Annotated in this window: 53 protein-coding genes (2 of these 53 only partly in view); 29 read left to right on the forward strand and 24 right to left on the reverse strand. The window is 50.6% G+C overall.

Annotated elements, in window-relative coordinates; translation table 11 throughout:
* Positions 1-346 carry the 5' end (the start) of an LPS-assembly protein LptD gene (locus IMCC21906_RS07465; protein ID WP_197085973.1) on the reverse strand. It extends 2,045 nt beyond the left edge of the window, so the window shows 346 of its 2,391 coding nt (coding positions 1-346); the start codon lies at positions 344-346; its stop codon lies beyond the left edge, outside the window.
* A 118-nt stretch (positions 347-464) separates the two neighbouring features.
* Between IMCC21906_RS07465 and IMCC21906_RS07470 the strand changes: the two genes are divergently transcribed.
* From IMCC21906_RS07470 to IMCC21906_RS07485, 4 genes are all read left to right on the forward strand, one after another.
* Positions 465-1,517 carry an aminoglycoside phosphotransferase family protein gene (locus IMCC21906_RS07470; RefSeq protein WP_082117399.1) on the forward strand — a complete coding sequence of 351 codons (1,053 nt, stop codon included), beginning with the start codon at positions 465-467 and terminating at the stop codon, positions 1,515-1,517.
* A 5-nt stretch (positions 1,518-1,522) separates the two neighbouring features.
* A complete protein-coding gene (murU, locus tag IMCC21906_RS07475; protein WP_369795838.1) occupies positions 1,523-2,188 on the forward strand; it encodes an N-acetylmuramate alpha-1-phosphate uridylyltransferase MurU in 666 nt (221 codons plus the stop codon).
* Between the two features lie 110 nt (positions 2,189-2,298).
* Entirely contained in the window at positions 2,299-2,967 is a 669-nt protein-coding gene (gene rpe, locus IMCC21906_RS07480) for a ribulose-phosphate 3-epimerase (RefSeq protein WP_047011647.1), read from the forward strand.
* Positions 2,964-3,659 carry a phosphoglycolate phosphatase gene (locus IMCC21906_RS07485; RefSeq protein WP_047011648.1) on the forward strand — a complete coding sequence of 232 codons (696 nt, stop codon included), beginning with the start codon at positions 2,964-2,966 and terminating at the stop codon, positions 3,657-3,659. The genes rpe and IMCC21906_RS07485 overlap by 4 nt, the downstream gene beginning before the upstream one ends.
* 57 nt (positions 3,660-3,716) lie before the next feature.
* Here the strand turns inward: IMCC21906_RS07485 and IMCC21906_RS07490 are convergent, their stop codons facing one another.
* From IMCC21906_RS07490 to IMCC21906_RS07510, 5 genes are all read right to left on the reverse strand, one after another.
* On the reverse strand, positions 3,717-5,885 hold the full coding sequence (locus IMCC21906_RS07490) for a TonB-dependent receptor (protein WP_047011649.1): 2,169 nt from the start codon (positions 5,883-5,885) through the stop codon (positions 3,717-3,719).
* Positions 5,886-6,069: 184 nt separating this feature from the next.
* Positions 6,070-6,651: a DUF488 family protein gene (locus IMCC21906_RS07495; RefSeq protein ID WP_047011650.1), complete on the reverse strand. Its 582-nt coding sequence runs from the start codon at positions 6,649-6,651 to the stop codon at positions 6,070-6,072.
* 8 nt (positions 6,652-6,659) lie between these two features.
* Complete coding sequence (locus tag IMCC21906_RS07500; RefSeq protein ID WP_047011651.1) at positions 6,660-7,328, reverse strand: aminodeoxychorismate/anthranilate synthase component II; 669 nt, start codon at positions 7,326-7,328, stop codon at positions 6,660-6,662.
* Positions 7,325-8,731: an anthranilate synthase component I family protein gene (locus IMCC21906_RS07505; RefSeq protein WP_047011652.1), complete on the reverse strand. Its 1,407-nt coding sequence runs from the start codon at positions 8,729-8,731 to the stop codon at positions 7,325-7,327. The genes IMCC21906_RS07500 and IMCC21906_RS07505 overlap by 4 nt, the downstream gene beginning before the upstream one ends.
* Before the next feature lie 12 nt (positions 8,732-8,743).
* Positions 8,744-9,022: a Trp family transcriptional regulator gene (locus IMCC21906_RS07510; RefSeq protein WP_047011653.1), complete on the reverse strand. Its 279-nt coding sequence runs from the start codon at positions 9,020-9,022 to the stop codon at positions 8,744-8,746.
* A gap of 253 nt (positions 9,023-9,275) precedes the next feature.
* Here IMCC21906_RS07510 and IMCC21906_RS07515 point away from each other — a divergent pair, with 253 nt between their 5' ends.
* The 6 genes from IMCC21906_RS07515 to eda all read left to right on the forward strand — a co-directional run bounded on the left by IMCC21906_RS07515 (position 9,276) and on the right by eda (position 13,920).
* Entirely contained in the window at positions 9,276-9,854 is a 579-nt protein-coding gene (locus tag IMCC21906_RS07515) for an aminodeoxychorismate/anthranilate synthase component II (protein ID WP_047011654.1), read from the forward strand.
* Between the two features lie 13 nt (positions 9,855-9,867).
* Positions 9,868-10,905: an anthranilate phosphoribosyltransferase gene (gene trpD, locus IMCC21906_RS07520; RefSeq protein WP_047013235.1), complete on the forward strand. Its 1,038-nt coding sequence runs from the start codon at positions 9,868-9,870 to the stop codon at positions 10,903-10,905.
* On the forward strand, positions 10,905-11,702 hold the full coding sequence (gene trpC, locus IMCC21906_RS07525) for an indole-3-glycerol phosphate synthase TrpC (RefSeq protein WP_047011655.1): 798 nt from the start codon (positions 10,905-10,907) through the stop codon (positions 11,700-11,702). Before trpD ends, trpC begins: the two co-directional genes overlap by 1 nt.
* Positions 11,703-11,814: 112 nt before the next feature.
* Positions 11,815-12,225 carry a PaaI family thioesterase gene (locus tag IMCC21906_RS07530; protein ID WP_047011656.1) on the forward strand — a complete coding sequence of 137 codons (411 nt, stop codon included), beginning with the start codon at positions 11,815-11,817 and terminating at the stop codon, positions 12,223-12,225.
* Between the two features lie 171 nt (positions 12,226-12,396).
* Complete coding sequence (gene fghA, locus IMCC21906_RS07535; RefSeq protein WP_047011657.1) at positions 12,397-13,260, forward strand: S-formylglutathione hydrolase; 864 nt, start codon at positions 12,397-12,399, stop codon at positions 13,258-13,260.
* A 42-nt stretch (positions 13,261-13,302) separates the two neighbouring features.
* Positions 13,303-13,920: a bifunctional 4-hydroxy-2-oxoglutarate aldolase/2-dehydro-3-deoxy-phosphogluconate aldolase gene (gene eda / locus IMCC21906_RS07540; protein ID WP_047011658.1), complete on the forward strand. Its 618-nt coding sequence runs from the start codon at positions 13,303-13,305 to the stop codon at positions 13,918-13,920.
* 62 nt (positions 13,921-13,982) lie between these two features.
* On the opposite strand, the gene edd is transcribed toward eda, so the two are convergent.
* The 5 genes from edd to IMCC21906_RS07565 form a co-directional block, all read right to left on the reverse strand.
* The gene (gene edd / locus IMCC21906_RS07545; RefSeq protein WP_047011659.1) at positions 13,983-15,791 is read right to left on the reverse strand and encodes a phosphogluconate dehydratase; all 1,809 of its coding nucleotides are present in this window, start codon (positions 15,789-15,791) and stop codon (positions 13,983-13,985) included.
* A 46-nt stretch (positions 15,792-15,837) separates the two neighbouring features.
* Positions 15,838-16,533, reverse strand: coding sequence for a 6-phosphogluconolactonase (gene pgl / locus IMCC21906_RS07550; protein WP_197085974.1), 696 nt, complete (start codon positions 16,531-16,533; stop codon positions 15,838-15,840).
* A complete protein-coding gene (gene zwf / locus IMCC21906_RS07555) occupies positions 16,523-17,986 on the reverse strand; it encodes a glucose-6-phosphate dehydrogenase (RefSeq protein WP_047011660.1) in 1,464 nt (487 codons plus the stop codon). Before zwf ends, pgl begins: the two co-directional genes overlap by 11 nt.
* 396 nt (positions 17,987-18,382) lie before the next feature.
* Positions 18,383-19,027: a glycosyltransferase family 2 protein gene (locus tag IMCC21906_RS07560; RefSeq protein ID WP_047011661.1), complete on the reverse strand. Its 645-nt coding sequence runs from the start codon at positions 19,025-19,027 to the stop codon at positions 18,383-18,385.
* Between the two features lie 173 nt (positions 19,028-19,200).
* Entirely contained in the window at positions 19,201-21,615 is a 2,415-nt protein-coding gene (locus IMCC21906_RS07565; RefSeq protein ID WP_231580331.1) for a TonB-dependent receptor, read from the reverse strand.
* 523 nt (positions 21,616-22,138) lie between these two features.
* Here IMCC21906_RS07565 and fabV point away from each other — a divergent pair.
* The 5 genes from fabV (at position 22,139) to IMCC21906_RS16300 (ending at position 27,516) form a co-directional block, all read left to right on the forward strand.
* On the forward strand, positions 22,139-23,329 hold the full coding sequence (fabV, locus tag IMCC21906_RS07570) for an enoyl-ACP reductase FabV (protein WP_047011662.1): 1,191 nt from the start codon (positions 22,139-22,141) through the stop codon (positions 23,327-23,329).
* A 151-nt stretch (positions 23,330-23,480) separates the two neighbouring features.
* Positions 23,481-24,827 (forward strand): MATE family efflux transporter, encoded by a 1,347-nt coding sequence (locus tag IMCC21906_RS07575; RefSeq protein ID WP_047011663.1) that lies wholly within the window; start codon positions 23,481-23,483, stop codon positions 24,825-24,827.
* Positions 24,828-24,930: 103 nt separating this feature from the next.
* Positions 24,931-25,782 carry an MBL fold metallo-hydrolase gene (locus IMCC21906_RS07580; protein WP_047011664.1) on the forward strand — a complete coding sequence of 284 codons (852 nt, stop codon included), beginning with the start codon at positions 24,931-24,933 and terminating at the stop codon, positions 25,780-25,782.
* On the forward strand, positions 25,779-26,828 hold the full coding sequence (locus IMCC21906_RS07585; RefSeq protein ID WP_047011665.1) for a putative zinc-binding metallopeptidase: 1,050 nt from the start codon (positions 25,779-25,781) through the stop codon (positions 26,826-26,828). Before IMCC21906_RS07580 ends, IMCC21906_RS07585 begins: the two co-directional genes overlap by 4 nt.
* 145 nt (positions 26,829-26,973) lie before the next feature.
* Entirely contained in the window at positions 26,974-27,516 is a 543-nt protein-coding gene (locus IMCC21906_RS16300; protein ID WP_052763431.1) for a YfaZ family outer membrane protein, read from the forward strand.
* 91 nt (positions 27,517-27,607) lie between these two features.
* Here the strand turns inward: IMCC21906_RS16300 and IMCC21906_RS07595 are convergent, their stop codons facing one another.
* Positions 27,608-29,092, reverse strand: coding sequence for a YdiU family protein (locus tag IMCC21906_RS07595; RefSeq protein ID WP_047011666.1), 1,485 nt, complete (start codon positions 29,090-29,092; stop codon positions 27,608-27,610).
* A gap of 215 nt (positions 29,093-29,307) precedes the next feature.
* Between IMCC21906_RS07595 and plsB the strand changes: the two genes are divergently transcribed.
* The 5 genes from plsB (at position 29,308) to IMCC21906_RS07620 (ending at position 36,993) form a co-directional block, all read left to right on the forward strand.
* Positions 29,308-31,803 (forward strand): glycerol-3-phosphate 1-O-acyltransferase PlsB, encoded by a 2,496-nt coding sequence (plsB, locus tag IMCC21906_RS07600; RefSeq protein ID WP_082117402.1) that lies wholly within the window; start codon positions 29,308-29,310, stop codon positions 31,801-31,803.
* An 89-nt stretch (positions 31,804-31,892) separates the two neighbouring features.
* The gene (locus IMCC21906_RS16305) at positions 31,893-33,893 is read left to right on the forward strand and encodes an ATP-binding protein (protein ID WP_052763432.1); all 2,001 of its coding nucleotides are present in this window, start codon (positions 31,893-31,895) and stop codon (positions 33,891-33,893) included.
* Positions 33,880-34,299 (forward strand): response regulator, encoded by a 420-nt coding sequence (locus IMCC21906_RS07610; protein ID WP_047011668.1) that lies wholly within the window; start codon positions 33,880-33,882, stop codon positions 34,297-34,299. Before IMCC21906_RS16305 ends, IMCC21906_RS07610 begins: the two co-directional genes overlap by 14 nt.
* A 143-nt stretch (positions 34,300-34,442) precedes the next feature.
* Complete coding sequence (locus tag IMCC21906_RS07615) at positions 34,443-35,261, forward strand: UDP-2,3-diacylglucosamine diphosphatase (RefSeq protein WP_047013240.1); 819 nt, start codon at positions 34,443-34,445, stop codon at positions 35,259-35,261.
* A 25-nt stretch (positions 35,262-35,286) separates the two neighbouring features.
* The gene (locus tag IMCC21906_RS07620) at positions 35,287-36,993 is read left to right on the forward strand and encodes a lysophospholipid acyltransferase family protein (RefSeq protein WP_047011669.1); all 1,707 of its coding nucleotides are present in this window, start codon (positions 35,287-35,289) and stop codon (positions 36,991-36,993) included.
* 83 nt (positions 36,994-37,076) lie between these two features.
* Here the strand turns inward: IMCC21906_RS07620 and IMCC21906_RS07625 are convergent, their stop codons facing one another.
* From IMCC21906_RS07625 to IMCC21906_RS07645, 5 genes are all read right to left on the reverse strand, one after another.
* Complete coding sequence (locus IMCC21906_RS07625) at positions 37,077-37,841, reverse strand: alpha/beta fold hydrolase (protein ID WP_047011670.1); 765 nt, start codon at positions 37,839-37,841, stop codon at positions 37,077-37,079.
* Between the two features lie 16 nt (positions 37,842-37,857).
* Positions 37,858-38,967 carry a DUF2817 domain-containing protein gene (locus tag IMCC21906_RS07630; RefSeq protein WP_231580333.1) on the reverse strand — a complete coding sequence of 370 codons (1,110 nt, stop codon included), beginning with the start codon at positions 38,965-38,967 and terminating at the stop codon, positions 37,858-37,860.
* Between the two features lie 8 nt (positions 38,968-38,975).
* The gene (locus IMCC21906_RS07635) at positions 38,976-40,034 is read right to left on the reverse strand and encodes an MJ1255/VC2487 family glycosyltransferase (RefSeq protein WP_047011672.1); all 1,059 of its coding nucleotides are present in this window, start codon (positions 40,032-40,034) and stop codon (positions 38,976-38,978) included.
* Between the two features lie 29 nt (positions 40,035-40,063).
* Positions 40,064-40,591: a phosphatase PAP2 family protein gene (locus tag IMCC21906_RS07640; RefSeq protein WP_047011673.1), complete on the reverse strand. Its 528-nt coding sequence runs from the start codon at positions 40,589-40,591 to the stop codon at positions 40,064-40,066.
* A gap of 181 nt (positions 40,592-40,772) precedes the next feature.
* On the reverse strand, positions 40,773-41,387 hold the full coding sequence (locus tag IMCC21906_RS07645; RefSeq protein WP_231580334.1) for a methyltransferase: 615 nt from the start codon (positions 41,385-41,387) through the stop codon (positions 40,773-40,775).
* Between the two features lie 152 nt (positions 41,388-41,539).
* Here IMCC21906_RS07645 and sthA point away from each other — a divergent pair, with 152 nt between their 5' ends.
* The 3 genes from sthA (at position 41,540) to IMCC21906_RS07660 (ending at position 44,348) form a co-directional block, all read left to right on the forward strand.
* Positions 41,540-42,928: a Si-specific NAD(P)(+) transhydrogenase gene (gene sthA / locus IMCC21906_RS07650; protein WP_047011675.1), complete on the forward strand. Its 1,389-nt coding sequence runs from the start codon at positions 41,540-41,542 to the stop codon at positions 42,926-42,928.
* Positions 42,929-43,178: 250 nt separating this feature from the next.
* Positions 43,179-43,361, forward strand: a complete 183-nt coding sequence (locus tag IMCC21906_RS07655; RefSeq protein WP_047011676.1) for a PA3496 family putative envelope integrity protein — start codon at positions 43,179-43,181, stop codon at positions 43,359-43,361.
* Positions 43,362-43,565: 204 nt separating this feature from the next.
* Entirely contained in the window at positions 43,566-44,348 is a 783-nt protein-coding gene (locus IMCC21906_RS07660) for a DUF3014 domain-containing protein (protein ID WP_047011677.1), read from the forward strand.
* Between the two features lie 50 nt (positions 44,349-44,398).
* Here the strand turns inward: IMCC21906_RS07660 and IMCC21906_RS07665 are convergent, their stop codons facing one another.
* Positions 44,399-45,280: a MaoC/PaaZ C-terminal domain-containing protein gene (locus IMCC21906_RS07665; protein WP_047011678.1), complete on the reverse strand. Its 882-nt coding sequence runs from the start codon at positions 45,278-45,280 to the stop codon at positions 44,399-44,401.
* A gap of 192 nt (positions 45,281-45,472) precedes the next feature.
* On the opposite strand from IMCC21906_RS07665, the gene IMCC21906_RS07670 reads away from it, so the two are divergent.
* Positions 45,473-46,528: an AraC family transcriptional regulator gene (locus IMCC21906_RS07670; protein WP_047013241.1), complete on the forward strand. Its 1,056-nt coding sequence runs from the start codon at positions 45,473-45,475 to the stop codon at positions 46,526-46,528.
* Positions 46,529-46,563: 35 nt separating this feature from the next.
* On the opposite strand, the gene IMCC21906_RS07675 is transcribed toward IMCC21906_RS07670, so the two are convergent.
* The gene (locus tag IMCC21906_RS07675; RefSeq protein ID WP_047011679.1) at positions 46,564-47,952 is read right to left on the reverse strand and encodes a 3-oxoacyl-ACP reductase; all 1,389 of its coding nucleotides are present in this window, start codon (positions 47,950-47,952) and stop codon (positions 46,564-46,566) included.
* 316 nt (positions 47,953-48,268) lie between these two features.
* On the opposite strand from IMCC21906_RS07675, the gene IMCC21906_RS07680 reads away from it, so the two are divergent.
* The gene (locus IMCC21906_RS07680) at positions 48,269-49,579 is read left to right on the forward strand and encodes an acetyl-CoA C-acetyltransferase (RefSeq protein ID WP_047011680.1); all 1,311 of its coding nucleotides are present in this window, start codon (positions 48,269-48,271) and stop codon (positions 49,577-49,579) included.
* A gap of 68 nt (positions 49,580-49,647) precedes the next feature.
* Here the strand turns inward: IMCC21906_RS07680 and IMCC21906_RS07685 are convergent, their stop codons facing one another.
* Positions 49,648-49,986 carry a hypothetical protein gene (locus IMCC21906_RS07685; protein WP_047011681.1) on the reverse strand — a complete coding sequence of 113 codons (339 nt, stop codon included), beginning with the start codon at positions 49,984-49,986 and terminating at the stop codon, positions 49,648-49,650.
* 597 nt (positions 49,987-50,583) lie between these two features.
* Here IMCC21906_RS07685 and IMCC21906_RS07690 point away from each other — a divergent pair.
* A complete protein-coding gene (locus tag IMCC21906_RS07690) occupies positions 50,584-51,054 on the forward strand; it encodes a Dps family protein (protein WP_047011682.1) in 471 nt (156 codons plus the stop codon).
* A 112-nt stretch (positions 51,055-51,166) separates the two neighbouring features.
* Positions 51,167-51,937 (forward strand): DUF1223 domain-containing protein, encoded by a 771-nt coding sequence (locus IMCC21906_RS07695; RefSeq protein WP_047011683.1) that lies wholly within the window; start codon positions 51,167-51,169, stop codon positions 51,935-51,937.
* A 33-nt stretch (positions 51,938-51,970) separates the two neighbouring features.
* Here IMCC21906_RS07695 and IMCC21906_RS07700 read toward each other — a convergent pair whose 3' ends face one another.
* Both IMCC21906_RS07700 and IMCC21906_RS07705 read right to left on the reverse strand, forming a co-directional pair.
* Entirely contained in the window at positions 51,971-52,174 is a 204-nt protein-coding gene (locus IMCC21906_RS07700) for a hypothetical protein (protein WP_047011684.1), read from the reverse strand.
* Entirely contained in the window at positions 52,164-52,643 is a 480-nt protein-coding gene (locus IMCC21906_RS07705) for a nucleoside deaminase (protein WP_047011685.1), read from the reverse strand. Before IMCC21906_RS07705 ends, IMCC21906_RS07700 begins: the two co-directional genes overlap by 11 nt.
* Before the next feature lie 105 nt (positions 52,644-52,748).
* Between IMCC21906_RS07705 and IMCC21906_RS07710 the strand changes: the two genes are divergently transcribed.
* Together IMCC21906_RS07710 and IMCC21906_RS07715 are read left to right on the forward strand one after the other, a co-directional pair.
* Positions 52,749-53,693 carry a PaaI family thioesterase gene (locus IMCC21906_RS07710; RefSeq protein ID WP_047011686.1) on the forward strand — a complete coding sequence of 315 codons (945 nt, stop codon included), beginning with the start codon at positions 52,749-52,751 and terminating at the stop codon, positions 53,691-53,693.
* Between the two features lie 64 nt (positions 53,694-53,757).
* Positions 53,758-55,002 (forward strand): TIGR03862 family flavoprotein, encoded by a 1,245-nt coding sequence (locus IMCC21906_RS07715; RefSeq protein ID WP_047011687.1) that lies wholly within the window; start codon positions 53,758-53,760, stop codon positions 55,000-55,002.
* Here the strand turns inward: IMCC21906_RS07715 and IMCC21906_RS07720 are convergent.
* Positions 54,999-55,778, reverse strand: coding sequence for a hypothetical protein (locus IMCC21906_RS07720; RefSeq protein ID WP_047011688.1), 780 nt, complete (start codon positions 55,776-55,778; stop codon positions 54,999-55,001). The genes IMCC21906_RS07715 and IMCC21906_RS07720 overlap by 4 nt on opposite strands.
* 119 nt (positions 55,779-55,897) lie before the next feature.
* On the reverse strand, positions 55,898-57,236 hold the 3' portion of the coding sequence (gene recQ / locus IMCC21906_RS07725; protein ID WP_082117404.1) for a DNA helicase RecQ. It continues 827 nt past the right edge of the window; 1,339 of the gene's 2,166 nt are visible here — the last part of the coding sequence; its start codon lies off the right edge, out of view — the gene reads right to left on this strand; its stop codon occupies positions 55,898-55,900.

Consider the following 57,236-nt stretch of genomic DNA (forward strand, 5'->3'; position numbering starts at 1 on the left):
GCTCTACCAGACCGCTCATGGTGGCCTTGTTTCCCAGTGACTCAATGGTATTGGCAGACACATTCAGCGGTGCTTCGATGGGCGTGCTATTCGCCCCTTCCCACTGCCTGGCGGGCTCTACAAATCGGCCTTCACAGCCGGGTTCCAGTTGACAGCGTTGGGAGTCGCTAAGATATTCATTGGGTAGCCAGTTCCAATGCTTGTAATAGGCGGGTAAGGTTTCTGGGAAATCATTTACCGTGGGCTTGGGAGCCGTTGCACAGCTCTGCGTCGGCGCAGCTTGGCCGAGAGCGAGTCCACTGGCGAGCAGCAGAGCAGAGATTATAAAGTGGCGTGACGCTGGCATGCAGTGCAAATCGTTACTAATCGCGGTGGAGCCCCCATTGGCGAAGGTGGATAATAAAGCATTCTCTGCTAGGATGCCCGCCTGTATCGCGAAAAGCTGAGAATTCCCCACCGTTATCATGAGCGCCTTGACGACTGAGTTACTGCAGTGGTGTCTGCAACAACTATCTTTATCGCCCATCCCGGCATTATCGCCTGAGCTGGCCGATGACCATTTATCTGTGGTGTCAGGTGATGCCAGTTTTCGCTGCTATTACCGCCTGCAGTTCAAGGGTGGCGGCAGTGTGATTGCCGTACACGCACCGCCAGATAAAGAAGATAACCACGCCTTTGCCAAGGTGCAGTCGCTGCTGCATAAAAACGGCGCCAGAGTGCCCGCCTTGCTAGGCTGGGATGAACCCCGGGGGTTTCTGTTACAAGAAGATTTTGGCGATCAGCTGTTGCTGCCCTTGTTAACAGGCCAGGCCGAGGCCGATCAGTATTACCATCAAGCGATGTCGTTGTTACTGCCTGTTCAGCGCATTGCCTTGGTAGAAGGGGAGTTACCCGACTACGATCAGCAGCGGCTATTGAATGAAATGGCGCTTTTTCCCCAGTGGTTTATTGAGGGGATGCTGGGCTACCCGTTAAACGATGCCGAGCAAAACCTCTTGGATGAGGTCTTCTCAATATTGACCCAGTCGGCTCTCAGCCAAGTTCAAACCTTGGTTCACCGGGATTTCCACAGTCGCAACCTAATGTGTTTGCCCGGTGGAGAACTGGGGATGATTGATTTTCAGGACGCGGTCAAAGGTCCGATTAGTTATGACCTGGTGTCATTGTTGCGGGATTGCTATGTCAGCTGGCCCCAGCAATGGGTTAGACGTTGGGCACTGGATTATCGAGATATGGCCCAACAGCAGGGCATATTGGGGCCTGTCTCCGATGCCGAATTTCTACGCAGCTTTGACTTGATGGGATTACAGCGCCATATCAAAGTGCTGGGGATTTTTGCCCGGCTCAAGCTGAGGGATGGCAAATCGGGCTACCTGAAAGATTTACCCTTGGTGATGGCCTATACCTTATCCGTCGCTGATGCCTATCCAGAACTGGCGGACTTTGCTGCGTGGTTCAAAGAAACGTTGCTGCCTTTAGCCATGGAGCAATCCTGGTATCGTGAGGTGACGCTGTGAAGGCGATGATTTTAGCGGCGGGGCTTGGCACCCGCATGCGTCCTCTCACCAATAATTGCCCCAAACCCTTGCTGAGAGCTGCGGGCAAGCCGTTGATTGATTTTCATCTTGAAAAGCTGGCTGCCGCAGGCTTTAGTGAGGTGGTCATCAATTGTTCTTGGCTGGCCGAGCAGCTTGTGGAGTATCTGGGCAGCGGTCAGCGCTATGGCTTAACAATACACTTGTCTGAAGAACACGAGCCTCTTGAAACTGCTGGTGGGGTGGTAAAGGCATTGGACAAGCTAGCCGACCAGCCTTTTTTGTTGGTCAATGGTGATGTGTGGACGGATTTTGATTTTGCGAGCTTAAAAAACCACCCGACCCAAGGTGCGCACTTAGTTTTGATCGATAATCCGCCTCACCACCCCGCAGGGGATTTTAATCTTGACGACGCGGGTTTGGTGAATGAGTCGGCCACTGGGCCGCGCTATACCTTTGCCGGAGTCAGTGTGTGGCATCCCCGTTGTTTTCAGGGCTTAGCTCAAGGTTCCCGTGCCCTTAAACCATTGATGTTAGAGGCGATGGCAGCGAGTCAACTCAGCGGTGAGGTTTATCAGGGGCATTGGTGGGATATTGGCACGCCCGAACGCTTGGCCGCACTGGATCAGTTTTTAAAAAACAATAAGCTTTAAGAAGGCGCTAGCGCCGATTTCACTCGAGCTTCTTTACACTTGGGGCTGAATCACTTGCGGCGATGCCGTAAAATAGCGGCCCTCATCAATCGCATTTTGCAGGATACATCATGGCTGATTACTGGATTGCCCCCTCAATACTGTCTGCTGACTTCGCTAAGTTGGGCGAAGAAGTCGATAATGTGCTGGAGGCTGGTGCCGACATTGTGCATTTCGATGTGATGGATAATCACTACGTGCCAAACCTTACCATTGGTCCTATGGTCTGCAAGGCCTTGCGCAAGCACGGCGTGAAAGCACCGATTGATGTGCATTTGATGGTGCAACCCGTGGATCGGCTGATTGGCGACTTTGCCGAGGCGGGGGCCAGCATTATTACTTTTCATCCCGATGCCTCTATTCATGTTGACCGCTCACTGCAGATGATCCGCGATGCGGGCTGTAAGGCTGGCCTGGTGTTGAACCCTGCCGTGAGTCCTGATGTGCTCAAATACGTGATGGATAAATTGGATATGGTCTTGTTAATGTCGGTTAACCCCGGTTTTGGCGGCCAGAGTTTTATCCCCTCGACGTTGGACAAAGTGCGGGAAGTGCGAGCTTTGATCGATGCCTCCGGACGGGATATTCGCATTGAAGTCGACGGCGGCATCTCCGCTAAGAATATCGCGGATATCGCCGCCGCTGGTGCAGATACCTTTGTGGCCGGTTCAGCTATTTTTAATAGCGATGATTATGCAACGGTGATCGAAAACATGCGCAATGAGTTAGCTCGGGTATGACACGGCTTGCCAACTTGATGGCCGGGCGTGAATTAAAAGCCCTGTTATTCGATTTGGATGGTACGTTGATCGACAGCGTGCCAGATTTGGCGGCGGCTGTGGATGCGAGTTTGGAAAAGCATCTCTATGTACCTGCTGGTGAAAAACGAATTCGCGAGTGGGTCGGTAACGGTGCCCGTAAGCTGGTGCAACGGGCATTGGCGTTTGCGCTTGAAATTGAAGAAGACCGGGTTACTGCCGGTCAAGTTGATGAACTGCTCGCGAGTTTCTTTGACTTTTATGCTGCGGCAACGTGCGAGCGTACTTGTCTTTATCCCGGTGTCTTAGACAGCTTGGAATACTGGCAGCAACAGGGCATCGCAATGGCTTGTGTAACTAATAAGCCGGAACGGTTTAGCGCGACGATTTTGGCGGGTTTGAAGTTGGATCATTATCTGCCAGTGCTAGTAGGGGGCGATACGCTACCCCAGCGTAAGCCCGATCCTGCGCCACTGTTGTTGGCCTGCGAGCGCTTAGGCGTTGCGCCTGAAAATGCCTTAATGGTGGGCGACTCTGTCAATGATGTAAAAGCCGCCAGAGCGGCTTCCATACCGGTAGCCTGTGTAAGCTATGGCTATAACCACGGTGAGCCGGTGGTAAATGCCAAGCCCGATTTAGTTGTCGATCATTTCTCCCAGTTGTTGCTGCCCTGAAAGACCAAGGCCCCGATCAATCGAAAGATCGAGGCCCAGGTCAGTGTCCCCCTTTTTTTAGAACCACACTGTCAGCTCAATACCAAATCGGCGAGGGTAGGGCACTGTGGTAAATCGGGTCATGGAGCTTGGGTCGATTTGCAAGCCGGTCGGGGTGTCGTTTTCCGTTAAGTTTTTTCCGTAAAACGCGACCTCAAACGTTTCGGATTGGCTCAAAAACGATATGCGGGCACCGAGATCCCAAAAATCATCAATTTCATACTCTGGCGCATTCGTCGCAGAAAAATGCTGTTCGGCGATATTGGTTGCATCGGCATGAAAACGTAATGACCCCAACTCGCCAAGATGACGACTGTAGTCTACGGCAATATTAAAGGTGTGCTCGGGGGCCTCAATCAGCTCGTTGCCAGAAAGATCCTCGCCATTTAAATTCAAGTCTTCATATTCACTATCCAGTAAACCCAGCCCGGCACTGATTTGTAAATTCGCGGTGGGACGATAGATAGTTTCTAGTTCCAGCCCCATTACTGACGATTCCCCAGCATTGACCAGTTGCTGTTGACCAATACCGGCAACATTCAAAAATTGCTGGTCTGAGAAGTCGTAGTAGAACAGGGAGCCGTTCAAGGTGACTTTTCTGTCCAGCCATTGGGATTTTGCCCCCAACTCGTAGGCATTGAGTTTTTCTGGATCGGCGACGGTAAGTTCATTGGCCGACGTTAAGGCGCCACCATTGATGGCGCTGCTACGGTAACCGTAAGCGTATTGGGCATAAAACATGACGTCGTGATTTTGTAGCCGTTTTTGAATGCCGAGGCGTCCGGTGGGTTCGGCGTCGTCATAGCTGACTTCGTTCTGGGGAGGAATGGTCGGGTTGACTTGAAAGTCTTCTATGCGACCCTCGTCATCGGTGTAACGCAGCCCGGCATAAATAGTGTAATCCTCGTTCAGGTCGTAGCTACCATCGGCGTAGGCCGCGTAAGATGTTCTGTGTTGGGTATAGTTTTGGTCGAGTACAACGCCACCGGGAAAGGGTTCAAAAATTCGATATACCGTATTGACGTCAACATCATCTTTAAAATAATACAGCCCGGCGATCCAGTTGAAGGCCTGGCCATCGTTGGACGAGAGGCGTAAATCCTGGCTGATCTCACGATTCTCAGCGATAAAGTCAATATGTAATACATTTTGGAAAGTGCCATCGGCATCAACCTCGTTTAGAAAGCTGCCGTCCAGGTATGAGGTAATCGAGGTGAGGGTAACGGCCCCCAAATCACGGTTTATGGTCAAGTAACCACCGTCGCCACGGACACGAATTTTGCCGCCGCGATCGGTGGCAACCTGGTCATTATCTAAAGGCTGCCCCGTGTAAGGGTTGGTGCGTGGATTGGTGCCCGCGCCGTTGGTGCCGCCGGGGCCTGTGCCGGTGTTGATGGCACCAATAGCCTGAGGGTCACTTTTGTTTTTGAAAATTCTTAAGGTCACGTCCATGGCCTCATCTTTGTAGCCAAGACTTAAACGACCTGCCTGTCGGTCAATATCCGATACGTCGGGCTGTTGGGGATTCACATTTTCGATATAACCATCAGATGAGGCACTGCTAAAGGCCAGTCGCGCACTTAACTTGTCGTCAATTAAGGGTAGCTCAGCCACCCCTTTTATCTCTCTGTAGTCGTAGGTGCCTGAACCCAAGGTAAGATAGCCCTCCCGCTCAAATTGGGGGGCTTTAGAAATAAAATTGATGGCCCCTGCGGTGGTGTTTTTTCCAAAAAGTGTCCCTTGGGGACCGCGCAATACCTCGATACGCTCAATATCAAATATTTGCGCACCGCCTAAATAAGACGCGCCTATATACACCTCGTCGTAGAACACCCCGGTAGGTGAAATGGCATTGAGGTTAAACTCAGCGGTGGAAATCCCCCGCATCGAAAATTTAGGTTGGGATTCATTACCGAGTACCGAGACGCGCAGGTTTGGGGTTTGGCGAGCAATTTCAGTACCGCTATCTATTTTGGCATTGCGTAGTGCGTCTTCACTAAGCACCGTTTCTGAAATAGGTACATCTTGTAGCCGTTGGTCACGTTTTTGAGCGGTAACGATCACCTCTTCTACTGGTGGTGAAGTGCTCGAATTTTGGGCGTTGGCATGAAAACTAAAGCTGGCAGAAAGCGCGGCGACGATAATTAACGAGGGTAAAAGCAGCGCGTCGGATGTAGAACGAGTCATAGTGATATCCCTTTACTATTGTTATTAAGACCCTTTATTTCTAGTTCAATTTATAACGATGATCAAGCTGTGAATGTCTCGTTTTTAAAAGTTTTTCGTTTTTATACCTGCACTATAGACAATTTTTGGAAGTTTAGCGGTGGGTACGGGTTTTAAAGGAGAGTTTTTAGAGGATTGCTGTGGTTTAAGCTGGTCGCCGATAGGCAAAGCGTGAACTTTGCGCTTGCCATGCCATTTTCAAGCACTCACATTCTGGCGTTAGCATATCAGGGGTAATTTCATTTTCAGTCATTAAACGTTGTTGCAAGGCTGTATGGGTTTTTATATTGCCGTCATGACAAATGTGCTGAATATCCAGCTGATGTTGGTCTAAAAGGTATTCACCAATTAACAGGCTGCGGTGGCAAATGGCGGGATCTTTTTCTGCGCAGAGCATGGCAATATTCAAGCTCTTGCCGAGTCCGGTAAGAATTCTGTTTATACCTTGCTCGAAGAGTGCGGATTTTTGCAGTCGTTCAAATTGGATCTGACCACGATTGTTATAGTGGTTGTCGTCTTTTGAGCGAGGACCAAGCTCTTCTCCTAAATAGACATAATGAATGCCTTGGGTTTTTAAACTCTGAATTAGGTTTTCTCGATGGTAGTCGTGAAACACTTTGTTGTAGGGTACGGAGCGCACATCAGCGATAGCGCTGATATTGTGCGCGCTCAGTTGTTGTAGAAAGATATCCAGATCTTTGGTGGCGTAGCCGATGGAATATAACATGGCTTTGTTTAGGCCGCAGACGAGAACAAAAAGTTTCTAATCAGCTCTTTGCCGCCTTCGGTAGCAAAGGATTCTGGGTGGAACTGAATGCCATGAATCGGGTATTCCCGGTGTTGTATCCCCATCACTTCAAAGTCGCCGCCTTGCTGAATACGGGCGATATCATTAAAGCTGCCTGTGGGGAAATCACCCACCAGTGCGGTGAGTTCCAAGCAATCTGGAAAGGATTCAGCCTCGGCCATAAGTGAGTGATAGCGCATCACTTCGAGCTGGTCGGGGATGTTAGTAAACATACCTTGGCTGGTGTGCGTAATAGGGCTGATTTTACCGTGCATGGGCAGTGGTGCTTTAACCACCTTGCCACCAAAAACGTGAACAATACCCTGCATACCTAAACATACGCCTAGTAGCGGCGTGGTTTTACCTAGGGTTAAAATGACCTCGGCACATACACCAAAATAGTGTTCGTCGTCTGGCGAACCGGGGCCTGGCGAAATGATAATCCGGTCCGGTGCCATGGCTTTGATTTGTTCCAGGCTGATCTCGTCGTTGCGTTTTACCACAATGTTAAAATCATCTACTTGGCCCAGATTTTTTTCGGTATTTAAAATCTCGCCAATATATTGATAAAGGTTGTAGGTGAAGGAATCATAGTTGTCGATAATTAATACGTTCACGATGCATTTCCTTCTGGCTTGTCCTCGGTCATAAACATATCCAAGACTTTTTTGGTGCCGGCAAACTTACGGCGAATTTCTTCCCATTCATCGTCGGGGTTGGAGTCGTAGACGTTGCCGCCACAGGTTTGCACATAAGCCTGTTCGCCGTTGGCAAACACGGTGCGGATGGGAATGGCAAAGGTACAATCGCCATTAAAAGAGAAGTGACCTACCGCGCCACCGTAAGGGCCGCGACCGTCACCTTCGAGCTCATTGATCACTTTCATTGCTTCAATTTTGGGGGCGCCAGTCAGGGTGCCCGCCGGGAAATTGCTGGCTAGCGCAGAAAACATATCTTCGCCTTCGGCCATGATGCCGACAATCTCGCTGGAAATATGCTGCACATGACTGAATCGTTTAATGTCCATCAGGTTGCGTACTTTTACGGTGCCAAACTGGGCGACCCGACCAATATCATTGCGGTGTAAATCGACAATCATATTGTGCTCGGCAATTTCTTTGGGGTCGTTTAACAGGGTGCGGGCCAGTGCGGTGTCTTCTTTTTCATCGATGCCGCGCCGAGTTGTGCCCGCCAAGGGGAAGGTTTCCATCTCGCCCTGACGCAAGCGGAACAGCAGTTCTGGGCTGGCACCGATTAATCGCTGTTCAGCAAATTTAACGTAGTACATTTGTGGCGAGGGATTGAGCTCTCGCATTTGTTCATAGATATTGATGGTGTCGCCTTTCAGGCGGAAGCGTTTTTTAAAGCCCACTTCGGTCTGAAAAATTTTGCCGTCAATAATATCCTGTTTCACTTTCAAAACGGCGGCACGATGATCGTCCCGACTCATGGTTTCGCCATCCGCACTCACCTGTAACGGCCCGTTAACGGTGTCCTCTGTGGTGAGCAGAGTTTCAATCTCATCGATGCGACTGTTGTTATAGTAGAAATAAATGAGCTCGCCGGTCATTTTGTCCAGAATCAAACCGTCTTTAAACAGGCCAAAGCGAAAGGCATCGAACATCTCGCTGGCTTGAATATTTAGGCTGGGCTCAAAGTAGTTCATGGCGTCGTAGCCTAAATATCCGGTTAAGCCTCCGGCATATTTCCTGGACAGAATATTCTGGGGCACGATGTCCCGGAGCAGCTTATAGGGATTGTCGCTGGAATAGTCTGTTTTGCTGCCGTCCCGCTCTTCAATCGTCAGAGTATTGCCATTGGCGTACAGCAACTGTTCGGGATCAAAACCGATAATGGAATGACGGGCCATATGACTGTCTTCACCCAGTGACTCCAAATAAAAGCAGTTTTCATAGCGGCGCTCGATTTTTTTAAACAGGCCAAAAAAATCGCAGCCGGCGGTAATGGTGATGTAATGCGGCTTGCGGGGTAGCTGCAAGCGCGGTGGAATTTGGCTCATACAATCTCTACTTTATTCGGGTGAGTGTTGTTCTGTGTTTTGTTTCATGGCCCGAGAACCTCGAGTCACTGTGGCAATACCGACGCCTAGTTGCTCGGCAATCTGACGTTGGGGGAGCCCTTGTTCTAGCAATTTAAAAATCTGCAGGCGCTTGCTGATTTCTGCCATTTCAGCGGGCGTGAGCAGGCTGCTGAGTAATTGCTCCAGCGTCTCGGCATTGTTGGCAGTCAGCAGGTGTTGCAAAAGCTCTTGCTGATATTGCTGCGTGTTATTCTTGCTTGTTGTATTCATGTACTAGTACACTATCACAAATTGTCTTGGGGTCAACTGATATTATTGTGATGTTTGTTGAACTGTTGGTGAGTCTTCAAGGTGTCAGCGCGAGGGGTAGGGCGAATAGCCGGGATGTTTTAAACCTTTGCCCTTGCGTACAATGCGCTTCGGCTTATTGGCGTGGCCAGTAAGCCGAATGAGCAAGAATTTTATTTAAAGTACTACCACCACGGGATGTCCCTGTTGCGGAATCAAGAGTGAGACAACAGCAATGCTGTTGATGATAGATAACTACGATTCTTTTACCTACAACGTGGTGCAGTATCTCACTGAGCTTGGCGCGGAGGTGGTGGTGCGGCACAGCGACCAGATCAATGTAGAAGAGATTCGCACATTGGCACCGACACATATTGTGGTGTCCCCTGGGCCCCGTACGCCCGATCAAGCCGGTGTGTCGATAGCTGCGATTAGCGCTTTTGCGGCTAAGGTGCCGGTGCTGGGGGTTTGCTTAGGGCATCAGTGTATTGGTCAAGCCTTTGGGGGCCGAGTGGTTCGGGCTAAGCAAGTGATGCATGGCAAGACGTCAGCCATTTATCATCGCGGCCAAGGGGTGTTTACTGGTTTGAATATGCCGTTTACGGCGACTCGCTACCATTCTTTGGTGGTGGATAAAGCCAGTTTGCCAGATTGTCTTGAATTGACCGCCTGGACACAAAATGCGGCGGGGGAGGTCGATGAGATCATGGGGCTGCGGCATAAAACATTGAATGTAGAAGGGGTGCAGTTTCATCCCGAATCGATTCTGTCTGAGCAGGGGCATGAGTTGCTAAAGAATTTTTTGGAGCGCTGAGATGAGTGAGAGCATGGATATTAAAACGGCCTTGGGTCGGGTGATACAGCAACTGAGCTTAAGCACTGAAGAAATGGCCTCAGTGATGGGCGATATCATGACCGGCCAGTGCAGCGACGCTCAAATTGGCGCTTTTTTAGTGGCGCTGCGTATGAAGAGCGAAAGCATTGATGAGATTGAAGGCGCCGCAAAAGTCATGCGCGAGCTGGCAACCCCGGTAGAACTGGGTGATTTAAAGCACGTGGTGGATATCGTCGGTACGGGTGGTGATGGCGCCAATCTATTTAATGTCTCCTCGGCCAGTAGTTTTGTGGTGGCTGCAGCGGGAGGCCATGTTGCCAAGCACGGTAATCGGTCCGTGTCGTCTAAAAGCGGCAGTGCCGATTTGCTGGAATCCGCGGGTATCAATCTTAATTTAAGCCCTGAGCAAGTCGCCCGTTGTATTAAAGAGGTGGGGGTGGGTTTTATGTTTGCGGTTAATCACCACACTGCGATGAAACATGCCATTGGCCCGCGTAAGGACATTGGTCAGCGCACTATATTCAATATTCTTGGTCCTCTGACGAATCCCGCTGGTGCCCAGCGGTTGTTATTGGGGGTATTTAGCGCCGAGCTGTGTCGTCCCTTGGCGGAGGTGCTTAAACGCCTTGGTGCTGAGCATGTGATGGTGGTGCATTCTAAAGATGGCCTCGACGAAATAAGTTTGGCGGCCGAGACGCAGGTGGTAGAACTGAAAGCCGGTGACATCACGGAATATACACTGCGGCCCGAGGACCTCGGCTTAAAAAGCCAAACCTTGGTCGGGCTGGATGTGGCGGATAGCGTTGCCTCGCTGGCCTTGATTCGGGATGCCTTTGGTAAACGTAGCAGCGAAGCTGCGAGTAAAGCGGCAGATATGATCGCGTTAAACTCGGGGGCGGCACTTTATGTTGCCGGAGTGGCCAATACGCTACAACAAGGTGTGTCACTGGCAGAAGATGCTATTTACGGCGGCCGGGCATTGGAAAAAATGACCGAACTGTCGGTATTTAGTCAGGGGTTTGCAAACTGATGACAGCACCCACTATTTTACAAAAAATTGTCGACCGCAAATGGCAAGAAGTCGCCCAACGCAGTGCGGCGGTCTCTATTGCTCAGCTCAAAGAGCAGGCGGCCATTGCAGACGCGCCCAGGGGGTTTGTAACGGCGATGGATAGCAAACTCCAGGCGGGGCAGTCAGCAGTGATTGCCGAAATCAAAAAAGCCTCCCCTTCAAAAGGGGTGATTCGAGAAGACTTTCACCCCGCTGAAATAGCGAAGAGCTATCAGGCCGGTGGTGCGGCGTGTTTATCGGTGTTGACGGACGCCGATTTCTTTCAGGGCAGCGAGGCCTATTTACAGGCCGCCCGGGCAGCCTGCCAGCTACCGGTAATCCGCAAGGACTTTATCGTTGATCCCTATCAGGTTTATGAGGCGAGGGCGATTGGAGCAGATTGTATTCTGCTGATCGCGGCGTGCTTGGATGACAGCCAAATGGCGACGTTAAATGCGTTGGCGATAGAGTTGGGCATGGATGTGTTAATTGAGGTGCACAACGCTGAAGAGCTTCAACGGATCTTGCCGTTGGGAAATCGCTTGGTAGGGATAAACAACCGCAATTTGCATACTTTTGAGACGGCACTGAGCACGACCTACGACTTGCTTGATCAAATTAGCGCAGCGCATATTGTTGTGACTGAAAGCGGTATTCACAACCGGGACGACGTTGAAGCTATGCGCCAGCATCAGGTAAATAGCTTTCTGGTGGGGGAGGCATTTATGCGCGCAGCCGACCCCGGTGAACGTCTTGCAGAACTGTTTGCACAGTAATTATTTTTTTGTCACGGAGCTTGGTAACGATATCGACGGCTAAGGGCGGTGTAACCGTCGCCAGTGGCCATTTCTTTTTGCGCGATATGCGTGAGCAACAGGGATATTTTATATGAGTAGTAAAAATATACCGGACGGTTTTGAAAAATTTATTGTTGACTCACCCTTCGATAATCATTTTGGTGATATTTATACCAAGGAAATTGACGGACGCTTGGTAACAGGATTTTTGGTGTCAGAACAGCATCTTAATGTTGCGGGTAATTTACATGGTGGGGCGATTGCCTCGTTTGCTGACTGGCAGGTACTGGCCGCCAAGCATCAAGAGAATATTACGGCACATACCCCAACCATTAATTTGTCGGTGGATTATTTGAGCCCTGGCCTGCTAGGCGATTGGTTGGAGAGTTACGTCACCTTGCAAAAGCGCACCGGCCGCATGTTGTTTACCCGGACTGAAATTCGTCGTGGCGAAGATATTATTGCACGTTCCAATGCGATCTATTCAATTCGACACAGCTGATTTTCCGCTGCTGAGAAATGGTCTTTTTCCGGGTGTTTTCCTGCTCGGCATCGGTTTTGATTTTTAATCTCCCTTCCTTGCACGGTATATTGGTTACCGTTTAGCGGTCACGCAACTCACTGTGACCGTCCAATCAATAATCGCTATCACAAAAAGATCTAGGAGTGCGTCATGGAACAGCTGGCCAGTAATCGGAGTTTTGGCGGGCAGCAATTGCGTTATAGCCATCATTCGGCCACCTTGGCTTGTGCAATGACTTTTTCAATTTATTTGCCCCCACAAGTTAATGAAGGCCAGAGACGAGGCGATAGTCAGCAAAAAGTTCCAGTGCTCTATTGGTTGTCGGGCTTGACCTGCACCGATGAAAACTTTGTGACCAAGGCCGGGGCTCAGCAAGCTGCGGCAGAGTATGGCGTTGCCATTGTGGCCCCGGATACAAGTCCCCGGGGCGATGGCGTGCCCGACGATGGTGAGGGCAGCTATGACTTTGGCTTGGGAGCGGGCTTTTATGTTAACGCCACCCAAGCGCCTTGGCACCAGCATTACCAGATGTACGATTACATCGTGAAAGAATTACCCGCTCTGATTGAGTCTGAGTTTCCGGTTGATGGCAGCCGCAGTGCTATTTTTGGTCACAGCATGGGTGGTCATGGGGCGCTGACCATTGCTTTGAATAATCCGGGCCGATTCCGTTCGGTTTCTGCTTTTGCGCCAATAAGTTCGCCAACCCGCTGCCCTTGGGGTAAAAAGGCCTTGTCGGGTTATCTGGGTAATGATGAAACACACTGGGAAAAATACGATGCCAGCTTGTTGATGGCCAAGGCGGAAGAAAAACTGCCAATGCTGGTTGACCAAGGTGGAGCTGATCAATTTCTGGAAGAGCAATTGCGACCAGAATTGCTAGTTGCGGCGGCACAAGCCAATGCCTACCCGCTAGAAAGTCGAATTCAGCCTGGCTACGACCATAGCTACTTTTTTATCGCCAGTTTTATTGGCGAGCATATTGCATTTCATAGCCAGTATCTGAAAGCCTGAATACTGGGTTCCAGCCATAACGAAATCATTCCGGAGTAGCTAATGAACGATGCGCTTACCGTATTAAAAAAAGCAGCGCCGGTGATGCCGGTCGCCGCGTTTCAATCGATGGATCACGCGAGAGCTTGTGCGGAGCTTTTTGCTGAGGCCAAGGTGCCTGCAGTAGAAGTGACGTTGCGACACCCTGATGCATGGCAGATGATTAAGCTGTTCAAGGAGCTGATGCCGTCGGCCTTAATTGGCGTCGGTACGGTCGTTAATCGTCGACAAATGCTGAGGGCGATGGATGAAACCGATTTTGTGATTAGCCCGGGGTTTTCAGCCGAGCTGTCGGCAATGGCTCGCAAAACCCTCACCACTTATATTCCGGGGGTGGCAACGGCCACTGAGGTGATGACGGCGATGGCAGAGGAGCATAGTGTGTTTAAGCTTTTTCCTGCCTCGGCGGTGGGGGGAATTAAATTATTAAAAGGCTTGGCCGGCCCCTTTGCTGACGCCGTATTTTGCCCAACTGGGGGGATATCCAGCAGCGATTATCAAGATTACCTGGCGCTGGATAATGTTGTTTGTGTGGGCGGCACGTGGATTGTTCCCAGTGAAGAAAAACTGAAGGCCGATCCAGATGCCTGCTTACAAGCGCTTAAGGATTTATACCAGTAGCGTGCCAGCAGAGTAGCGTTATGACTCCCCCTTTTAATTAACCAACAAGCATGCTTATTGGATTAATAAAAGCTGGCAGCACCTTGTTCTGGGGTTCCCGCATTGGCTCGCATACTGCTAAACAAATCTCTACCGTAGCCGTCGTGATAACCACTCAAGTCCATAACGGTGGCAGGTCTGGCGGCGAGCTCATCGGCGCTCAGTAATACATCCAGGGTACCGGCCTCTGCATCGAGCCTCAGTATATCGCCGTCTTGTAATCTGGCGATGGGGCCGCCATCGATGGCTTCGGGATAGAGGTGGATGGCTGCAGGCACTTTGCCGGAGGCTCCGGACATCCGGCCGTCGGTGACCAGCGCCACTTTAAATCCTCGCTCTTGAAGTACGCCCAGGTAGGGCGTGAGTTTGTGCAGTTCGGGCATGCCATTGGCTCGAGGGCCCTGAAAGCGCACAACGGCGATAAAGTCTTTTTCCAGCTCACCTCGGTCAAAGGCGGCTTTGATATCTTCCTGGCGATTAAAGACCACTGCTGGCGCTTCGACGATGCGTTGCTCCGGTTTTACCGCCGACGTTTTGATAATGCTGCGGCCGAGTTTGCCGGTCAGCAGCTTCATACCCCCCTCTGGAGCAAAGGGCTTATCTGCAGAGCGTAATACCGCTTCATCTGCGCTATTGGTTTGCACAGGCTGCCATTGCAGGGTGTCGCCTGCCAGTGTGGGCATGCGGCTATAGTGATCCAGACCTTCGCCCCACACGGTTTTGACATCACCGTGGAGCAATCCGGCATTTAATAACTGAGAAATCACAAAGCCTGTGCCACCCGCGGCGTGGAAGTGATTGATGTCGGCGGTGCCATTGGGGTAAATACGGCACAGCAGCGGCGTGATGTGAGAAAGGTCTTCGTAGTCGTGCCAGTCGATGATGATACCCGCCGCCCGGGCAATCGCGATCCAGTGAATGCTGTGATTGGTGGAGCCGCCGGTGGCCATTAAAGTCACTAGCGCATTGACGATACAGCGCTCGTCTACCACCTCGGAAATAGGCGTGTAATTGGGGCCCAAGTCGGTGATTTTACAAATCCGCTCAACGGCGGCCTGGGTTAATTTTTCCCGTAGGGTATTGTTGGGCGGCACAAAGGCGTTGCCGGGTACATGCAAGCCCATGGCTTCCATCAGCATTTGATTGCTGTTGGCGGTGCCGTAAAACGTGCAGGTGCCTTCGCTGTGATAGCTGCTGGCTTCTGCTTCCAATAACTCTTCCTGACCGACTTTTCCCTCGGCAAAAAGCTGGCGGACTCGGGCTTTTTCATCGTTGGCTAAACCTGAGTGCATCGGGCCGCCAGGCACCATAATGACGGGAAGATGGCCAAAGCTGAGTGAGCCGATCATTAAACCGGGAATAATCTTATCGCAGACCCCTAAACACAGGGCGGCGTCAAACATGCTGTGGCTCAAGGCGATGGCGGTGCCCATAGCGATGTTGTCCCGGCTGAACAGGCTCAGTTCCATGCCCTCCATGCCCTGGGTCACGCCGTCGCACATGGCAGGAACGCCGCCCGCCACTTGCGCGCTGCAGCCCATGGCTGCGGCGGTTTGGCGAATTAACTCGGGGTAGTTTTCCAGCGGTTTATGGGCAGAGAGCATGTCGTTGTAGGCGGTGACAATGCCGATATTGGCAGCTTCTTCCAGACGAATACGATTTTTGTCACCGTCGCCACAGGCGGCAAAGCCGTGGGCGAGGTTGCTGCAGGACAGGTGGCCACGCTGAGGGCCTCGGCGGCGCATGGCATCGCATTTGTCCAGATACACTTTGCGGCTGGCTTCACTGCGTTGGCGAATACGGTCTGTCACTTTTACAACAGCGGGGTGCATAGGGTGCTCCCAGAAGTAGGGTGAATGGGTGTTGCTGGTTTGCGGATTAGGGTGCCCAGTAAATCTCTACTGGCACCTTGTCCTGATGCAATACGATGGAAATGGGATAATCGGCGCCTTTAAACAATGCCTGTTCCAGCAGTTCGCGTTTGGTTTTTCCGGTCAGCTGGATAAATACATGTCGACTATCGAATACGGCCGCAGGGCTCAGTGACAATCTTGGATAGGGCGCGCTGTTGGGATGAACGGCAAGGCAACGTTGTTTGCTGATATTTTGCAGCGTTTGGTATTCCGGGGCATCGTGAAACCACGACGCAGTGTGGCCGTCACTACCCATTCCCAAGTGCACAACATCCAGTGGCCAAGGCAGCTCTTCGAGTATTTCCTCAACGGTGAACTGACCATCTTTTGCTAATTCGTCATCGGTTTTTAAACTGAGGTACTGGCAATGTGCCGCCTCACCTTTAAGCAGCGTTTGTCTAAGCATATTTTCGTTGCTGTCGTCGTGGTCGGTGGCTAACCAGCGCTCGTCTACCAGCAGTACGTGAATACGGGACCAGTCTAATGGTTCACTGGCCAGCCGGGTGAGCATGCCTTTGGGCGTACTGCCACCCGACACGGCCAAACTCGCTTCTCCGCGTTCGTTGAGGGCGGCGGCCAGGGTTTTGCTGATTTTTTTTACCAGAGCCTCGTCCAGTGCAGTACTGTCTGGCAGGCTGTTCATCAGGGGCTTATTGCTCATGCCAACTCCTGTTGGATTTTTCCGGCAAGGCCAATGCTGAGTTAGGACCCATTGTACCGGCCACGTAGGCTTTGGGTTTGACGCCCGCATCTTGCCAGGCGTCGATAATGCCGTCGACCCACTCCCAGCAGGCCTCCACTTCATCGCGGCGCATAAATAGTGTTTGGTCGCCCTCTAGCACGTCTAGCAGCAGCCGTTCATACGCTTCGTGATGTTGGCTTTCGTCATGCAATTCAGAGTCCATATTGAGTTCGACTTGCTCGAGTTTGAGTTGTCGGCTCAGGCCTGGTTTTTTGTTGAGTTTATACAGGGTGATGTTTTCTTCGGGTTGTAGGCGAATGACCAGTTTATTGGACAGGTCATTGGGGTCACCTTCAAACAGGGAAAAGGGGTGTTTTTTAAACTCCACCACAATTTCAGAAAAGCGCCGGGTCAGGCGTTTTCCGGTGCGAAGATAAAAAGGGGTGCCTTCCCAGCGCCAGTTATGCACCTCGGCTTCTATCGCCACAAAGGTTTCGGTGGCGGCGCTGTCTTCAAAGCCGGTTTCATCTAAAAATCCCGATACAGGCTGGCCTTGCACGGCACCGGCACTGTACTGGCCGCGCACGGTTTTCGCTTTGGCATTGTCGGCAGTAATGCCGCGCATTGCCTGCAGCACTTTGACCTTTTCGTCGCGGATGGTATTGGGCTTGAGGTTGGCCGGGGGCTCCATTGCCACCAGACACATCAGTTGCAATAAGTGATTTTGTACCATATCCCGCAGGGCGCCGGTTTTAGCGTAGAAGTCCCCGCGACCGCCAACACCGATATCTTCCGCCACGGTAATTTGAATATTGTCGATATGCTGACTGTTCCACAGCGGGCCAAATAAGGCGTTGCCAAAGCGCAGTACCAACAGATTTTGAACGGTTTCTTTTCCTAAGTAATGGTCGATGCGAAAGATATTGCGCTCTGAAAATACCTGCTGTACTTCGCTGTTAATGGCAGAACAACTTGCCAAATCGTGGCCCAAGGGCTTTTCCAGTACTACGGCGGCATTGCTATCCACCATGCCAGAACTGTTGAGGTTGCGACAGATAGGGGTGTACAGGGTGGAAGAAGTCGCCAGATAGAACACTTTTTTATGGGGTGAGTCGCTTTGAGTCAACTCTGCAAGCCGGGCATAGTCACCGGGATTGTCCACGTCTAAATGCAAAAAGTGCAGTTTGGCTGCAAAACTTTGCCAGTGGTGTTGGTCCCAAAAGTGGCGGGGCAAGTATTCCTGCATTTTGTCGAATACCAGCTGCCGGTACTCGGCATCGCTGCTCGCCGAGCGGCCCAGCGCATAAATGGCGCTGACCTTATCCAAAAGCCCCTCTCTCTGTAGCTTGTACAAAGCCGGTTGCAGTTTTCGTAATGCCAAATCGCCAGTGCCGCCGAAAATGACAAGTTGGGTATGTTGGGGGTCACTCATTGCTGCGTCACTATCCACTGTTTGGGGCCACTTAGTTAAGACCACTAGAGCCAAAAATTGCGCCTTTTAGTAAGCCGTCAATACTTGCTGCCAGGCGAGTGTCGATGTCGCTGAGTACTGGCAAATCAGAGGTTTACTGTTTTTGCCGCTCTTTTGTTATATCACAGCTGTGGCTAAACAACAGGGGGGTGAGGGAGATTTCGTTCACTGTTTGGGGTTGGGGTTTGCTCTAGAGCCCATGAGAAGGGCATCGAAAAATAGGCTTTTATACTCGGAGAATTTGCTGATTTTGCTCATCTTGATCGGGCTGTGGCGTATTTTTGGCGTTGGAACTTGTCTTCTGACTTAATCATAGAATGACTTTACTGAGAAGGGTGGAGGAGTCTGGGCGGATTGTTAGCGGCCTTTGTAAGAGCGTATGAGCCAAGGCAACAAGTAAAATACTTGCCGAAGATGAAACCAGGCGATTCGACGAGGCTTAGTATTGGTTCGCAAGTGGATAGGCACATCGACAATTTTGGCACCCTTGGAGGCCGCTTCTAGGCTTAGTACGCCACAAATACAGGCGCCGGGAATATGCAATGATTTTGCCAGCGAGCTACGCATTGCCCGTAACCCCGTACCGGAATCGCCAACGGTGGTTTTTTGGGTGGCCAGCCAAGTGAGAAACCGTTCGGATGGGCGTGGCGGCGTTTGGCGTTGACCTTGAACCATATCGGCCACCCCGGCATGAATGGGAGCGACTAGCGCGGTAATGTCGGTGGGGTTAAATTCGCCGTCGGCATCGATAGTGATAATAATCTCGCCCTTGGCGACGGCAATGCCCGCTTTAATGGCCTGGATATAGCCTTGATTACGAGGTTGTTGGACAACGCAGGCGCCAAGCTCTCTGGCGATTTTGGCGGTTTGATCACGGCTACCATCGTCCACCACGATGATTTCATCAACATGGGGACGCAGTTCTTGCAGGGTCTTGGCAATGCGGCTGGCTTCGTTAAACGCGGGAATCACTGCGCTGGTTTGTATTGGGGCATCGCTCATACACGCTCCGGGTTTTACGCGCAGCCATTGACGCCGCGGTTCTGGAATTTGAGGCCACGGGGAGGGCAAATAATTCCCTATGAATTTGGCTGGGCCAAAAAATGAGCTTCCTCAGGGCGTTTTGAGCTGTTCTAAGCGTTGAGGCTGCGCTAGTGGCTAAGTCTGCAAAGGGATTAAAACCGATAATACAAGTCGATTCCGTAGCTGGCAGGCTCGCCCCAAATGACTGATCGGTCGGCCTCGGGGAGATTGTCGATAGCGCTGACTTCGTATTCTTCATCCAGAATGTTTTTAGCCCATATTGCAATGCCCATATTACCCCCGGATAAGGGCACGTCGCTCAGGGTCAGTCTGGCATTGAGTAGGTCATAGGCGCGGAGCTCGGTGTTTTTTATATTGTCGCTTCGGGAGCCGCCGTTGCGCTCATCCAGATAATTCCAGCCGAGGTTAAGGCTGACGCGTCCCCAATCCCGAGCTAATACGGTGTAGTCTGCGGCAAAGGAGAAGGAGTTTTCTGGTGCCGAAAAGAACACAAATTGGTCGCTGGCATCGGCGCCATTAATATCTGTAGCCTTGGTCACTTCGGTGTTGAGGTAAGCGTAGCTAAACATCAACATAAGATCCCGGTTAAACAAATAGGTGATGTCAGATTCAAAACCCCACATCTCAGCCTCGCCGGCATTCGTGACCTTGGTGTCTGCTACGGTGCCCGCCAAAATAAAATTCAGCTGCATATCTTGGTAGTCACTAAAAAACACATCGGCATTGACCCGCAGGCGATGACGAAACAGCTCGGTTTTAAAACCGAGTTCGTAGGAGGTCACATACTCTGGGGCGAAGCCCTCGGCATAACCAAACCCATAGTCGATGCCATCACTGGCTTCGCCTTGCTTGCCATCCCGCTGGGGGTCACGGGTATTAAAACCGCCGGACTTGTAAGCTTCGACCATTTTTATATACAGAGTGCTGGACTCGGCAATATCTGCGGCGGCAATCATGCTGATGGCGTCGTTACTAAAATCTTGGGAAGCAGATAGATTGTTAAACTCACGGCAGCTGGCTGTGCCATCGCTGCATAGCGCAGCGGTGACATCAATGGGGACGGCCGCCGTTTCAATAATGGTGATGTCTTGTTGGTTTTTAATCGCTTGGCGTTGGTCTTCTGAGTGACGTAGCCCTAGGGTGAAATGCAGGCGGTCTTGCCAGAGTGGCGGCGTCCACGTGAGCTGGCCGTACAGTGCCATCGCTTCATTTTCGATATCGTAGCGTTGGCTAAGAAAGTTAACGGCACGAATGGATGTGCCAGTGTTCAGCAAATCTGATATGACCCCACCCAAAATAGGCACCTGACCAAAAGCCTCTTCAAAATTGGGTACGCCCAAATTAGCGGGGCCACTGAGTTGATGGTGCAAGGGGCCGTTGTCTTCTACTGCCTCTTCATAGAAGTAATACGCCCCGAGAATATACTTAAGCCGTTGCTCAAAGAGTTCGCCGCTTAGCTGCAGTTCATGGGACCACTGCTGTTGGTCGACGATGGGTTTTACAAGGGGGGTACATTGCCCGGGCCCGGCTACGAGTCGGGCGGCTTGCCCGCAGTATGGACTGGTATCCAAACGAAACACGGATTTGCTTTGGTTGTTGATGCCGTGGGCATCTTGGCCCGCAGATAAGCCCCGGCCACCGCCCAGGTCGGCGTAGGATTCATCGAAAAGCTGGCGATAAGAACCAATGTACTTTACTTGCAGTGTATCGAAATCGTGGCTGATGGTAAGTGCGTGACCTTCAATTTCGGTATAAGACCCTTGAAATGGCGTGACGGTTGCCAGCTCATCCTGAAAATTGGTGGCGTAAACGCTGCTGGGTTGGGCATTGATTAAGTCGGCTTGGCTTCCGGCAACCGGGGTGCGGGGCCGAATGTGTTGGTAATGGTTGTTGTAATAATCTATTTCTGATCGGTCATAGGCGTAATCGACGCTAAGGCTGTCGGTGGCATTCCAGCGTAGATCAATGCGGTAACCATTGAGATCGCTGCCACCAAAATCGCCACCGGGGCCGGTGTTGTCAACGTAGCCATCTTGTTGCGCGAAAAGGGCACCAAATTTGACAGCCAAGCTGTCGGTTATCGGTACATTGATCGAGGTTTTACTGCTGAATAAATTGCGACTGCCGGTGCTGAGTTTTTGTTTGACGCTAAACTTCTCGGTGCTGGGTCGGGAGGTGATGAGATTTATGGCACCGCCGGTGGTGTTGCGGCCATAAAGCGTACCTTGGGGACCGCGTAAGACCTCAATGCGTTCCAGGTCGGCTACATCCATTGCGGCGCCGGTGGACCGGGCAATATAGACTCCGTCCAAATACACGCCAACGGGCGGGTCTTGGGTAATTTGCGCGTCAGAAATACCAATGCCGCGAATAAAGACCCTCAAGGTGCCGTTGTTGATGGGGAAGGGCTCAATGGTAAGGCTGGGCACCAGCGAGTGAATATCTTTTAAGCCGTTAATTCCCTCAACGTCAAGCCGCTCTTCGCTAAATGCGGCGAGTGAAATAGGAATTTCTTGCAGAGGTTCGCTGCGCTTCTGGGCCGTCACGGTAACCTCTTCCAGCCTTGGGCGGGTTTCTGGGGCAGCGTGGGCGAGAGTAACAGTGGTGTGGGCGGCAAGCAGATAAAGACAGGATTGGTAAAGCCTGAAAAAACAATAGTGTGTAATAGAGAGAAGGGGCTGCAGCCTGCTTGCTCCCGTGAAAGTACCGATGGTGGTAAGCTGTATTGCTCGGTTTGCCGTGGGCAGTGCCATGCTTAAAATAATAACCTTATGGTCAAAGCTAGTAAAACAACCGGGTTAGCGGCGGTGGCGTAGTGCGTTTATGTAATTTATATCGCCAGATGTTTTTTGTATTGTCGACTGTCTCATACTGGGCGTGGGAAGCTAAGCATTCTTTTAGTGTCAGACCCTAATCGTGAAATAGTGCCAGTTAACGGCAAATTTCAAGGGATTATAATAAGGGTAATTACGGTATGTTGACGCCGAGTATTAGTGACTGCGGCAAGTGCTGGTTATAATGCCGCGTTAAATCGATTGCCTATTAATAATTTTGGAGCAGGGAAACCCTATGATCATTAAGCCCCGTGTACGCGGTTTCATGTGCGTGACCACCCATCCGGTGGGATGTGAGGCCAATGTCAAACAGCAAATTGACTACGTTAAAGCTCAGGGCCCGATTGGGAACGGCCCAAAACGCGTTCTTGTGATTGGCTCTTCTACAGGCTATGGCTTGGCGTCGCGCATTACTGCAGGGTTTGGCGCCGGGGCGTCGACCTTGGGGGTTTTCTTTGAGAAAGAAGGTACCGAGAAAAAGCCTGGCACCGCGGGTTGGTACAACTCGGCTGCGTTTCATAAGTTTGCCGATCAAGAAGGGCTCTATGCCAAAAGCATTAATGGCGACGCCTTTTCTGACGAAATTAAAGAAAAAACCATTGCTCAGATCAAAGCCGATTTAGGCCAGATTGATCTGGTGGTATACAGTCTCGCCTCGCCGCGTCGCCAGCACCCTAAAACGGGTGAAGTGCATATGTCGACCTTGAAGCCCATCGGTAAAGATGTAACCCAGCGCGGCATTAACACCGACAAAGAAACCATTGAGTCGGTGACGCTTCCCGCTGCTAGCGATGAAGATATTGCTAACACCGTTGCGGTCATGGGGGGGGAAGATTGGCAAATGTGGATTGACGCCCTGGACGATGCCGGGGTGCTGGCCGATGGTGCTAAAACCACGGCTTACACCTATCTAGGCGACCGTATTACCTGGGATATTTATTGGCACGGCACTATTGGCGCCGCCAAAAAAGACTTGGACAAACGCGTGCTAAACATCCGTGAACGTCTTGCCAAGAAAGGTGGCGATGCCCGGGTGTCGGTATTGAAAGCGGTGGTAACCCAGGCCAGCTCGGCGATACCCATCATGCCTTTGTATTTGTCTTTGCTGTTTAAAGTGATGAAGGCCGATGGCAGTCACGAAGGTTGTATTGAGCAAGTTTATGGCCTGTTTAATAACAGCTTGTATGGCAGTTCGCCCATTACCGATCAAGAAGGTCGCCTGCGTGCCGACAGCTTGGAAATGCGCCCAGAAGTCCAAAGTGCAGTGGCCAAGATGTGGGAAAAAGTCGAAACTGAGAACGTGCATGAAACCACCGATTTCGTCGGTTACAAACAAGAGTTTCTTAAACTGTTTGGTTTTGGCATCGACGGTGTCGATTACGAGGCCGATGTTGATCCGGTAGTGCCGATTAACAATCTGGTTTAATTCAATTTCACTTCCATTGCGGTAAGGAGGCTATATAGCCTCCTTTTTTATGCCTGTTTTTTGTTGTCTATTTGTCGAGTCAATGGACGATGGGTTTGCGGTCCGGGGCGGGCTGGGCTAGAGTGTTGCCGCTTTTTTCGTAGAGTCCATCATGTCCCTTACTTCCCGTCAGGAGCTCCACCAACAGCTGCGTATTGCGTTGCCAATTTTTGGCGGCCAGCTGGCCCAATCCGGCAACGGTTTTGTGGATACGGTGATGGCAGGCCGAGTGTCGGCCCTTGATTTGGCGGGGGTGGCGGTCGGCGCCAGTATTTGGGTGCCGGTGTTTTTATTTATGACCGGCTTGCTGATGAGTGCCACCTCGGTGATGTCCCGGCATCTGGGGGCCGGTCAGACTGAACGGGTGAACCCCCTCGTTCAGCAGACGGTTATGCTGGCGCTGGTGGCAGGGTTGCTGGCGTTTTTCATGCTGAGGTATACCGGACCTTTATTAGTGTGGATGGACGTAGAACCTAACCTTCGGCCGATGGTGCAAGCGTATTTGCAGGGCTTAAGTTGGGGGATGCCTGCCATCGCGCTGGTGTTGGCACTGCGCAGTTACACTGAAGCGATGGCCCATACTCGGCCGGTGCTGTGGATTAGTGTGATTGGCTTGCTGGTCAATATTCCCGTTAACTATGTACTGATTTACGGCAAGCTGGGTTTTCCGGCGATGGGCGGCGTGGGCTGCGGTTGGGCCACTTCGGTAGTGATGTGGCTGATGGCGGTATTGATGCTGTTGTATGTTGCTAAGCACAAAGCCTATAAAACGGTGCCCTTAAGCATCAAGCCTTGGCGCTGGGAGCCGCAAAATCTTTGGTATTTGTTTAAGCTCGGCTTGCCCGTTGGTCTGGCCATTTTCTTTGAAGTGAGTATTTTTGCGGTTATTGCCTTGCTGTTGAGCAGGGAAGGAGCAGAAATAGTCGCAGGCCATCAACTCACTCTCAATTTTACCTCCCTGGTATTTATGATGCCGCTGAGTTTTGCCTTGGCGGCCACCGCGCGGGTCGGTTTGGCGCGGGGGCGCAAAAACCCCACTGAGCTGCGTCAGGCCATCGTCATCGCGTTTAAAATTACCTTAGTCATTGGCGTTAGCGCCGCCTTGTTGTTGGTGCTCAATCGCCAGTGGATTCCGCATATTTACACGGATAATCCGCAGGTTACCGAGCTGGCCACTTATCTGTTGTTGTTTGCTGCGCTATATCAGATTTCTGATGCCTTACAGGTGACCGCCAATGGTTGTTTGCGGGGCTTTGAAGACACGGCAATCCCTATGTTGTTGACCCTCATTGCTTATTGGGGAATAGGTTTGCCTGTGGGTTATGTTTTGGCCCTCACCGATTATCTCGGTCCAGCGATGGGCCCCAGTGGGTTCTGGCTGGGCCTGTTCGCTGGTTTGAGCAGCTCGGCAATCCTGTTGGGTGCAAGGTTGCGTTGGCGGATGAGTCAATATGATTAATCAGTGGCTTGTTACGCAACTGACACCGTTTTTATTTTATTTAAGTTAGCGCATCATAGTATGTTGCTGATGGAGCAATCTTTGATCTGATCAGGAGTCTTGGATGAGTAGCCTTGTGCCCGGGGTATTAGACGCAATACTCCCCGATGTTTACCGAGTGCTTGCACCCAACCCCAGTGTGATGACTGGGCCGGGCACCAACACCTATCTGCTGGGCAGTAAAAATATTACTGTACTTGATCCCGGCCCTGACTTGCCTGAACACATTAATGCGATTATCGCGGGCATAGAGGCAATTGGCGGTGTGTTGGAGCGGGTTGTTGTGACCCATACCCATACCGATCACTCCCCCGGTGCCGCGACCCTCGCCAAGCGCTTTGGGGTGCCGGTGGTGGGCTCGCCAATTGCCGACGACGGCTATCAAGATGACAGTTTTAGCTCAGACGCTAGCCTGGCACATGGAGAAAACCTCGATGTTGACGACAGTAAACTGGAGGCGATTTATACTCCGGGGCATGTCGGCAACCATTATTGTTTTCTGCATCATAAAAGTGGTGCCGTGTTTACCGGCGACCATATTATGCAAGGCTCGACGGTGGTGATTATTCCCCCTTCTGGTGATATGGCAGATTACGTCGACTCCTTGCAGCGTTTACTGCGTTATCCCATTCGCTATTTGGCACCAGGGCATGGTTCGGTCATTGATGAACCAGAAGCTGAAATTAAAAAACTCATTGCCCACCGCCAAGGCCGGGAAGACAAAATTGTTAATGCCATGACATCGGTAATAACCGCGAACTTAGATGAACTGCTCCCCATTGCCTACGACGATGTGCCCGAAAGCATTTATCCCGTCGCTCGGCTGTCATTATTGGCGCATATATTAAAGCTACAACGAGAAGGCAAAGCTGAAGAACAGGCTGGTAAGTGGTCATTATGTAGCCGTGCAATATGAAAATTTTTAGCTGTCAGCAGTGCGGTCAAACCCTGCTCTTTGAAAATACCCAGTGCCAGCGTTGTGGTGTAAAGCTGGGGTATCTTCCCGCGAGCGGAGTGTTATCGGCATTGCTAGACGAGGGTGAAAGCTACAAAGCACTTGCTGATGCCGATGCGACTTCTCGTTGGGTTTACTGCAGCAACGCCGCTCACCGGGTATGTAATTGGTTGCTGCCTGCTGGCGCGGAAACCACGCTCTGTGAATGTTGTGAGTTAAACCGACATATTCCCGACCTTGCGGATCCCGGTCAGCAAGAGGCGTGGCAAGAGCTGGAGTTTGCAAAACATCGGCTTGTTTACAGTCTGCATCGCTTTGGCTTGCCAATACAGCAAGGGCTGCGGTTTGATTTTATTTCTACCAATCGGCCGATTCCGCCGGGGGCTACGGCCAGTACGGGACATGCATCGGGTCAAGTCACCATTACCACCGACGAGGCTGACTCTGCCGAGCGGGAACAACACCGGGTCGATATGGATGAGCCCTACCGTACCTTGATTGGCCATTTTCGTCATGAAGTGGGGCATTACTATTGGGAGCAACTGCTGCAAGCCGACCCGCAGCGCTTGCAGGGGTTTCGGGATTTATTTGGTGATGACACGCTGAATTACCAACAGGCATTACAGCAACATTATGAACATGGCCCAGCGGCAAACTGGCAGGCGCAGTATATTAGCGCTTACGCTAGCAGCCACCCTTGGGAAGATTGGGCCGAAACCTGGGCGCATTATTTCCATTTGGTGGATACGCTAGAAACCGCCCACGCCTTTGGTCTGTCTTTGCAACCGCAAGCAGGGGTAGACGCTGTGATGGCGATGACTGCGGATATTGATCCCTATGTGCATAAAGATTTTGATGAGCTACTTAACCGGGCACTGCCACTGACCTTTGCGGTCAATAGCTTAAATCGAAGTATGGGACAGCCTGATCTTTATCCCTTTGTGCTGTCATCAAAGGTAAAAGACAAGCTGCGGTTTATCCATAACTTGTTGCTAGAATACCGCTAAAAATGCTGTGTGGGCCGGTCTGGCTGCAGACATTGCCACGATTTCTGGTTATGGTAGCCAGCATTAAATTGGCTCTGAAAAGCACTTCACGCTGCCTTGATTTTCACAGGCGACTTAAACCGTTTTATTGAGGAGAAATACACGAATGAATCGACGTCTTATTGCCGCAGCAAGCCTTTTGACTATTGCCAGCAGCTCAGCATTGGCCGGTGGCGTGGCATTTCGTTTTGGAGAAGACAGCTTCGGTGCTTCTATTGCGGGTGATATCAGCTCAGAAAGCAGCGCCCAGTTTGACTGGCTGCATCATGAGGATGGCGCAGACATGATTGCCGCGGGTGTTTTTGCCAATGGTAAACGTGGGTCACTCACTGGACGTGTTGGCGCTAAAGCCATTGGCCTGGACGGTGACGACGCCGATATCGATGGTGGTGCAGTGGCCTTTGGCGGCGATTTGGGTTTGCCTTTGAATGATATTTTGCGTCTGCGTGCAGGGCTTTATTACGGCCCAGATGCTGTGGCCTTTGGTGATGTGGATGGATATAAGGAATGGTCAGTCAGTGCCGAATTCACTATTTTCCAAAACTCTGCATTGCAGGTGGGTTACGCCGAATATGAGTTTGATGCGGAAAATGGCGGCACATTCGAATTTGAAGACGGCTTGTTTGTGCGCTTGCAACTGCGCCTATAAACGACATTACGCAGTATGAAAAACGCCAGCGGCTTTTGATTTAGCCGCTGGCGTTTTTGGTTTTAATTATTTGAAGTGGGGGTGGCGAAGCTCAGGTGCCACAAAAGGTTTGCAACACCCGCTCTTCGGGCTTGGCCGGACGGGCATAATCCTGCCATTGACTGTGGTAGTGAAAAGGCTGTTCCAACACGGTAAGCAATTGGTGGAAACGGTCGAAATTGCCGTCTTGTGTTGCCGTCTGTATGGCTTCTTCTACCAAATGATTTCGGGGTATAAACACCGGGTTGGCCGCCAGCATTTGTTGCTGAGCTTGCGATGGTTGCAGCGGGTCTTGCTGCTGCCGGGTTTGCCAGCGTGCCAGCCATGGTGAAAACGTATCAGAAAACGTAAAAATATCGGCGATGCTTTCTATCTCGCCACTGCTGTGTGATAGCTCACTTAAACGCCGGAAGGCCAGCGTAAAATCACACTTTTCTTGTTCTAATAATGCCAGAAAATCTTGATACAGCTTTTCGTCGTCTTCGTCACAGCTTGTCAGCCCCAGTTTTGCAGCCATGCGTTGACGATAGGCAGAAAAGAAAATATCGGGAAACTCATTCAACACCTGCTGGGCCATTTCCACCGCCATCTCCATATTCTCATCCAGCAGTGGCAACAAACACTGGGCAAGCTGGGCCAGATTCCATTGGGCAATGGCGGGTTGGTTGCCAAAGGCATAACGACCTTGGGCGTCAATAGAGCTGAATACCTTGCCGGGATGATATTCTTCCATAAAGGCACAGGGGCCATAGTCGATGGTTTCGCCGCTGAGCAGCATATTGTCGGTATTCATCACGCCGTGAATAAAACCAAGGCTTTGCCATTGCGCAATGAGTTCAGCTTGGCGGTGCATAACTTCAGTAAACACGGCCAAGGCTGGAATGTCGGCAGATTCGGCGTCGGGAAAATGCCGTTGAATAAGGTGGTTTAGCAGCGTTTCAACTGCGTCGGTTTGGCCTTTGGCGGCAAAAAACTGCAGGCTGCCAATGCGTATATGACTTTTGGCAACCCGGGTGAGAATGGCGCCGGGCAACACCTGATCTCGATAAACCTGTTCGCCTGTTGTGACCGCCGCCAAGGCTCTGGTAGTGGGCACCCCCATAGCGAACATCGCTTCGCTGACAATATATTCTCTAATCACAGGCCCTAGCGGCGATTTGCCGTCGCCACCACGAGAATAGGGGGTACGACCTGCCCCTTTCAATTGAATGTCAAAACGCTGGCCCTGCTGGTCCAGTACTTCGCCAATCAAGATTGCTCTGCCATCGCCGAGTTGAGGGTTAAAACTGCCAAACTGGTGGCCGGCATAGACGGTGGCAATGGGATCGGCGCCTTCGGGCATCTGGTTGCCAGCGAGCATGGCCAGGCCATCGTCACTGGCGAGCCAGTCGGCATCGATATTCAGGGCGGTGGCTAAGTCACGGTTGACGCGAATCAGGCCAGGTTGGGGCGTGGTCGCTGGCAGTTGGCGACTATAAAAGCCCTCTGGCAATCGAGCGTAACTGTTATCAAAGCTGAGTTTTTTAGCGGGTGTCATAACAAAACCTGTCCCAGTGTGTGGGTAAAGTGTACTGGCATAGCGTCGCTGCTGACAGCCTGTCCTATACAGGTGGTAATGTGTTGTGGGCGACCTGGACGAGAATACCAGTTAGAATTGAGCTCTAAAATTTCCTGACCGACTTCCCAAAAATGGTGGCGACAATGACGCTAAATAATATCAGAAAGTCGGTATAACACGGTTTGTCATCACTTATGTCTTGGTTTAAACGTCTGTATTTTTTACTGTGCCGAATGATCGCCGCACCGGTGATGGCGTTGGTGAAACCCAGTCTGGTGCAGTTTGACGAATCCCTTGCCGAGACACTGGCGGGTAAACCGGTCTGCTATGTGCTGCGTCAATGCAGTTGGACGGATCGCTACCTTCTTGAGCGAGTATTGCGCAAGCAGGGCCTGCCAAACTTGCGCGCACGCCCTGGCATGCTACCTGATACCGAGCGAGCAGCTTGCCTTTACTGGCCGGTACTTAGCGGCCAGTTGGGTGAGAAGCGGCGGCAGCAGCTAATTGCCGGATTTCTTGCCGGAGAGGATCTGGCTGCCGGTGATTATCCGCTGCAAATTGTGCCGGTATCAATATTTTGGGGGCGCGACCCCGGTAGTGAAACGTCTTTTTTAAAGCTTCTTCTGGGTGACGGTAACCGTGGCGGGGTGTTGCGTAAGTTGTTGGTCATTATTGCCCAACGCAAAAATGTTATTTTGCATTTGGCTCAGCCGCTTAGCTTTGACAAGCTTCTTGAGCGCAACAGTGATCCCGGCAGTGCGGCTGCGGTGTTGTCCCGGACCCTATCGTTTTATTTCTCACGACGAAAGACAGCCACCCTTGGCCCCAGCCTGCTGTCTCGGCAGCAAATTATTAATGTGGTATTGCGCCGTCCGACAGTCAAAGAGGTGATGCGTGAGCAAGTGGACGCGGGCGAAAAACCCAATGTGGTCGACAAAAAGGCCCGTAAAATAGCGGATGAGATAGCGGCTAACTTTGACGCACGTTTATTGCGGGTGCTGGAGTTGGTGCTGAGCTGGATTTTCCGCAAGTTGTTTAGCGGTACTCGACTGCATCATGTTGAGCGCTTACGCCGCGCAGCAAATGATCGCCAGCTAGTGTATATGCCATCCCATCGCAGCCATTTAGATTATTTATTGATTTCCTATTCTTTGTATATCGAAGGTTTGGTGCCACCCCATATCGCCGCTGGGGTAAATTTGAATTTTTGGCCGGTGGGTGGACTGCTTCGGCGGGGCGGCGCCTTTTATATTCGCCGTAGTTTTGGTGGCCAAAAACTCTATTCGGTGATTTTTAAGTCTTATTTAGATGTACTGCTTGGCCGGGGTTATCCGGTGGAGTTTTTCCCCGAGGGGGGGCGCTCTCGTACCGGGCGACTGCTGCCGCCCAAGAAGGGACTGCTGAAAATGACGCTGGAAAGTTTTATCCAACAACCGGCGCGTAAAGTGGCGATTGTGCCCATTTATGTGGCCTACGATAAGCTGGTTGAGGGTGCCTCTTACGCCAAAGAGTTGCGGGGTGCTGCCAAAAAGAACGAATCGGCCGGTGGCTTGCTCAAAGCGCGAAAAATCTTTAAATCCTCCTATGGCAGCCCCCATGTTTCATTTGGCGAGCCCATCAGCTTGGACGAAACCCTCACGCGCATTGAACCCAACTGGCGACAGCGTGTGCAAGCCGGTGATTGTGGCTTTTTACCTCAAGTGGTTGACGAGATTGCCCAGGAAAATATGGAGCGAATTAACGCCGCCGCAGTGGTGAACCCCATTGGTTTGGTGTCGATGATTTTGCTGGCTAGTCCCCAGCGGGCCATGGCAAAAGATGAGCTGTTGTCGCAAATCGATCACTTTATTGAGTTGTTGTTGCGACTACCCTACAGCGCCGATATCAGCCTGCCCAGTGGTAGCGCAGAGGAGATTTTTGACCAAGCGGCGCGGACGGCAGGCTTGTCAGAAATTGAGCACCCGTGGGGGCCGATCATCACGGCGACCGGAAAAGAAGCAGTGATGCTCACTTACTATCGCAACAGTGTGATGCATGTACTGGCCATGCCCAGCTTGATCGCACGGTTTTTTCGGCACAGCCATAGTCTGATTGAAACGGAGTTAATTGACTCCTGTGTCTTGCTGTATCCCTTTCTTAAGCAGGAACTATTCCTCAACATTCCCGAAGCGAGTTGCCGGGAGGCGGTATGCCAGCAGATTGATAATTTGGTAGAAATTGGCCTGTTATTTAGAGATGAAAAGGGTGGTTTAAGCCGGGCATTGGTGGGTAGTGACGCCTATTCGGTATTAACGGGATTGGGGCGAATCCTCAGAGAAACCTTTGAACGCTATACCGTGAGCAGTTTGTTTTTGGTCGAAGATATTCGTAGCCAAGGTGCCAGTCGAACTGCCATCGAGCAGCATATTATTGAAATGGCTCAGCGACTGGCCATTCTAAGCGGCAGAGAAGCACCGGAGTATTTCGATAAAAATCTGTTTCGGGGTTATTTGGACACCTTGGTTCGACAGCGATTACTGAACGTTACCGAGTCGGAGGCGGGGCAATATTTAGAGCTGGACCCGCGACTGGAGGATTTATCTCGTCGCTGGGTTGCCTTGCTGGGACCCGACGTGCAGCAGAGCATGTTACAGTTAATTCGCAAACCGGAATTGATTCTCAGTGCCGCCACGCCTACACCTCCCTTGTAGTCAGCGCCCATGGGGACTAGTACCTATGGGCAGCGGCTTACCGGCTACTTACACTTAATATACTCCTAAGCGAGTAACTACATGACACTATGAGATTTCAGCAGAGTACTCCGGTAAACCGGCGAATTGGTATCGCTGCGCGAATCATCGTGCCTGTTATTTTATTGCTGGTGATCAGCAATGCACTGGTCCTCTATGTGACCTTAGCCAGCAATAAACAGCAGTTGCTGGCTAATACCCATAGCGAAATAGCCTCAAGTACGGCACTGCAACAAACGTTTTTTCAATCAGCGATGAATGAACTCTCCGGCGATGTCTTATTTCTGTCCGGGACCCCACCTATTGCAGGATTAATTCGCGCCAGCCGCAATGAAGGCTATGACCAAGATGATCAAAGCTCTCAAGTGGCTTGGAAGTCTCGGTTAGCGAAAATTTTTGTAGGAATGCTCAACAGTAAACCCCAAACCTCCCAACTGAGATTTATTGATGCCAACGGGATGGAGCAGATTCGGGTTGATCGCAGTGGTGAAAACGGCGAAATTCGCATTGTTCCCAACAGTGAGCTGCAAAATAAGGCGACTCGAGACTACTTTCATGCGGCGACAAAACTGTCCGCTGGACAGGTTTATTTTTCTGATATTGAGCTGAACCGGGAACACGGTAAAATTATTGAACCCCACGAACCCACTATTCGTGGCTCCACGCCGGTACAGGATGAATTCGGAAAGCTGTTTGGTGTCATTGTTAAAAATCAATATCTGGAGTCGGCGTTTAACGATATGTTGGCGCTGGCCGAGCAAGACCGTTTTTTACTGATTGCTAACCGTGAGGGTGAGTATCTAGTGCATCCGACACCGGGCCGCAGCTTTCGGTTTGAGTACAGTCAGCGCTCAAATATTGTTGATGATATCCCCGAGCTTTATCAATTTGTCAGCCCGGAGGATTCGTCGTTAGAAGCAACGGGGGATTTACCTTGGGAAGGGGAAACCTATACTTACCATATTCGACGGGTGGTGTTTGGCCCCAACCCCGAGCGTGATTATATCTTTGTTTTCTCCTCAGAAGAGGCCAGCACTATTCTGGCACCCAATATCGCTCTTCGAAATAAAGTGCTGTTGTTTCTGATCTTTATTCTATTGGTTGCCGCAACGTTATCCTGGGCCGCCGCGCGGCAGATAGTTCACCCCATTTCTCAAATGAACTGGGCATTGCGAACGCGTCGCCTGGCTCTCTCTGAAGCGGATGTGCCGGTTTCTGCACCGGGTGAGTTGGGTTCTCTGGCCAGAGGTTTTGCTGATTTTTCAGCTGCTTTACAAGAGCGGCGCCGGGCAGAGCTTAAAGAAATGGAAGAGCGCAAGGCCGCAGAAGTGGCGCTACAGCATCATAACGAAAAGCTGTCTCAAGCTAACCATGAATTGGCGCAGTTTGCGTATATCGCCTCCCACGACCTTCAGGAGCCATTGCGGACAGTACGCAGTTTTATCGACTTATTCCGGCAGTATTATGGGGCATCGCTGGATTCCCAGGCGATGACGTTTTTGGGTTTTATGGACGACTCCTCGTCTCGAATGTCTGATTTGATTAAAGGCTTGTTGGACTACAGTCGTTTGGGTGTGACCGCAGACCGGGAAGAGCTTGACTTACAATTAGTGGTGGACCAGGTTTGTAGTGACTTAAAACAACGCTTGGATGAGTCGGGTGCGTCAATTCACTACGAGCAATTGCCTAATGTTAAAGGCTTGGCGGTGGAGCTGCGGCTGCTGTTTCAAAATCTTATTAGTAATGCAATTAAATTTAGTCGAAAGGGCGTACCGCCTCAGGTCGAAATTACCGTTCAGAAAATGCCGGATCACTGGCTGTTTTCAGTAAGCGATAATGGTATAGGCATTGAAGAGCGGTCATTGGATAGGATATTTTTAATCTTTCAACGGCTGCATTCCCGAGATGCTTTTGAGGGAACAGGGATAGGTTTGGCGCACTGCAAAAAAATAGTAGAAGCTCACGGTGGTAAAATCTGGGTGGAGTCGGAAGTGGATGTTGGTTCCACGTTCTACTTCACCTTAAAGGAGGTTAACAGTGAAAAAGCTTGACTTGGTATTGTTGGTTGACGACTGCAAGGCCACTAATTTTGTCCACCGTTTGCTGATAGAAAATAATGGCTTTGCCAAGCGTATTGATGAGGTGGGTAACGGCGTAGAGGCTCTGGATTATCTGACCGGCTCGGTGGATGGGAGCTATCCTCAGCCAGATTTGATTTTTCTGGATATCAATATGCCCAAAATGAATGGCTGGGAGTTTCTCGATGCCTATGAAAACTTGCCAGATGAACAAAAGGCGGGTGCGGTGGTGGTGATGTTAACAACCTCCTTAAACCCTGCCGATAAAGAAATGGCGGAGCGTCAGGGGCATATTAAAGGCTTCTCCAGTAAACCGTTAGATTCTGAAAAGTTGAACGCGATGTTGCGTCAATACTATCCAGAGTGTTTAGCCGACTAAGTTAAAACGGACGATCTCTCCTGCCGTAGCTTGTTTGGCAGGAATGTCCTGCCTCTGTTGTCATAAAACTGTCCTCAAATAGTCCTGCTGCTGTCATCTTTCAGTATTAGTCTTGCCACAAATGCATAGAGAGGATGCATGATGTGAAGACAAGGCTGAAATACAAAACGCTGTGGCTTTCTGATATCCACTTGGGCTTTAAAGATTGTCGAGCAGACTACCTGCTGGATTTTCTGTCACAGGTCGAGTGCGAAACCATCTATCTGGTTGGCGATGTGGTTGACCTTTGGGCAATGAAGCGTAGTCTTTTTTGGCCGCCTAATCATTACGAAGTGCTACGCACTCTCTTCAAAAAAGCCAATAATGGCACGCGAATTGTCTATATCCCCGGTAATCACGATGAGCCCTTCCGTGATTATGTCGGTCATATTTTTGGCCCTATCGAAATCAAGAAAGAAGCTGTTCACACCACGGTTTCAGGCAAACGCTTACTGATGTTTCACGGCGATTGCCTTGATGAACATATCCGTCTCAGTAAATGGGAAAACCTTATCGGCGACTACGCCTACGATCTGCTGTTATTCCTCAATCGCTGGGCTAATTTTTTACGGCGCCGTTTTGGCAAGCATTACTGGTCGCTGGCGACTTATATCAAACAGCGTATTCCCAATGCCCGCCAAGTGATTGATGTATTTGAACGTGCCGCCGTTGAAGAAGCCGCTCGTCGTAACCTGGATGGTGTTATTTGCGGCCACATTCACCAGCCAGCGTTAAAAACCATTGACGGAATATTGTATTGCAACGACGGCGATTGGATAGAGAACTGTACCGCCATGGCCGAAAACCATGATGGTGGTTTAGAACTCTTACAGTGGACTGAAAAGCACGTGTTATTAGCAAGCCTAAATGCAGAAGGGCAACCCGCCACTGCGGACGTGTTACCCATGCGTCGCGCCGGTTAGTCGGCATTGAAAAGGTAAACGATAAGTGATTTCTGTAGACGCGGTATTAGATCAACGCTTTCCCAAGTTTGCAAAAGACAGCCCGCGCTTGCGCCGTACGGTGACGGCGCTGCTTAAGTACTTATTTCATGAGGCGGAGTTCAAGCAATTTGAACGGGACTATCCGTATTTACAAGGTTTGGATTTTGTCGATAAAGCCTTGGAATACTTTGATTTCAGCTACGCGGTTAGCGCTCTGGATAAAGAACGCATTGCTGTGAATGGCAAAGTGGTGATTATTTCCAATCATCCCATTGGCAGTTTAGATGGTTTGGCTTTGCTGAAATTGGTGTCTGAAGTACGCAGCGATGTCAAAGTGGTTGCCAACGAACTGCTGTATTCACTCAAGCCGCTGCGTAGCATGTTATTGCCTGTCGACAATATGAGTGGCAAGCGCAATCGCAAAGAAAATGTTCAGGCGATTCATCAGCACCTGCAAGGCGAGGGGGCAGTGATTATTTTTCCTGCCGGAGAAGTCTCCCGGTTTGGTCCCCACGGTATTCGCGATGGTCGCTGGCGTAATGGCTTTATAAAATTTGCCGAAAAAGCGGGCGCGCCGATATTGCCGGTGCATATCAACGCTCGCAATTCCGTATTTTTTTATGCTTTATCGTTGCTGGCCAAACCGCTATCAACGCTGTGGCTGATTCGGGAAATGTTTAAGCAAAATAATCGCACGGTCAGAGTCAGTGTTGGCCCGGCGATTGATGCGGATATGTATCGGAATCTGCCGTTAACTGCGCCAGCCAAAGTCCGTTTATTTAAAAAGCATATCTACAAATTGGGGAGTCGTAAGCGTAAAGGCGAGCCCTGTTTTATTCCCGCTGCGCAACCTGTAGCGCATCCAGAAGATCGTCAAGATTTACGGCGGGCCATTCGCGCTTGCGATCACTTGGGAAGCACCCGAGATGGCATGGAGATCTACTGTTATCAATACCATGGTGACTGCACCATTATGCGGGAAATTGGCCGCCTGCGAGAAATCAGTTTTCGGGCAGTAGGCGAGGGCACGGGTCACCGTCGAGATGTAGATGCTTTCGATGCCTATTACGACCATATCGTGTTATGGGATGAGAACCAGCTAGAGCTGGTCGGCGCATATCGCTTAAAACGGGTGGCGACCTTGGAGTCAAACGAAAGCCTGTACAGCAGTACCCTGTTTGATTACCGCGTATTGGAAGCTGAAGAGTTATTTGAGCAGGGCGCAGAGTTAGGCCGCAGTTTTGTTCAACCTCGTTATTGGGGACGTAATGCGCTGGACTATTTGTGGCAGGGCGTTGGTCGTTATTTAGAGCGTCACAGAGACGTCCGCTATTTGTTTGGCCCCGTTAGTTTAAGCGACAAAATGCCCCGAGGCGCAAAGGACTTGCTGGTGGAGTTTTATCGCAAGCACTTTCAGTCACCGAGCAACTGGGCAAGTGCAAAAATGCCTTACCGCATAGAAGGCGAGGGCAATGCCTTTAGCGGAGAGGACTACAAAGCTGAATTTGCCGAGTTAAAAGAACGCTTGGCAGAAATGGGTTGTGCTGTCCCCACGTTATACAAGCAATATTCTGAGTTATGCGAGCCTGGCGGTGTCAGTTTTGCGGATTTTAATATCGATCCTGATTTTGCCGACTGTATTGATGGCTTGGTGCTGGTGGATATTGAGAGCATGAAACCGGCTAGGCGGAATCGGTATTTGGGATTTTAGACCAGGCTGCTGTCGAGAAAAATAAAAATAGACAGCACGCAGTGTCGTTATAAGCGGCAGCGTTGGCGCAGCAGGCTTCCTGCTTAAGCGTTTTGCCAGCGCGAAATCTCGGTCAATATCCAATTGGGATCATCTAGAGGCAAGTCGTGCCCGGCATGGTTATGTAACACCAGTGGCCAATGGTAGCGCTCGGCCACTAGCTCGCTGCACTGCCAGGACACCATGCGGTCTGCGTAGCTGCTAAGCACAAGCCCGTGTTGTATGTGGGTTACGGCATTCGCACTCGGTAGTCGATAGCGGCTGGCTGCGATGAGTTGGTTTATTACGTTACCCTTTTGTATTTTATTGTGTTGGCGAAGCTTGACCCATTGTGCCAACACATCGTTGTCGTCAGCGCTGTTATTGCTGACCATCTTAAGTATGGCCCGTTCTTGCCGTTTGATGGAGCGGCTGCTGAAACTTTTTATGACGGGTAAAAGTGCTGAAGGTTTGAGTCTATGATGCAGAGGGCTGTTGCCACTGCTGCTGTTGATAGTGATGACCGCGGTAAGGTCTTGAGGGTAGCTTGCGGCCCAGTGCAGGGCCAGCATGCCACCTAATGACAGACCGAGAATGCCCCTTTTTTCTGCGGTGTTTTGGGTGGTAGATCGGCTGCGAATATCTGCAACGATAGCAGCGATATTGTTGGGGGAGGCGCGTCGATGTTGGTCGCCAAAACCGGGCAAATCAATGCACTCTACTTGCCAGCCAAGATCGGCTTCGCAACGTTGGGGAAAGTCGTCCCAGTGCGCGGTTTCACGACTGAGGCCGCGAAGAAAAATCCAATGTGTGGGAACGGTGTTACTCATACTTATCGGTATCTCTTTATGAATTTCGATACCACAAGGCTTGAGCCATTTGCTGTAGCTCCCTTTCGGTTTCACCCTTTGCCTGCCAGTGGTGATAGTTACGGGTAGCCGCCAGCAAAAAATCCAGCAATATAATATGGCCGCGCAATACTCTCGCGCGTCGATGGGGGACGGTAGGGTTAAACAATCCGGCAAAGCTGAACAGTTGTCGTGGCCGTTTTTTGACCCACAACCACGAGCCCATTTCCAGTGTCAGGGGCATGAGTCCTAACCCCGCTTTTCGACTGTTAATATACAAGTAATCCCAAATGTCTCCGTGGCTGAGGTAGTGCAAGGCTTGGGGGCCAAATGCGTAGTTATGGTTGGCGTAGTTGCGCTCCCATAATAGCTTTAGGGCGACATAGTCACCGATAGATTCGATGGGCGCTCGCCGGTAGGCATAGGGAATCCACAAATGATCTTGAAAACCGAAGCCAGAATGAAAGTCTATCGCCAAGCTGAGGGAGCCGGGTTTACAGCTGCGCATAACAACCTTTTCTAAGGCGGTAAACTCGACTTCTCGAACCTGGTTTTTTTGGCCGCGATACCAGGGGATTTTTCGCCAAATTCGCTGTCCGCCAATAAGAAAAGGCACATCGTCTTCGGCATCGATGGGCGCGTGACGATTTAGGTCTATACCATTGGCGTTGCTGCGCCAGCTTCTAAGCATGCCGCTTGGGTTTACAATGGGCAGGGCGACAATGGCAATGTGGCGGTCAAATTGCTTGCGCCAATGACTGTCCCAGCGGTAGCGCTCTAGTAGGGTTTCTAACCATGCTAGCAATACCTGGGTGCCAATGCGCTCTACGCCGTGAATGCCGCCGGTCAGAATCAAACAGTGTTCTGCTCGCTGGGGATCGCCCAAGGTTAGTGATGCTATCGGCAGGCGTAAGTCATCGACTTCGACTATGGCTTCGGTGCGAATGTTGAGTACGTCTCGGGACAGTCTATAAAGCTGCTCCATGGCAAGGAGCTCGGGAAGGCGGCGGTGAAGTCGGCCTCGACATTCGTCCAGAATATCTGAGAAATGAGGAAGCTCTGGACCCGGTGTTTCAGATTTTTGTGGCAATAAAGAATTGATGGGCAATGAAAACCTCAGCCATATGCTGCTTGTGAAGACGTTTCGCCGCCGCTATGCCACAGTTCTTCAACCAGGCTTTGGCTGTTATCCCATTGACCTTTTAACAACCAGTCGCTCAGCGCGGCTGCTACGTCAGGGTAGTGTTGCGGGTGTTGGCGGGGGAGAGCGTGTAACCAGTTGTGGATCGATTCGCGATTAAATTCTTGCATCACCGAGGCGAGTCCTAGGGCTTCTAAAGCGGCCGCATTTCCTTGCTGCTCAGACTGCCCGGTTACGGGTTTTGCAAGGGCTGGCATACCCATGTGCAGGCACTCGCTAATGAGTTCAAATCCGGCGTTGCAAATTACGCCTTGGGCGCTGCATAAATCCTTTTTAAAACCGTGGAGGCTCGTTGCGCGTTGGCTGACGTTACCCAGTTCGCGGTCAATAAGGTCAGGGGAATACTGAATAAAACGATAGCCGGGAATGCTCTGGAGAACTGCGGTCACTTTTTGCTGGTCTTCAAAGGGCAGATACACCACAAATTGAGGCGGCTGCACTGGCGGCAGCAGCGCTTCTTCCGGGTTGATAATAGGCGGTACAATGGGGGCGTTAAAGTGGCTCCAATGCAAGCCAATACGGTGTTTGGCCGGGGCAAAGTAACGCATAATTAAGCGGTTTTTATAATCCAGTCCACGCTGGGGAACATCGGGGTAACCAAAGGCATATTGGTGACCAATGCCCACCACCGGCTTGTTTTTAAGCCGTCCTGCCCACGCAGTGACGGGCTCAAAGTCTGTCACAATCACATCCACATCGTCTAAATCCAAACTGCGAATATCTTTTATAAATTGCATGGGTTTGGTTTGCAGTAGGGTATGAAGGTTGCTGATGCTGCCGTTTTTAGTGGCAAAGCTTAGCCCGTGGCGAAGCTGATAATCGCCAAAGACATCCATATCGAAATACTTGTCGAAAGCTCTGCCGCTAAACAAAAATTGTACATCTACATTCCGGCTGGCAAGGTGCTTGGCCATCATTCTTGCCCGGGAGATATGGCCGTTACCGGTACCTTGTACACCGTAAAGTATTTTCATATTGGATTCCGGGGGGAGGTTAAGCCAGCTCAGGCCATGACCAAGTTGTGGCCGATGTGAGCAATGCTGATACCCAGTGCGGCACCGGCTAAGGTATCGGTGGGAAAGTGAACCCCCAAAATGACGCGGGAAGCAGCCACCGCAGTGGCCCAAATAAAGAGTGGGGCACCGATCACGCCAAAAAAGAGCACGGTCATGGTCGCGAGCAAAAACGCCGCGGCGGTGTGTCCCGACGGAAAACTAAATTCATCGGAGGCGATGATAGAGGCGCAAAAAGTGGGGATGGCAACGGGTGGGCGCCGGCGCCGACAGGTGTTTTTAAGCACCCAGTACAATGGCAACCAGAAAGCGAAACTGGCTAGCACGGCCAACAAATATTCCTGACCGAATTGAATGCCTAAACTGCATATTAAGAGAGGGAGAGCTAGCTGAGCGTAGCCATCGCCGGTCTTTGATATGCCGTAAGCGATGCGGGATAATTGTCGCTGGTGCCGTGTGCTGACACAGGCCATAAACATCCGCACATCAAACTGATTGATCGACTGTATTAAGCGCATATTAGTGTCCTCATATGAAACACACTAACGCCTGCAGTTTGCATTACGGTGATAATAATATTGCAGAATTACGACAATTTTGCCGGTATTTGAGTTATAGGCGTGCTCTGCTTTGGCGTGGCGCTGTCTGGGGGTACCACGCTACAAGGCCGCTTACTGCAACTCATATACAATGAATTAATCAGGCGTTTTCAATTAGCAAAATACTGCCCTTGGGCCGGTTGGCTGCCTGACTTTGCCATGGGATTAACTCGGCAAAATGATCATTAATACAGGCCTCGGCGACTTCCAAAAAAGGTGGTCGATTGGGGTCGCTGATAATGATTTTTTTAACACCGCTTGCTAATGCCAGAGTCAGGCAGTGAAAAAGATCTTCTGCCATTTGATCCCAAAAGCAAATATCACTGCCAATAAGTACGTCAATATTGGCAAGTTGCTCGGCACGAATGCTCGAAAAATCCTGGTGCAACGTGTTAATCTCAACCTCATTGAGGCTTGCTTGTCGCTCCAAAAAGGCAAAGACTTCATTGTCCGCATCCAGTCCGGTAACACGGTGTTGCTGCTTTGCACAGTAAATACCAGACAAGCCCCAGCCACAACCTAGCTCTAATACTCGACTTTGTTCTGGCAGGGGGTGTTGCTGAAGGTAGTCCACCAATATCAAGCTGGCGTTCCAGGTTTTGTTGCCGTGTAGGGCGTTGCTATTTTGACGGCGCTTTAAGCGACGAATAGCGGGATGACGACTGGTCATCCATTTTAGGCCGTAGCATGTTTTGTAGTGTGTTTGAGTAGTCACTGCATTGGCCTATTGCTAAAACCGCAAGTTTAATTCTCAACGCAGTAAAAGGCGAGATTGCCAACCGCAGTTGTGGTTCTGCTTTGGCACTCGTATTTTAGTGAAAGAGTCACCCTGTGGAACCAGTATTTTAGCTTAGAGGAAGTCAATACATGGCATATGATTACGACGTTGTGGTACTGGGAAGTGGTCCTGCAGGTGAATCGGCGGCCTTAAATGCCAGTAAACATGGCCGTACTGTGGCGGTGGTTGAGGCGCAATCGCTGGTCGGCGGCGCCTGTTCTCATCAGGGTACGATTCCCTCCAAGGCACTTAGACATATGGTGCGTCAGGCTATTCGATTTAATCAAACTCAGATTTTTCGAGATTTGGGTGACCCCCGAACACTGACTTACCCCAAGCTGTTAAGTCATGCTGAAGATGTTATTTCTCAGCAGGTGGCAATGCGCAGCCGCTTTTACTACCGCAACAATATCACCCTTATTCACGGCCAGGCCGAGTTTGTCGATGCGCATAGCATTGCGGTATTACGTGAGGACGGCAAGCAGAGCAAGCTGACTGCCAAGCAAATTGTGATCGCTACTGGGTCGAGGCCTTATCGCCCAGCCGATATCGATTTTAATCACCCGCGGGTGTATGACAGCGACAGTATTTTGAAGATGACCAACACCCCACGAAAAATCATCGTATACGGGGCCGGGGTAATTGGCTGTGAATATGCGTCGATTTTTTCGGGCATTGGTATGAAAGTTGAGCTGGTGAATACCCGGGATCGCTTGTTGGAGTTTCTTGACGATGAAATTTCTGACGCCCTTAGTTATCACCTGCGCTATACCGGTGTGATGATGCGGCACCGGGAAGAATATGAGAAGGTTGAGGCAGACGATAACGGCGTTACCTTGTATCTCAAATCGGGAAAACGTCTGCATTGTGACGCCTTGCTTTGGTGTAATGGCCGCAGTGGCAACACCGACAATCTCAAGTTGTCGACGATTGGCCTTGAGGCCGATCATCGCGGCCAGCTCAGTGTGAATGAACATTATCAAACCGCCGTACAAGACATTTACGCGGCGGGTGACGTGATTGGTTGGCCCAGCCTGGCCAGTGCGGCTTATGACCAAGGTAGAGCGGCTGCGGCGACAGCACGGGGTAAAGAGCATTGCCGCTTTGTTGATGATGTGCCCACCGGGATATACACCTTGCCAGAAATCAGTTCTTTTGGTTTGAGTGAGCGGGAGCTGACTGAAGAAAAGATACCCTACGAAGTAGGCCGGGCGTTTTTTAAGGATACCGCCCGCGGGCAAATCAGCGGTGAAACGGTGGGGATGTTAAAGCTCTTGTTTCATGTCGATACCTTGGAGATTTTGGGAATCCACTGTTTTGGGGCCGAGGCGGCAGAAATCATCCATATCGGCCAGGCGATTATGAAGCAGCCCGGCGACGGTAATACCCTACGGTATTTTGTGAATACGACCTTTAACTATCCCACCATGGCGGAGGCTTATCGCACCGCGGCGCTTAATGGCTTAAATCGGTTATAAGATCGATTTCAACCACTGCATTTTTTTCGATTTCCCCCCTCGGTTTTTCCATAGTCAGACTTCGGCAAATCCCAGCTTACTTTACCGTGGTTGGGGCTTGTATTTTGACATCTGAAAAAAATGTCTTCATGACGTAATTTTTAATTGACAGAATTTCGTTCTAGGCATAAATAGTTCGTTGAAAGCAATGGGACAGAAAGCGGTAGCTTCTGGCCTGGTTTTTGGTTAACCAGTAGCAGTGGAGTGGGGCATGACAGATAACTTGGCTGACGATGATCTGGACGAGGTGTTTGATGACGCTGATGACAGTAGCTTTGAGGGGCGTGCTGCCATGGGTGGACACGACAGCAGCATTCGCCGCAAAATTGAGGAGCGCCTTGAACGCAAGCGTTTGATGGAAGAACTTGATATGCTGGACGATATCGATCTTTAGTCGCATAGAAGGCGGGCTATTGCCGCCGGAGAATGCTGACTTTTTATGCCGCGCTTGTCGCGGCATTTTTCTTTCTGGGCATTTCTTTAGCATTGCCGAGCTGTTGCCCATAGAGCGTGGCGGTTATAACATGCTTTTAACGAAACGCGTCGCCAACGGGCGGCGCTAGAACAATAAAGTCCTTGACTGGACCGGGGTTGTAAAATGAACTGGAAAGCCATATCAGCCGTTGTCGCGATCGTTGCCGTAGCCGCGTTCGTTTGGTTTATTTTAGAGCGTTCTGCCACCACAGGCAGTGGTGACGTAGTGGATGCACCGCAAACAATTGAGCCAAGTAAACCGAAAAAGACGGTAAAAGAGACACTAGCCGTTGAATCGGATCCCGAATACAAAGAAAAAGCCGAAACGATTGTGGCACCGCCAGCTAAGGTGGATGACAGTGATGATAAAGTGCGCGAAGCCGCTGCGGATTTGTCTGAGCCTTTATCTAAATGGCTGCTTCCTGCCCAACAAATTCGCAAATGGGTCGCGCTGGTAGAGCAAATGGCCTCTAACAAGCTGCCAAGCCGCAATATGCCGGTGTCTTACAACAAAGACAGCTTTCTGGTGATTGAAAAGGGCGACGCCCTTGTTGCTGATCCTGCCAATTTTGAACGTTGGGATACGCTGATCAACACGATTACCGCCTTAGACCCCAAACAAGTCGCTATTTACTATAAAAAATGGTCGCCGTTGTTGGAAACCAGTTACAACGAGTTGGGTAACCCCCAGTCTTTTGATAACCAATTCCGGACGACGGTGGAGCACATGCTGTTTGTTGAGCCGATTTCGGCCAATGCCAAGCTCAAGCAGCCTAAGGTGTTTTATGAGTATGTGGACCCCAAGCTTGAAAATGCCGATGCCTTAAGCAAGTGGATGTGGCGTTTGGGGCCAGAGAATATGGAAGCATTGCAAGCCTGGTTGAAAGAGTTGCAGAGTTACCTGTGAGGGAAATGAGCGCTTAATATTGTCATTAGGCGCTCAAATAAGCTTAAAGCCTATGCTAGCGGCCGAAAATACCCCTCTACATGGGGCTTGTCGCCACTTTCATTACGCAGACCAAAATCAATGCCCTGTTCAGATTGCTGATAACAAAACTGCAGCGTGGCGGGTAAAAACACCGGTGTTTTGAACTCTGCGTAGCATTCACTTCTTTCTCCTACCGATGCTTCTAATGCCGATATGCACGCGGCTTGGCTCCACATACCGTGGATAATCATCTTTTTAAACCCTAATAGCTTAGCGCTGAGGTTGTGCAGATGGATGGGGTTATAGTCGCCAGAGGCCTTAGCGTATTGCCGCGCTTGCTCAGGGCAAAGCTGCCACGGCTCACGATGTTCAAATTCTTGTAATGCTGGACGCTCGGTTTTATCTTTGGCAATGCCGGTTTTCATGCGAGTGAGATACAGGCTTTCGTCTTCCCACACTTTGTCTTGGCCGATATAAGCACTACAAATAAAGGTGAACTCCACGCCCTTGGAACTTAGCCATGAGTCGCTGATACGACAGCGCAAGCTGGGTTTTTCTGTGGCTTCAATGGGGCGGTATTGACGCAGGGTATTGCTGAGATGAACCATACCCATGGGCGCGACTGGAAATTCTTTGCGCAGCATCATTGCCAGTTGCAAGCGAAATGCCAGCACATGTAAAAAGCTCATGGGCAGATAGGGTGAGTGGGTGGCAAAGCCGCAAACCTGGCGATAGCGTTGCAGCTGGGTAGTGTCGATATTGATGTTATCCACGGTAATGACCGTATCTGGGAATACGGGCGGTTTTGCCGGTGACATTTTCCCCGGTGATTTTCGGGTGATTGCCGCCCGCAATAATAACGAGGGCGTGCTGGGCAAGGCATTCATCTTGATTTGATTACTTGCGGTCATGCTGGGCTGCCTCCATACTTTAGCCTGTCATTGCTGGGCCGGGGTTACCGACACGCTAAATAGCCTGAGTTAATGCCATGTTAATAGGGATGGTAGTGAGTATAAAAAATACTTGTGGCAATGGGATTTGCTGGAATGTACACAATGACTAAAACTGCGGCCAATGCATAGTGGGAAATGAATTCAATTATAATGACAGACACTAGCAAAACAGACGTCTCCGATCTCAGCGATTCTAGCTTTCTTGTGCAACTGGTGTACCCAGCAATGCAAAAGCTGGGTTTAGATATAGATAGAATTGTCGATGAGTGCCGAATCTCTCCAGAACTGTTAAAGGACCGCTCGGCGCGCTTTCCCCATGCCGCCCAAGCCCGTTTTTGGCGGGTGCTGGAAGAGGTCAGTGGCGATCCCCATATCGGCCTGACTATTGCCGATATGGTGCAGGTATACCGCGGGCAGGTCTTGGAATACCTGTTTTTGAGTAGTCCCAACTTTGGTGAGGGCCTAAAGCGGGCGCAAAACTACCAGCGCCTGGTGACCGATGCAATGCAGTTTGAGTTGCTTATTGACGAGCCCAACTCCCGAGTTCGACTGGATTTTGCCGGTCAAGATGATCCTTATCTGCGTCACCGCAACGAATGCTTTGCACGGTTTTTAATTCGCTACTTTCAGGCCGTAACCGACGGTGCGTTTAAAGCAAAAAGCGTCACCTTTGATCACAGCCCAGTGGGGGATACCAGTGCCTATGAGCGTTGTTTTGAATGCCCGGTGAGTTTTGATGCGCCCGAGCAATCGCTGATCTTCTCCAGTGATATTTTGGCAACCCCCTCCAGTCATGCCGAGCCAGACCTACTGAAGCTGCACGAAAAACTGGCCAGCAAGCAACTAGAGCGTTTGGCAAAGCAGGATGTTGTTGCCAATGTAAAAACAGTTATCGCGGAAATTCTGGAATTAGGGCAACCCAGTTTAGAAGGCATCTCTGAGCGTTTGGGGATGAACGAACGGATTCTGCGGGCCAGACTCACCGAGGCGGGAACCAGTTTTAATCAAGTATTGGCAGATTATCGCTGCATTCTGGCTAAGCGCTTATTGGCCAGAACCGACGAAAGTATTTCTGATGTGGTGTATTTGACCGGGTTTTCTGAGCCCAGCACGTTTTATCGGGCTTTTAAACGTTGGACTGGCCAGACGCCGGTAGAATATAGGCAGTTAAAGCAAAGCAGCGATAGTGAAAAAACAGCGCATTAAAACAAGGCGCATAATGCGCCTTGTTGATGGGTTTATTACGCTCCAAACCAAGCCTGCCCACACACCCTCACTACGTTGCCGTTCACGGCACGCGAGGCTGGATTGCCGAAGAAGGCGATGGTCTCGGCCACGTCAATAGGTAAACCGCCCTGTGACAGTGAGTTGAGGCGTCGACCAAACATTCTCGTCATTAGCGGAATTGCAGCGGTCATGGCTGTTTCAATAAAGCCCGGCGCCACGGCATTGACGGTAATCCCACGCTTTAGTAACTCTGGGTCTTTTGACATAAAGTCGACATAGCCAATCACCCCAGCCTTGGAGGCGGCATAGTTGGTTTGGCCCCGTTGACCGGCAATACCGTTCATTGACGACACCCCGACAATGCTCGCGCCATCATTTATTACGCCATCGCTTAACAAGGCTTCGGTAATACGCTGGGCGGCTGCCAAGTTGATATTTAAGGTGAGCTGCCATTGCTGTTCGCTCATATTGGCAATGGTTTTGTCGCGGGTTACCCCGGCGTTGTGCACGATTAAGTCGACGCCGCCCAATTCTTTTAAGCTGTCGCCGATTTTTGCAGGTGCATCTTCAGCAGTAATATCGGCTACTAGCGCTGCGCCATTAATGGCGGTCATCGCTTTGATCAGTTCAGCTTCCATTGCGCCTACATCCACCCCCAGTACGGTGGCACCATCTCTGGCCAATGTCTGGGCAATCGCCAGGCCGATACCTCGGGAGGCACCCGTTACCAAGGCGACTCTACCTGCCAACGGTTTATGCCAGTCGGGAAGGGCGGGGTTGCTTGCCGTAGAGACCTTAATAACCTGCGCGTCGACATAAGCGGATTTTGCCGACAAGGCAAAGCGCAGGCTGCTATCAATATTCGCTTCGGCGTTATTGGCAACGGTAATGAGTGTTGCCGTTGCCCCTTTTTTGCCCACTTCTTTGGCTAAAGACCGGCTCAAGCCCTCAAGTGCGCGCTGGCAAGCGGCCTGAGCTGCATTGCCACATTCCATATGGGGACGTGCCAGGATGACGATCCGACCACTGCTTTTAAGCTTGCGGATATTTTGATTAAAAAATTCGTAGGCTTGTACCAGTTGCAGGCTATCGCTTAGGCCGCTGGCATCAAACACCAGTGCTTGATAGCGCTCGGGGCTGCTACTGCCATTGTTAGCCGGTTCGCCGCTTTGGGCTTGGGCACGAGCGCCCAGAGTGATGACGGCTGCACTGTCTTTGATATTTCGCAGAGTATCTTTCAGTAGGGCGGCGTTATCGCCACAGTCCAGTAAAACATCGCCTTCTAAATAGCTGCTTAAACCGCTGTGGTAGCGTTTAAGCTCAACCGGCGTCGCTACGCCAATGGCCCCCAGTATTTTTTTGCCGGCCTTTGAATTAATAAAGCCTTCGATGCGGTCAGTCATTAGCTTGTCTCTCCTTTGCGGGCTATTCGCGTTTATTTCGGTCGAAAGCCTTGCTAGTGTCTAGTAGAGGGCTACAGTAGTTAAGGCTACCGTAATTAAAGCCCTGTATTAAAAGCCCCTGCAGTTTTAGCCTAAGCTGTCTGTGGTCAGCAGGGTCGATCTTAGATGCCAGTATTGGATGCTGATTGTAGCCGCTGGCGTGCCGAGACGAATTGACAGCTTTGCGGTGAGTGTTCGTCGAATCAGCCAATGTGCCTTTGACAACCCTTGCTACACTGCGCTCCCTGAATCGAAAATTCTATCAAGAGGTTAGCTTATGTCCCCCACGACAACGACAAGTATTCGCCGGGTCGCTATTATCGGCGGTAATCGCACGCCTTTTGCTCGCTCCAATACGGCCTACTTTGGCATTAGCAACCAACAGATGTTAACCGCTGCTATCGAGGGTTTGACTCAGCGCTATGGCCTGCAAGGGCAGCAATTAGGTAATGTCGTTGCCGGCGCAGTGATGAAGCACAGCCGCGACTTTAATTTGACGCGTGAATCGGTATTAAGTACTTCCTTGCATCCTCACACGCCCTGTTTTGATATTCAACAAGCCTGTGGCACGGGTTTACAAGCGGTTAATTTAGTCGCCAATAGCATTGCCCTTGGCCAAATAGAAGTGGGGATTGCTGGCGGTGTCGATACCACGTCCGACGCACCAATTGGTGTCAGTGAAGGCTTGCGCAAAGTCTTGTTGAATGCCAACCGCGCGCGCACCACAGGGGATCGCATTAAGGCCTTTTTAAAACTACGGCCAGGTCATATTGGGGTGAGCATTCCCGCAAACTCGGAGCCCCGTACGGGAATGTCGATGGGGGAGCACACCGAGATAACCGCCAAGGCTTGGGGTATTTCTCGTCAACGTCAGGATGAACTCGCCGCCAATAGTCACCAAAACCTTGCCGCTGCTTATGAACGTGGTTTCTTCGATGATCTGGTCAATGCCTTTTCTGGCTTGGAGCGGGACAATATTATGCGCCCCGACACCACCGTCGAAAAATTGGCTGGCCTGAAACCCGCGTTTGATAAACGCTCCGGTGCCGGCACTATGACAGCAGGTAATTCATCGACGCTTACTGACGGTGCGTCAGCGGTATTGCTGGCGAGTGAAGAGTGGGCAAAAGCGCATAATCTTCCAGTAAAAGCCTATTTGACGATTGTTGAAACAGCGGCAGTCGACTTTTTTGGCAAAGGGAGTCGTGATGAAAAAGAAGGCCTGTTAATGGCGCCAGCCTATGCGGTGCCCAGAATGCTGGCAAAACAAGGTCTGAGCCTGCAGGACTTTGATTTTTACGAAATTCATGAGGCGTTTGCCGCGCAGGTACTGGCCACATTGGATGCCTGGCAGGATGAAAGCTTCTGCCGCGAAAAACTGGGCTTGGATAAGCCGCTGGGCGCGATTGATGCCAGCAAACTCAATATTAATGGCAGTTCGTTGGCGGCGGGTCATCCTTTTGCGGCGACAGGTGGCCGGATTGTGGCAACCCTGGCGAAAATGCTGGAGGAGAAAGGCAGCGGTCGCGGTCTCATTTCTATCTGCGCTGCCGGTGGTCAGGGCGTTACCGCTATTCTAGAGCGTTAAGCGCTCTTTGAATTTTATTGGTGCCCACGTCTTTTTAATAAGGTAGTTGCTACGGTAAGTGAGTTTGACTACTTGCCGTAGCTTTCACAGGTACCTTGCTCAAAGCCAATCACTTTCTTGTCGGCGCAAGCACTGCAATCATTGCCATAGGTTTTATGTCGCTCTGAGGGGCAGGGGGCTTTAACGCAGCGTATCCCGGTGTCGACATGGCCGCAGACGGGACGGTATTCTCGGGTACACATCTCTGGGCGAGGGGTTTCACAGCTGGTAAACCCCTTGGGGCTTGCGGTGTCGCTGCTATCTGCAGGGGCACTGCATGCTTGAATCAAGCCGACAGTTAGCCCAATGATGAAAAGACTTAGCATTAAACCGCGTGGGCCAAAAAGTGCTTTGCGCTGGCGTGTCATATGTCATTTTCTCCTTGTAGTGTCTGCACTACACAGACTCCCTTTATAACAGCTGTGATGCTGATATGTGCAAGTTGCTTAACTTATTATGCTGACTTGGCGTGGCGCTTATAGGTCGATCGTGGCCAATGGGCATTTATAACTCTTTTCAAATAAGCTGATGTTGCCGCTATTACTCATTGTCGATATTTTTGTGATGCACTGTAGTTGTGTCGTTGTAATTTTATTCTCAGTTGATTAAAGCAAGTGCAATAGCGGGGGTCTAGACTAATGAGAGCGAGCTGGGACGGGGTTCACATCACGAATAGGGTTGCTCATTTTTGGTGCTATTGCGCAGGGATATGTTTCACCTATCGATGGCATACATAGAATCTATTTAGCAAGCTTGGCCGCTTTTGTTACATTAAAGCCGTAGATGTTTTTGGTGCTTAGGAAGTCTTTAGCAAGGTGCTAAGTCAGCAAACAGCAGGAACGCCATGTTGTTATCACTGTCACACCTTCCACATGCCAAAAACCTCGGCTGCTCAAATCAGTTTGTATCAAGAATTAAGCAGCGCAGAATTAAATTTAGGATGTAAGCATTAAGGAGAGCCAAGTATGACAAAGATTGATATTGGTATTAGCGAATCGAATCGAGAGCAGGCGGCTGAAGGTCTAAAGCGTTTGCTGGCTGACTCTTACACACTGTACTTACAAACCCACAATTTTCATTGGAATGTGGTTGGTCCGCGTTTTCGGGAACTGCATTTAATGTTTGAAGAGCACTACACCGAGCTGGCGACGGCGGTAGATGATATTGCCGAGCGTATTCGTACGCTGGATGTTGCCGCTCCCGGTACCTACAAAGAGTTTGCTCGTTTAAGCTCTATCGAGGAGGTAGACGGTGTACCCGACGCAGAGGTGATGGTAGACCTGCTGACTAAGGGCCATGAACAAGTCGTCAGAACCAGCAGAGACGTACTGAAGCTTGCCCAAGAAGCAGATGACGAGTCGACGGCCTCGTTGGTATCTGACCGTATGCGTATACATGAGAAAACAGCTTGGATGCTGCGAGCACTCAATAAGTAAGCGTTCTGACGCTGAACAACGCTGAGAGTCTTTGCCCCCGGGTTTGTAGAGGATGTAACAAATTCGGGGGTTTTTAGTCTGGGGTATATCACTTGCTGAGAGACGCCCCGACATGTCTATATTCAAACTAGTCACTATCCTTTTTTGTGCTGCCGTAGTGTTCTCCGCGCAAGCGGTTGCTTTGGAAGCGAAAAGCGGTATAGCGCGAACTCAAACTGTAGAACTCTATACCTCCGAGGGCTGTAGCAGCTGTCCCCCTGCGGATACTTGGTTATCGTCCTTAGCGAAAGACCCGCGGGTGTTTGAATCCCTTGTTCCCATGGCTTTTCATGTTGATTATTGGGATATGCTCGGCTGGAAAGATAAATTTGCCCTTGCAGAATTCTCTACTCGCCAGCGCCGTTGGGCCAAACAGGGCTTTATCAGTCAAGTTTATACGCCGGGTTTTGTAGTTGATAATCAAGAGTGGCGCGGCTGGTTTAATGGCCGGCGCCAGTTGCCAAAAAATAATGAAAAACCGGGTGTCTTGTCTTTTAGCTGGCCACAGAACGATGACCCTTTGACGGTCAGCTTTATACCCCATACCGAGCTGGGTTCTTCTAGGTTTCATATACACGTTGCGGTACTGGGAATGGGCTTGGAAAGCAGCGTTGCCGCAGGGGAAAATCGCGGTCGAAAATTACAGCACGACTTTGTGGTTTTGTCTCATCAAATTAAACCTGCCACGCTGAAAGATAAGCAACTTGCTCTTAAACTGGATGCGCCGGATATACCAAATCGCGGCCAGTCACGGAGTGCGGTAGTGGTGTGGGTGTCGCCTACCACTAGCCAAAAAATACTGCAGGCCGTAGCGAGATTTGTTGAGCCCAGCGAGAAGCGTTAATAACAGAGTAGTGTCTTGCTTATTGGCGCTGTCTTAGGGCCTGTTAACACTAATTGGATTGTCACTGTCGAGGCTAAAAAAGCGCCAATCTCGGCGCGAGGAGAGCAGTTTGGTCATTCCAAATAAACGACGAGCAACACAGAGTGGCGCTTTTTTAGCCTCAACCCGCAGGGCTGGGGCCATTTTTGCCGCCAGCAGTAATAATCCAATTAGTGTTAACAGGCCCTTAGTATTCATTTCTTTCTGCGTAGGCTAGCCAGGCATCAAAGGGCGCGGCGGCGTTATCTACGCTGCTATGCCGTAAAAACCTCTGATTTATATTGACGGGCTTTGCTTGACCATAAAGTTTCTTGGCAATTTCGGTATCGTCAAACCCTGCTCGTATGGCTTCGTGGTGATCCGCGGCGTATACAATTTGGTCAATATGTGCCCACAAGCTAGTGGCAAGGCACATGGGGCAGGGCTCGCAGCTGCTATAGAGCACACAGCCTTCTAAGTGTGGTGTTTGTAATTGTTGGCTCGCTAAGCGAATAGCTTCCACTTCTGCATGGGCGCTGGGGTCGTTGCTTTGAATGACTTTATTGCGGGCTTGAGCAATGATCTTGCCGTTCTTGACAATAACAGCAGCAAAGGGACCTCCGCCCTCGGTAACCGATTGTACGGCGAGATGAACGGCTGTTTTTAGATACCTGTCTTCGCTCTCCATCTTTTATCCTCGTATGTATATTTTGATCTCTGATGTCATCAAGATTCGCTCATAAGGGCTAGCCTACGTTAAAATTGTCGTTCCGGCGAAATGTGAGTAGAGCTTATGCCCTTGGATTTAGATGAGTTATTACGCTTTAAGCGTGAAATGACCAGCAGTAATAAGGGTGATCATTTTTTGACCTTGGGTATTGAGGTTGATGAAACCGCAATAAATTATGCCCAATTGAGTATGGCATACAGTGATGCAATTGTTGGCGATCCCGAAACCGGGGTAATTCACGGTGGCTCCATTACCAGCTTACTGGATACTACCTGTGGCTTTGCGTCGGCGACGACCCTCGATGAGTTAGGACTGACCCCGACCATTGATTTGCGTATTGATTACATGCGTCCCGCGACACCGGGAAAAAAGGTGATTGCTGAGGCAGAGGTTTATCGCAGCACTGAGTTTGTTATTTTTAGTCGTGCCATTGCTCATCATGGTGATAAAGAGCGGCCGATAGCGCGTGGTGTAGGTAATTTTTTTCGTTTGAATGCCGATGCTTTTGCAGATATCAGAACCGCCTTTAGAAAAGGCGAAGTGGATAAACTTTTTCCCGCGGCCTATTTGAAATCTGCCCCCCTTATTAATCGTGATGACTATCCCTTAGCCGCCGATCAAGAGCTACAGGACTTTAAGGCCTGGGTGCCTTATGCCAATACCTTGGGCATGGAAATACTTGAGGGTGACAATTATTGTGTTTTGCCACCACGGCAAAGCAATGTGGGTAATTTTTCTTTGCCTGCGTTACACGGTGGTGCCATCGCGGGCTTTATGGAAATGTCGGCGGTGATTGCGGTAATAAAAAAGACGGGTATTTCCCGCATTCCCAAAATTGTCGATATCAGTGTGGATTATCTGCGGGCGGGTCTTTTTAAAGACACTTACTCGCGCTGCAAAGTAAACTATCTTGGTCAGCGAATGGTGAATGTCAGTATTACGGCCTGGCAAGACAGCGAAGATAAGCCCATCGCCAATGCTAGAGCGCAGTTTTTGCTAAAAGATTAAAAGTTAAAGATTAGAAACCGCGAAATTAAAACAGGGTGAATAAAGATTAAAGAGCTAGTCTGCAGTGGCGAATAAATCAGCCGTAGTCATTGGCGGGGGCCCCGCTGGCTTAATGGCGGCAGAGCAATTGCTAGCGGCTGGGGTGTCAGTGGATGTGTATGACGCTATGCCTTCGATGGGCCGTAAGTTTTTGCGGGCGGGCATCGGCGGCTTAAATATTACCCATAGCGAAGCCGATACCGCATTTCGGCGGCGTTATGCTAGCGCCCAATCGTATACCAATAAATGGCTTGATGCCTTTGGCACCGAGGCTTTGCTTAGCTGGTGTCGCGGGCTGGGTGTCGAAACCTTTGTCGGCAGTTCCGGACGCGTGTTTCCCCTTGAGAAAAAAGCGGCGCCATTACTGCGACGTTGGCTGCAACGCCTGCGAATTCAGGGTGTTCGATTGCATACACGGCATCGTTTTAACGGTTGGGATTCAAGTGGACAGCTCTTGCTAGACAGTCCCAATGGCCAAATTCAACGTCAAGCCGATGTAGTGATCTTTGCCTGCGGCGGAGGGAGCTGGGCCAAGCTGGGTTCGGATGGTCGTTGGTTGGCGCTATTAAAAGCGCAAGGTGTCGCATGCACAGATTTTCTCCCCAGCAATTGTGGCTTTGATTTTAATTGGTCAAACGCACTGAGTGAGCAATTTGGCGAGCCATTAAAGAATATTGCGCTGGGGTTAACCACCGCGACGGGAGAGCCTTGGTATCGCAAGGGTGATGCCTTGATCGCAAGCTATGGTATAGAAGGTAGCTTGGTTTACGCGGCCTCTAGTCATATTCGTGATGTCATAAGTACGCAGGGTCAGTGCACGGTGTATTGGGATTTGTTCCCAGAACGCAGTGTAGACGCGCTGCGATCTGCTATTGGCAAGCGCAAGCCAAAAGATTCTCTGAGTAATGTTCTGCGTAAGCAGTGTCGACTCAGTGGTAGCAAATTGGCTTTATTAAAAGCGCTGACCAGCAAACAGCAAATGACCGATCTGGAATCGCTTGCGGAATTACTTAAGGCGTTGCCGCAATCTTTGGGCAGTGCTCGTCCATTGGATGAAGCCATAAGCACCGCTGGCGGAGTGACCTTGTCGCAGCTGAATGAACAACTAATGTTAAAAAATATGCCCGGTGTTTTTTGTGTGGGTGAAATGCTTGACTGGGATGCGCCAACGGGTGGGTATTTACTCACAGCCTGTTTTGCCAGTGGTTTTGTGGCTGGACGTGGAGCGGCATCTTATCTTTTGGGTGACGCTGTTACCTTGCGCTCTTAGCCCCGGACGCCGCTACCACCATCAGGCGTTTTGATTTTGTCCGCAGGATCAACAGCATGGCGGTCCATTATTTGTCGCAGCTCCGAGCGGGCTTTATCCAGCAATGTGGGGTTGGCTGGTTGCAGAGGTTCGCAGGCAAGTTTGGCAAAATCATCTTTGTACAGGAGTTGGTGGTTTAAAACGCCGCGGCTACCTGCTGAGGATATCCAACGATAATAACCTTTGCCTTTGGCAACATACTGCAGGCTTAAACTACGGGTTTCGCCGTTGGCGCAGGGGAAAAAGTATTCTACCTTAGAGGCCACTGAAGCTAAGCCTTGGGCGGTGGTTGTTTCTTCATCAAGTAGCTCAGCTGCCCCGCCTTCTGCTATGCATATCACTTGGCTAGCCCCGATTTTTCTCAAGTTCATTTTGGCGGGAAGCTCAACCTCCAGCGAAAATTCGGCAGTTTGTATATCGCCATTCTGACAGCGAACTTGATAAGACATATTGTCAATTTGAACCCGGTTGTTGCTTGGATTCGCCACCCATAATTCAACAGTGCTCAGACCATCCAGTTGCGCTAGTTTTGCTTGAATTTGCAAGGACTCCGGTGCTTCATTTTTTAATGGTCCGGGATTTAATGGAACAGGGCCTCGTTGGCAATGTTGGTAGGTAGATTGGCAGGTGGCGGGGTTGCCGGTTTTTTGCACGCAGGCGATAAAATTATCTTTGCAATTATCGGCAATACTCAAGGTACTAAACAGAAATAAGCATAGAGCGGCAGCAATTTTCATGCGTTGATCCGAGCACAATATAAAGAGTAATAGGGTTCAGACGTTTTAGGATGGTCTTTATTTTTCCTATTTTAATGGTCATCTTGAGATAGCCGTAGGCATATGTCAAACACGCGTGTTTAGACGTGCATGGCGGCTTTAACACACTCCAATATACCGTAGTCGTATTCGCCGTCGAGAAAATCAAACACCGGTTTTAAACGGCCATCTTCGCTGTGCTCAAAGGCAAATTGAATTTCCTGAAGTGCCTTGTCGTCCAGGACGACCGCATCAGCCAGCTCTAACTCGCCGCTGCGAATGGCGCCCGCTAAATGGCGATAAACAGTGCTAATGGTTATGTCGCGCTTATGGGCTATTTCCAGCGGGCTCAAACCTTGGCACAGCAGCTCAATAGAATGGCTGGCGGTATCTGAAGACGAATTGGCAAGCTCGCCACCGTGTTCTTGTATTACCTCCAGAAAGGCTTCGCCATAGGCGTCGAGTTTGCGCTCGCCTACCCCGGATACCCGGCTGAGTTGTTCTAGGGTCTGGGGCTGTCTTTCCAGCATGTCCATTAACGTAGCATCGTGGAAGATGACGTAGGCTGGCACACCTTGTTCTTCGGCCAAGGCTTTACGTTTGTTGCGTAGGGCTTCCCAAAGCGCGGGGTTGCTACTGGCAAGCATCGGTGTGGTATTGCGCTGGCGGGTTTTACTCGCTTTGAGCATTTTGCGTAGCACCAGCGTTTGCTCGCCTTTGAGAATAGGTCTGGCGGCTTCCGTTAGTTGGACGCTGCCGTGACTCTCAATATCTACACTCAGCAACCCCCGGGAAATAAGCTGGCGATAGAGGGTGCGCCACTCGCTGTTGTTGAGTTCGTTGCCAATGCCATAGGTACTTAGGGTGTTGTGACCAAATTGCTTGATACGGTCGTCTTCTTTGCCTAGCAATACGTCGACTAAATAATTCACCCCGAAACGCTGACCGGTACGGTAGACACAAGAGAGTGCTTTCTGGGCAGCAATGGTGGCATCCCAGGTTTGCGGCGGCGTGAGACAGTTATCGCAGTTGCCACAAGCGTGATCCATCGGATCGTCAAAATAACTGAGCAGTGCCTGGCGGCGGCAATCGTGCAGTTCGCACAGGCCTAGCATGGCGTCGAGTTTGTGACGCTCTATGCGTTTGTAGGCTTCGTTGGCGTCGGAGTTTTGCTGCATTTGTTTGAGGGTGATGACGTCTTGCAGGCCGTATAGCATCCACGCATCGGCGGGAAGACCGTCGCGCCCGGCCCGGCCGGTTTCTTGGTAATAAGCCTCGATACTTTTGGGTAAGTTTAAGTGGGCGACAAAACGCACGTCGGGCTTGTCGATTCCCATGCCGAAGGCAATGGTGGCAACAATAATGACGCTATCATCCCGCAGAAACCGAGATTGGTTTTGTTGGCGTTGCTCTTGGCTTAGGCCCGCGTGATAGGGCAGG

Origin of the sequence: Spongiibacter sp. IMCC21906 (genome assembly GCF_001010805.1) — a bacterium.
GTDB lineage: Bacteria > Pseudomonadota > Gammaproteobacteria > Pseudomonadales > Spongiibacteraceae > Spongiibacter.

Excerpts from the sequence above, each read along its gene's own strand:
- IMCC21906_RS07470 (WP_082117399.1), top strand. The coding sequence starts at position 465 with ATGAGCGCCTTGACGACTGAGTTACTGCAGTGGTGTCTGCAACAACTA.
- murU (WP_369795838.1), top strand. The coding sequence starts at position 1,523 with ATGATTTTAGCGGCGGGGCTTGGCACCCGCATGCGTCCTCTCACCAAT.
- rpe (WP_047011647.1), top strand. The coding sequence starts at position 2,299 with ATGGCTGATTACTGGATTGCCCCCTCAATACTGTCTGCTGACTTCGCT.
- IMCC21906_RS07485 (WP_047011648.1), top strand. The coding sequence starts at position 2,964 with ATGACACGGCTTGCCAACTTGATGGCCGGGCGTGAATTAAAAGCCCTG.
- IMCC21906_RS07490 (WP_047011649.1), bottom strand. The coding sequence starts at position 5,885 with ATGACTCGTTCTACATCCGACGCGCTGCTTTTACCCTCGTTAATTATC.
- IMCC21906_RS07495 (WP_047011650.1), bottom strand. The coding sequence starts at position 6,651 with ATGTTATATTCCATCGGCTACGCCACCAAAGATCTGGATATCTTTCTA.
- IMCC21906_RS07505 (WP_047011652.1), bottom strand. The coding sequence starts at position 8,731 with ATGAGCCAAATTCCACCGCGCTTGCAGCTACCCCGCAAGCCGCATTAC.
- IMCC21906_RS07510 (WP_047011653.1), bottom strand. The coding sequence starts at position 9,022 with ATGAATACAACAAGCAAGAATAACACGCAGCAATATCAGCAAGAGCTT.
- IMCC21906_RS07515 (WP_047011654.1), top strand. The coding sequence starts at position 9,276 with ATGCTGTTGATGATAGATAACTACGATTCTTTTACCTACAACGTGGTG.
- trpD (WP_047013235.1), top strand. The coding sequence starts at position 9,868 with ATGGATATTAAAACGGCCTTGGGTCGGGTGATACAGCAACTGAGCTTA.
- trpC (WP_047011655.1), top strand. The coding sequence starts at position 10,905 with ATGACAGCACCCACTATTTTACAAAAAATTGTCGACCGCAAATGGCAA.
- IMCC21906_RS07530 (WP_047011656.1), top strand. The coding sequence starts at position 11,815 with ATGAGTAGTAAAAATATACCGGACGGTTTTGAAAAATTTATTGTTGAC.
- fghA (WP_047011657.1), top strand. The coding sequence starts at position 12,397 with ATGGAACAGCTGGCCAGTAATCGGAGTTTTGGCGGGCAGCAATTGCGT.
- eda (WP_047011658.1), top strand. The coding sequence starts at position 13,303 with ATGAACGATGCGCTTACCGTATTAAAAAAAGCAGCGCCGGTGATGCCG.
- edd (WP_047011659.1), bottom strand. The coding sequence starts at position 15,791 with ATGCACCCCGCTGTTGTAAAAGTGACAGACCGTATTCGCCAACGCAGT.
- pgl (WP_197085974.1), bottom strand. The coding sequence starts at position 16,533 with ATGAGCAATAAGCCCCTGATGAACAGCCTGCCAGACAGTACTGCACTG.
- zwf (WP_047011660.1), bottom strand. The coding sequence starts at position 17,986 with ATGAGTGACCCCCAACATACCCAACTTGTCATTTTCGGCGGCACTGGC.
- IMCC21906_RS07560 (WP_047011661.1), bottom strand. The coding sequence starts at position 19,027 with ATGAGCGATGCCCCAATACAAACCAGCGCAGTGATTCCCGCGTTTAAC.
- fabV (WP_047011662.1), top strand. The coding sequence starts at position 22,139 with ATGATCATTAAGCCCCGTGTACGCGGTTTCATGTGCGTGACCACCCAT.
- IMCC21906_RS07575 (WP_047011663.1), top strand. The coding sequence starts at position 23,481 with ATGTCCCTTACTTCCCGTCAGGAGCTCCACCAACAGCTGCGTATTGCG.
- IMCC21906_RS07580 (WP_047011664.1), top strand. The coding sequence starts at position 24,931 with ATGAGTAGCCTTGTGCCCGGGGTATTAGACGCAATACTCCCCGATGTT.
- IMCC21906_RS07585 (WP_047011665.1), top strand. The coding sequence starts at position 25,779 with ATGAAAATTTTTAGCTGTCAGCAGTGCGGTCAAACCCTGCTCTTTGAA.
- IMCC21906_RS16300 (WP_052763431.1), top strand. The coding sequence starts at position 26,974 with ATGAATCGACGTCTTATTGCCGCAGCAAGCCTTTTGACTATTGCCAGC.
- IMCC21906_RS07595 (WP_047011666.1), bottom strand. The coding sequence starts at position 29,092 with ATGACACCCGCTAAAAAACTCAGCTTTGATAACAGTTACGCTCGATTG.
- plsB (WP_082117402.1), top strand. The coding sequence starts at position 29,308 with ATGTCTTGGTTTAAACGTCTGTATTTTTTACTGTGCCGAATGATCGCC.
- IMCC21906_RS16305 (WP_052763432.1), top strand. The coding sequence starts at position 31,893 with ATGAGATTTCAGCAGAGTACTCCGGTAAACCGGCGAATTGGTATCGCT.
- IMCC21906_RS07625 (WP_047011670.1), bottom strand. The coding sequence starts at position 37,841 with ATGAGTAACACCGTTCCCACACATTGGATTTTTCTTCGCGGCCTCAGT.
- IMCC21906_RS07635 (WP_047011672.1), bottom strand. The coding sequence starts at position 40,034 with ATGAAAATACTTTACGGTGTACAAGGTACCGGTAACGGCCATATCTCC.
- IMCC21906_RS07640 (WP_047011673.1), bottom strand. The coding sequence starts at position 40,591 with ATGCGCTTAATACAGTCGATCAATCAGTTTGATGTGCGGATGTTTATG.
- sthA (WP_047011675.1), top strand. The coding sequence starts at position 41,540 with ATGGCATATGATTACGACGTTGTGGTACTGGGAAGTGGTCCTGCAGGT.
- IMCC21906_RS07655 (WP_047011676.1), top strand. The coding sequence starts at position 43,179 with ATGACAGATAACTTGGCTGACGATGATCTGGACGAGGTGTTTGATGAC.
- IMCC21906_RS07660 (WP_047011677.1), top strand. The coding sequence starts at position 43,566 with ATGAACTGGAAAGCCATATCAGCCGTTGTCGCGATCGTTGCCGTAGCC.
- IMCC21906_RS07665 (WP_047011678.1), bottom strand. The coding sequence starts at position 45,280 with ATGACCGCAAGTAATCAAATCAAGATGAATGCCTTGCCCAGCACGCCC.
- IMCC21906_RS07670 (WP_047013241.1), top strand. The coding sequence starts at position 45,473 with ATGACAGACACTAGCAAAACAGACGTCTCCGATCTCAGCGATTCTAGC.
- IMCC21906_RS07675 (WP_047011679.1), bottom strand. The coding sequence starts at position 47,952 with ATGACTGACCGCATCGAAGGCTTTATTAATTCAAAGGCCGGCAAAAAA.
- IMCC21906_RS07680 (WP_047011680.1), top strand. The coding sequence starts at position 48,269 with ATGTCCCCCACGACAACGACAAGTATTCGCCGGGTCGCTATTATCGGC.
- IMCC21906_RS07685 (WP_047011681.1), bottom strand. The coding sequence starts at position 49,986 with ATGACACGCCAGCGCAAAGCACTTTTTGGCCCACGCGGTTTAATGCTA.
- IMCC21906_RS07690 (WP_047011682.1), top strand. The coding sequence starts at position 50,584 with ATGACAAAGATTGATATTGGTATTAGCGAATCGAATCGAGAGCAGGCG.
- IMCC21906_RS07695 (WP_047011683.1), top strand. The coding sequence starts at position 51,167 with ATGTCTATATTCAAACTAGTCACTATCCTTTTTTGTGCTGCCGTAGTG.
- IMCC21906_RS07700 (WP_047011684.1), bottom strand. The coding sequence starts at position 52,174 with ATGAATACTAAGGGCCTGTTAACACTAATTGGATTATTACTGCTGGCG.
- IMCC21906_RS07705 (WP_047011685.1), bottom strand. The coding sequence starts at position 52,643 with ATGGAGAGCGAAGACAGGTATCTAAAAACAGCCGTTCATCTCGCCGTA.
- IMCC21906_RS07710 (WP_047011686.1), top strand. The coding sequence starts at position 52,749 with ATGCCCTTGGATTTAGATGAGTTATTACGCTTTAAGCGTGAAATGACC.
- IMCC21906_RS07720 (WP_047011688.1), bottom strand. The coding sequence starts at position 55,778 with ATGAAAATTGCTGCCGCTCTATGCTTATTTCTGTTTAGTACCTTGAGT.